The organism is Pseudomonas sp. EL_65y_Pfl1_R83 (genome assembly GCF_963970695.1).
In the GTDB taxonomy this organism is placed as follows: Bacteria; Pseudomonadota; Gammaproteobacteria; order Pseudomonadales; family Pseudomonadaceae; genus Aquipseudomonas; species Aquipseudomonas tritici.
Window position 1 is genome coordinate 1 of sequence record NZ_CAXAQI010000010.1, and the last position, 56510, is coordinate 56510.

The following is a 56510-nucleotide window of genomic DNA, read 5'->3' on the forward strand; positions in this document are numbered from 1 at the left end:
GTCAAGTGATTATTTTCAGAAGTTTTCGAAGAATTCTTCAACAACTTCAACCACTTGCGCTTCCGATCTCTCGTTAGCGGGAGGCGAATTCTACAGCGTTACACGCTGCTGTCAACACCTCTTTTTCTCCGCTTTCGACCGAGAGGATCGAAACGTTAATAGAGCCAAACAACACTGCTCTACCAACTCCTTCTGGGCTTCGATGAACTGAAGCAACTCGCTGTCGAATTTCGCATAACTCTTTGTTTACCAAGGAGTTTTCCGTTTCGACTGCGCCGGAAGTGGGGCGAATTATAGACTTCCAGAATCTGCCGTCAACCCTTAATTTGGTTTTTCTATCAAAGAGGCTGAAAACCTCAAAACCCGCGCTCTGTAAGTGGCCTACCAGGATAATTGAGCAATATATTGCTCAACCTCCGACAGTTAAGCATCATAGCGCCGACGCCTCTCTTAATATGACCTCGGACGTACACCCAATGAATACCTCCCCCCGCAGCCTGGCCTCGACATTGTTCCCTGTCGGCCTGTTGCTGATCGCCATGGCTTCCATACAGTCCGGCGCCTCGCTGGCCAAGAGCATGTTCCCTATCGTCGGCGCACAAGGCACTACGACCCTGCGTCTGATTTTCGCCAGTGTGATCATGCTACTTCTATTGCGTCCTTGGCGCGCCAAACTGACGGCCAAATCCCTGCGCACGGTGATCGTCTACGGAATGGCACTCGGCGGCATGAACTTCCTCTTCTATATGTCCTTGCGCAGCGTGCCCCTGGGTATTGCGGTGGCCCTGGAATTCACCGGGCCGCTTGCCGTGGCGATCTACGCCTCGCGTCGAGCGGTGGACTTTCTGTGGATAGCCCTCGCGATCACCGGCCTGCTTCTATTAATCCCAATGGGTGACGCCAGCAGCGGCATCGACTTGTTAGGCGCAGGCTACGCCTTGGGAGCTGGGGTCTGCTGGGCGCTCTACATTCTGTATGGCCAGAAAGCCGGTAATGACAACGGCGTACAAACCGCCGCCCTCGGCGTGATGATTGCCGCATTGTTTGTCGCACCGATCGGCATCGTCCATGCAGGCAGCGCGTTACTGACTCCCGCACTGATCCCGGTCGCCATCGGTGTCGCTATCCTGTCCACCGCCCTGCCCTACACCCTGGAAATGGTCGCACTGACGCGCCTCCCCGCCCGCACCTTCGGCACCCTCATGAGCATCGAACCGGCGTTTGGCGCGCTCTCTGGCCTGTTCTTCCTGCACGAGCACCTGTCCTTGGCGCAGTGGCTGGCAATTACTTGCATCATTCTGGCCTCCGTAGGTGCCACGGTAACGATGCGCAGCGAGTCAAAGCCATTGGTTCCGGCGGATTGAAACCTGTTTGAATGTAGCTCTGGCATTTAGCGCGCATTTAGGCCATGTTTAAGCCGTAAACGAATGTCTTTCATGGAGAATTTCGACAAGGACAGCGCGAACGCGACACCCGAGAGCAAGTAGAGCAAGCTTCACTCTTTGCGAGGCGGCTATTAAGGATAGGAATGAAGCGAATTTTGATACTGTTAATGGTCATGGCCATTGCTGGCTGCGCCGCGACCACCAAGACAGAAGTAAAACGTGGCAAAAAAGGGCTGCATATCAACTGTTCCGGCCTGTCTTCTTCCTGGGACCAGTGCTACACCAGTGCTACCAACGCCTGCGGCGCCAAGGGCTACCGGGTAATCGCAAAGTCCGGTGACAATTCCGAGGAGCCAGGGGACTACCCCTTCGGCCTCAACCCTGCCGGCTACGCCAGCCGCAGCATGATCGTCATCTGTAAGTAATCGCTTGAGCAGTCACCTCCTGGCTGCTCACATCTAATTCCCGGCACAAACCGACCCTTTACACAGCTGCGTCTAAACGCCTGCTCGACATTCGAGCCAAGGAAGTTCCCATGACGCACAACAAGAAAATCGTCTTGGTAGTAGGCGCCGGAGATGCAACCGGCGGCGCCATTGCCAAACGCTTCGCCCGCGAAGGCTACGCTGCCAGTATGACCCCGAGGTCTTGGATGCCGTGCTTGCCGAGCACGGTTTCGATCCAGAAAACGTCCTGGCCCTGGCAAACGACGAAGCTGTAAAGGCGGCCCTCAAGGACAACACCGAACAGGCCGTTAACCGCGGCGCGTTCGGTGCACCCTGCATGTTTGAAGACAGCCAGCTGTTCTTCGGTCAGGACCGTTTGGAGTGTGTGCGCGAAGCCCTGAGTTAGATGTCGACAATATAGCCGGCGCCCTGATCAAGGCGCCGGAACGGCAAGTGATCAGATAGCCGCCGTACGCACCCGCAGCCATTCAAGCGCGGCGCCACTGAGCAATGGGCTCAAGCGCTCACGCACTTCGGCGTGGTAAGCGTTGAACCACTCACGCTCGTCCGCCGTCAGCAGCGACGGTTCCAGACAGCGCGTGTCGATCGGGCACAAGGTCAGGGTTTCAAACTTGAGGAATTCGCCGAACTCGGTCTTGCCCGCTTCGCGGTTCAACACCAGGTTCTCGATACGCACGCCCCAACGCCCCGGACGGTAAGTGCCTGGCTCAATGGAGGTGATCATCCCCGGCTGCATCGCCGTTTGCGGAGCAGTCGCAGCCTGGTAGGCAATCACTTGCGGACCTTCATGCACGTTGAGGAAATAGCCTACACCGTGCCCGGTACCGTGGCCGTAGTCCACGCCTTCGGCCCAGATCGGCGCGCGAGCAATGGCGTCCAGCAGCGGTGACAAGATGCCTTTTGGGAAATGCGCACGGGACAACGCAATCACACCTTTGAGCACACGGGTGCAGTCACGTTTCTGCTCTTCACTCGGCGTACCGATAGGCACCATCCGGGTGATATCCGTGGTTCCACCCAGGTACTGGCCACCCGAATCAATCAGCAACAGGCCATCGCCTTCGATCAGCGCGTGCTCCTCTTCAGTGGCGTGGTAGTGCGGCATCGCACCGTTGGCATTGTACGCGGCGATGGTGTTGAAACTCAGCGACACATAACCCGGGCGACGGGCGCGCGCAGCGGTCAGGTGTTCGTCGATGGTCAGTTCGGTTATGCGCTCACGGCCCAGCGCACTGTCCAGCCAGGCGAAGAATTCGCACAAGGCCGCGCCGTCCTGCTCCATGGCTTGGCGAATGTGCTCCGCGTCGGCCAGGCTCTTGCGGGATTTGGCCAATGTGGTCGGGTTGAGTCCTTCGACCAGCTTGACACCGGTATCAAGGTTTTCCAGCAAGCCGGCGGTGACGCGCGCTGGGTCGACCTTTAAACTGGCGCCCGCCGGCACCGCGCGCAACGCCTCTGCCACTTCGCTGTAATCGCGCAGTGTCACGCCATCCTGCTCCAACACTGCCCGCAACTCGGCATCGACTTTGCTCAATGCCACAAACAGCGTGGCCTGCTGTTGATTGATCAACGCAAAGGACACAAACACCGGATTGAACGAAACATCACCACCGCGCAAATTGAACAGCCAAGCAATGTCATCCAGGGTGGCGATGAAATGCCAGTCGGCGCCCTTCTCTTTTAAGCTGGCGCGCAGTGCCGCGAGTTTTTCGCCACGGCTGACGGTGGCTTGCGGTGGCAGGTGTTGATAGATCGGTTGGTTCGGCAGCGCCGGGCGGTCTTTCCAGACCTCACTCAGCAGGTCGATATCAGTACGCAGCTGTGCACCGCGCTCCGCCAATTTTCCGCCCAGGGTACGTGCCGAGGCCACGGCCATCACCGCACCATCCACCGCCACCACACCATCTTCCGGCGTTTGCTCGGCCAACCACTCCAGCGGGCCAGGTTGGCCCGGTTGCAGCTTCACCAATTCGATGCCGCTGCCCTTGAGTTCCTTGGTGGCCTGCTCCCAGTAACGGCTGTCGGCCCACACACCGGCGAAATCCGCAGTGACAATCAGCGTTCCCACCGAGCCATGAAACCCCGATAACCATTGCCGCCCCTGCCAGTAACCCGGCAAGTACTCGGACAAGTGTGGGTCGGCCGACGGCACCAGCAAGGCATGAATGCCCTCGCGGCTCATCAGTTCACGGGTATGCGCCAGGCGCTGGGTAACCGTTCCATGGGTCAAAGGCTGCGTACTCATTGTGTCTCCTGCTAACCACGAATAATTATTATGTGTTGCGATAGGTGAATCAGACCGCCCAGAACGCCGGCTCGCAGGCCAGGGCAGCCTTGATCAATTGCACCGCCTGGTCGATATCCTGCTCGGTGGTAAACCGGCCCAGGCTCAAGCGAATGGTACGGCCAGCACTGCGAGCATCATGGCCCAGCGCCAACAACACATGGGACGGTGCATTGCTCGCCGAATTGCAGGCCGAGGTCGCAGAAAATGCGATCCCCGCACTTAGCGCAGCGGAGTTGAATTCGCCTTCACTGAACGTGAGGCTCAGGGTGTGGGGAATACGTTGTGTAGCGCTGCCATTCAGGCGCACGCCCGCCACCGATGCCAACTGATCCAGCAAGCGCTGGCGCAAGGCGACGATCACTGCTTTTTCCTCTGCAAAAGACGCCGCCGCCAGGGCGAACGCAGTGCCCATGCCGGCGATCTGGTGAGTTGCCAGGGTGCCGGAGCGCAGGCCGCCTTCGTGCCCACCGCCGTGAATCTGCGCCAAGACTTTCTGCTGCGCCCGCGGCCCGACATATAAAGCGCCGATACCTTTGGGGCCATACAGCTTGTGGGCGGAAAACGACATCAGGTCCACCGGCCACTGCGAGAGGTCGATCGCCACCTTACCCGCGCCTTGCGCCGCATCCACATGCAACAGCGCGCCATGCTCACGCACGCGAGCGCCGATGGCCGGGATATCGTTGAGGGTGCCCAGTTCGTTATTGACCAGCATCAGCGACACGAGGAAGGTGTCTTCGCGCAACGCTTCGCTGACCGCTTGGGCACTGATCAACCCATCCGCGTCCGGCACCAGGTAGGTCACGGCCACGCCGGCTTCCTGCAACTGCCGTGCGGTATCCAGCGTGGCCTTGTGTTCGATCTGGCTGGTGATGATATGCCCGCCCGCCACACCCCGCGCCTGGGCCACGCCCTTGATCGCCAAGTTGTTGGACTCAGTGGCGCCAGACGTCCAGACGATTTGCTCGGAATTGGCACCGACCAGTTCGGCCACTTGGCGACGCGCCTGTTCAACCGTTTGCCGGGCCGCTTGGCCGAACGCATGGGAACTGGACGCAGGGTTACCGAAGTTGGCATTGAAGCCCAGACACTCGACCATCACCTGGATGACTCGCTCATCTACCGGGGTAGTGGCGGCGTAGTCGAAATACAACGGACGTTTATTCATGACGTTAAAAACTCGCAGAGCAGGTTCCCGAGAGCAGCGTCTCAGGGGCACCGACCGGAACAGAGGTCGTCAGGTTTAACCGATCGGATGCCATTAAAGAAGGACCACTTTATGAAAATGTGCGTAGGAAGGCTCCTGAAATTCAGCTTAACAGGCTGAAGTCGAGCCATGGCAAACAAAAAGCCCGAGGTTCCTTAAAGGAAGCCTCGGGCTTTTTGCCGCTGAGCGCAGGCTCAACTGGGACGACCATGCAGGGTCACGCTGCGTTCGGCGTTCATTTCACCCTGGCGATCAAAGCCGAAAGGTTTCTTTGGTTGACCGATCAATGCGGCGCGCTGCTGTTGATACTCATCAAACGACAAACCACGACGGCTCAACGCTTCCAGGGACAACTCTTTGGTTTCTTCCGCTGTGTAAGGACGCAATTCCGGCGAAGGATGGGTCGCACATCCGGCGAGGACAGAGCTGACAATCAATAAGCAAACAGCGAGGAATCGGTTCATGGCGGTGGCCCTGCAGAGGAGGTTTCGAGTCAATGAACACAGGCTACTCCCGCCCTCGCACGGTGAAAAATCACCTCCCGTGATAGTTGCTATCAACCGCCAAGGCACCTCTGATAGCGATGCCTTAATATTTCTTTATGATCTATAAATATAGAAATACATTCATTTACGGAATAAATACAACCCCCTATAAATGTCGCTACGCCTCATCGGCACTGTTGCTTATGCAACTGCTGCCCAGGCAACAGCCGATCAACAAATCACCCGTCAGACAACAGCAGCATTTTCAGCAGTGAGCCTGCAACCCACGCCAATCAGGGCCTGAACCCGTTGGTACAGCTCCTGCTCAACCGGTGTACTCCACCTGCGACAAACCACTGTTGAAAAAGGAACTGTTCATGACCCGTCCCCTGAATGTCGTTGCCCTCTACGGCGGAACCTGGCGCCCGTCTCGTACCCTCGTGCTGACTCAAGCCGTACTGGCTGAACTGGCCACCTTGCTGCCGATCCAGACCACCCTGATCGAACTAGGTGACATTGCGCGGCCGTTGGGCGGTGCGCTGTCGCGTGATGAACTGCCCGCTGAAGTCGAATCCCAACTGTTGGCCATCGAACAAGCCGAGCGGCTGATCGTCTCCCCGCCGGTCTATCGCGGTTCGTACCCAGGCTTGCTCAAGCACCTGTTTGATCTGGTCGGCCTCAACGCCTTGATCAACACACCGGTATTGCTGGCTGCCACGGCATGTGATCGTGCACGAGAGCGAAGAGGACGCCTGGAACGCCGCCGACAAGTTGATCGAGCCCATCAGCGACGAAGGCCTGAGTGCAATGAAGGCTAAATAGACATTGAGGAACACCGTTTGATAGCCAAACCCCACAGCGTCCTGCCTTCCCCTTTGCACACCGCCAAAGTAGCCGCCACCCGCCAGGGCCTGGAACTCTGCAGCCGCCTGTTCAAAGTCACCGGCGCGCGCTCCACCCACGCTTCGCTGCGCCTGGACCGTCACTGGCGCACCCTGGGCGCGCAAACCCTGCACGACCCGATGGACTACGAGCTCCATGAACTGGGGATTGGGCATTGAACCAGTCCCTGCCGATTCCAACGTTCTATTCCTAAGAGAGGTGCCCATGCAGCTTTTGACCTTACCGCCCTCGCCCGCCCTTGCGACGTCGATCCGCGCCACGGCACAGGTCTTCGAAGACCCGAAATCCCAGGCGCTGCTCGACCACATCCAGCAAGTGGCGCCCAGCGAAGCCAGCGTGCTGATCATCGGCGAGACCGGCACCGGTAAAGAGTTGGTGGCGCGTCACATCCATAACCTCAGCGCGCGGCGTAACCGGCCGTTCGTGGCGGTGAACTGTGGGGCGTTCTCCGAATCTTTGGTGGAAGCCGAACTGTTTGGTCATGAAAAAGGCGCCTTTACCGGCGCCCTCAGTGCCAAGGCAGGCTGGTTTGAGGAGGCCGACGGCGGCACCTTGTTCCTCGATGAGATCGGCGATTTGCCGATGGCGATCCAAGTCAAGCTGCTGCGCGTCCTACAAGAGCGCGAAGTGGTTCGCCTGGGTTCGCGCAAGAGCATTGCGATTGATGTGCGGGTGCTTGCCGCGACCAACGTGCAACTGGAAAAAGCCATCAACGCCGGGCATTTCCGCGAAGACCTCTACTACCGTCTCGACGTGGTCAGCCTGGAACTCAGCCCGCTGCGTGACCGTCCAGGCGATATCCTGCCGCTCACCCGGCACTTCATCGAAGCCTACAGCCAGCGCCTTGGCTATGGCCCGATCACCATCAGCCGCGAAGCCGAGCACAAACTCAAAAGCTACAGCTGGCCGGGCAATATCCGCGAACTGGAGAACGTGATTCACCACACCCTGTTGATCTGCCGCAACGGCCTGATCGAACGCGACGATTTGCGCCTGTCGAACCTGCGCATCGAGCGCCAGGACGACAGCCAGCACGGCACCGACAACAGCGCCGAAGCATTGCTGGCGCGTGCGTTCCAGAAACTGTTCGAAGAACAGGCCGGGGCCCTGCATGAAAAGGTTGAAGACGCCCTGCTCCGCGCCGCCTACCGTTTCAGCCATTACAACCAGGTGCACACCGCCCATCTGTTGGGCCTGAGCCGCAACGTCACGCGCAGCCGCTTGATCAAGATCGGCGAGTTGGCGGTCAACAAACGCCGCCCCGGCGAGAACGTGCAAGGCGAGCGCATGCTGCACTTATCCATTTAGGCGGCAGTGCAGCGCGTTGTCATGGCTGCGCTCAAAACTGCGCAGCACCTGGAACGAACCAAAGGTCACGGCGGTCGCCTGGTGGGCGCGAATCAGCGTCCAGAAATCTTCCTCACCGTGCTCAAAGCACTTGAATGCCGCCTCGCCGTCTTCACGCGTACGCCATTGCAGATAATTCAACACCCGCCGCCCATCATCGCTGACCTGCACGCTTGCGTTGATAAAACCACCATGGCCTTGGGCCAGACGCTCACTCTGGGTGCTCAAGGCTGCCACCAGGGCGAATTGTTTCTGGGGCTCGATCTGAAACTCGATCAACTGAGTGAAACTGCGATTTTTCTCTGATACCTGCATGAACACTCCCCTTTCTCTGTAGGCAGAATCTTGTGATTCGATGCCACGCAGGGTAAAACCTCTAGTTAAGTCAAGGTCAAGCGGAGTTTGGGGATTTTTGCATGATGACTAAAGAACTCACCGTCGGCCAGTTGGCTGCGCGCAGCGGTGTGGCCGTCACGGCCCTGCACTTCTACGAGGCCAAGGGGCTGATCAAGAGCAATCGCACCGCGGGCAACCAACGCCGTTATCCACGGGATGTGTTGCGGCGCGTGGTGGTGATCAAGATCGCCCAGCGCCTGGGGATTCCGCTGGCAACCATTGGTGACGCGTTGCAAACCTTGCCGGATGGACGCACGCCCAACGCTCAGGATTGGGAGCGGTTGTCGGCGCTGTGGCGGGAGGACCTGGATGAGCGCATCAATAAGCTGATGCTGCTGCGGGACAAGCTCAGTGGTTGTATTGGCTGTGGGTGCCTGTCGATGGAAGCGTGCCCGTTGCGTAATCGGGATGATCAGCTCGGTGAGCGCGGGCCGGGGGCGCAGTTGCTGGAGCCCACCACACAACAACGCTGAAGTGATAACCCAGCGCCCACATTTGGATAGAGGTGTGTCAGGGGTTGGCTTGCAGGTGCAGGCGTTCGAACGGCTGAATGTGAACCTGAAACATTTTCTTTCATATCTGGGTTAGGGATTTCTCATTCTCATCCGTCTTAACTTAGATACAGCCTGTCGCGTCAGCAAAAGCTACGACTGGCCTTTTCTGGGCCTTTACTGCCCCCTCCAACCAAGACCCTCATTCACATGTCGAAGAAGTCACGCTCCAAACTCTGGTTTCTCGTGCATAGCTGGCTGGCATTGCCCATCTGGTTTTTTGTACTGATCGTCTGCGTCACCGGCACCCTGGCGGTGGTCAGCCAGGAGATCGTCTGGCTGGCCAACCCGGATATCCGTGCGAGCAAGCCGACGGACGACGCCGAGCCACTGAGCTACGACCAAGTGATCGCCGCGATCAAGCGCGAAGAGCCCCAGGTGTTCGTCCAGTCGATCAGCCGGCCCGACGAATCCCATTTCGCCCTCAGCGTCGACCTCAGCTACCCCGACGGGCGTTCCGTGGAGGTTTACGTCAACCCTTACACCGGAGCGATCCAGGGCATCGGCCCGTCCTTCAACTTTCAGCAATTCACACGCGCCCTGCACGGCTGGTGGCTGGTGCCGTTTACCAATGGCTACAGCTGGGGCTGGTATTTGGTGTCGGCGCTCGGCATCCCGCTGCTGGCGTCGCTGGTCACCGGATTGGTGGTGTACAAGAAGTTCTGGAAGGGTTTCCTGCGCCCGACCCTGCGCGTGCGCCATGGCGCGCGGATATTCTGGGGGGATTTCCACCGCTTGAGCGGTATCTGGTCAATCTGGTTTATCGCAGTGATTTCTGTCACCGGGATCTGGTTCTTGATCCGGGCGATCCTGGGCGACAACCAGATTTCGATTTCCACCGAACCCGTCATCCCAGTGATCGCCCGGGAGAAAGTGCCGATGTCGGCGCCAGGCGTGCCAGCGCCGATGATCCCGGTAGACGAGGCGATCAAGATCGCCACCCAGCGTATTCCTGGCCTGGAGCCGAGCTTCATCAGCCTGCCGCTCAATGCCTACAGCCACCTGCAGATTGGCGGGCGGGGCTGGTACCCACTGATGTTCCAGACCGCGCAAATCAACCCGTATGACGGCGAAGTCGCTGCGGCGCATTTGCTGTCCGACCGTTCAAAGCTGGAGTTCGTCACCGAATCCATGCGCCCGCTGCACACCGGCGACTTTGGCGGGCTGTGGATCAAACTGATCTGGGCGTTCTTCGGCCTGGTCATGAGCATGATGGTGTTGAGCGGCCTGCTGATCTGGACCAAGCGCACCGCCCTGGCCACCCTCAATGCGCTCAAGCGTGAAGCCAAGACCCCGCGCAAGCCTGTTTCCATCCCGGCCAGGCAGGCTGAAACCTCGCAGGCCCAAACATGAGCAAGGTCGCTACCGCAAAGCCATCGCCGCTGCGAGCCTTCTGGCTGAAATGGCGTTTCCACATCAATGTGCTGTTGTTGCTCGTGCCCCTGGGCTTCATGCCCAAGTACTTCGCCGACGCGGCGCTGTTTCGCGGCGACACCGGCATCGGCGAGCGCGTGGCCGGTGAAGTGCAGGTCGGGCCCTGGAGCCTGACCCTCGCCGAATTTCGTAATGAAGGCCCGCGCCCAGACCCGGCCGGCCCGATGAAGTTTTTCAACGCTGCCCTGTGCGCCACCTGCGCCGACCAAGTCAAGGCCACCTACCTGCGTATCGGTAAGCCGCGCAGCCTGCGGGCCGCCGGGGTGATCTTCTTCGGTACGCCGTACCGCATGGGCGCTGCCCTGCCGATCCCGGAACGCACACCAGCCGACGCCGAACTGTGGGTCACCATGGAAGGCTGGGACGGCGCTATGCACCAGGGTTCCATCCCGTTGAACCAGGCCTCGCCTGCCACCATTGCCTGGCTGAACAAGCAAGGAGTTAAACCATGACTTTGATGCGCCTGACCCGCGCCTGTGCCGTCCTATTGGCGTGCGCCGGTTTCAGTACGGTCACCCTGGCCCACAACCCGATGTGCGAGTGCAAGGAAATTCCCGGCGAGCAGGTCCAGTGCAAAGGCGGTTTCTCTGACGGTAGCGGCGCGCCTGGCGTGACCCTGGACGTGATCGGCTATGACGAAACCATCCTGGTGCCCGGCAAGCTTGGCGAAGACTCGACCCTGACCTTCAAGAAGCCGTCCGCCGAGTTCTATGTGCTGTTTGATGCAGGCCCGGGCCACGTGGTGGAAATCGACCAAGCGGATATCCAGCCGCAATGAGTACCACACAGGTTGTACGCCCCGCCGGTGCCGGTCACGAAACCCTCTACGTGCTGCTGTTGTGCCTGATCATCCTTGCGGTGGCCGGCACGGTGGTGGCCCTGCACGGTGAAACCCAGGAAGTCGCGGCCGTGCCCAGCCACCAGTTGGACGCACGTCGCGACCTGAGCGCCGCCGAGCAAGGCATCTACGCCGACCTGCGAGTGACCCTGGATGAGATCCAGCTGTTGCAGCAGGAGCAAAGCGCGCTTCCCACACCGGCGTATCTGGCCGAAGAAGGCTTCGCGCCGTTTGCCCAGGACGCCAGCTCGGTCAGCCGTGGCGATCATCGCTGGCAGTTGCTGGAACCCTCGGCCTACCTGGGGTTGAGCCAAGTGCCCGGCACCAGCGGCTCGCTGCTCATGCGCGTGCACGGTGCCGAACCGGATATCTGGCTCAACCGGCAAGCCAACCTCGCCGCCCCTTCCGACCTCACTGACCAGGCGCTGATCGCGGCCGGCTGGCAGCAGGTGGTCGCGCAATTCGATGCCGGCGTCACACGCCAGCACCGTCACTGAACGAGAAGACCGATTGCCCATGTCTATTTCATCTCCCCTGTTGCGCCTGTTGCTGGTTGGCCTGTTCAGCCTGATGCTCGCCCCCCTGGCCAATGCACTCTCTAACCCAGAGCCGGCTAAACGCCTGCGTATCGGCATCACGCTTCACCCTTACTACAGCTACGTGGCCAATATCGTCGGCGACAAGGCCCAGGTGGTGCCGCTGATTCCGGCCGGTTTCAACCCGCATGCCTACGAGCCGCGCGCCGAGGACATCAAGCGCATCGGCACCCTGGACGTGATCGTGCTCAACGGCGTCGGCCATGATGATTTCGCCGACCGCATGATCGCCACCAGCGAGCGCCCGGACATTCCAGTGATCGAAGCCAACGCCAATGTGCCGCTGCTGGCCGCCACCGGGAATGCTGCGCGCGGTGCGGGCAAGGTGGTCAACCCGCACACCTTCCTGTCGATCAGCGCATCGATTGCCCAGGTCAACAACATCGCCCGCGAGCTGGGCAAGCTCGACCCGGACAACGCCAAGACCTACACCCAGAACGCCCGCGCCTACGGCAAGCGCCTGCGCCAGATGCGCGCCGATGCCCTGGCCAAGTTGACCAGCGCGCCCAACCCGGACCTGCGCGTGGCCACCGTGCACGCGGCCTACGACTACCTGCTGCGCGAATTCGGCCTGGAAGTCACCGCCGTGGTCGAACCGGCCCACGGCATTGAGCCAAGCCCCAGCCAGTTGAAGAAAACCATTGATGAACTACGCGCCCTGGACGTGAAGGTAATCTTCTCGGAGATGGACTTCCCGTCCACCTACGTCGACACCATCCAGCGTGAGTCCGGGGTCAAGCTGTACCCGCTGTCGCATATTTCCTACGGCGAATACAGCGCTGAAAAGTACGAAGTGGAAATGACCGGCAACCTCAACACCGTGGTCCGCGCAATCCAGGAGTCCGGGTCATGACCGCGGCGCAGCAACTCAATGCGGTCAGCGTCGGTCCGACGCTGGCGTTCGACAAGGTGTCACTGACCCTGGGTCGCACTGTGATCCTTGATGGCGTGAGTTTTCAGGTACAGCCGGGCAGCATCCATGCGCTGGTCGGCCCCAACGGCGGTGGCAAAAGCTCGCTGATCAAGACCCTGCTGGGGCAAACGCCGCATCAGGGACGGCTGAGTCTGCATTGGCCGACCACGCCCGGCACCATCGGTTATGTGCCTCAGGCCCTGGAGTTCGAACGTGGTTTGCCGATGACCGTTGATGATTTCATGGCGGCCATGTGTCAACGGCGCCCTGCATTTCTTGGCCTGTCAAAACATTACGCCGGCGCGATGGGTGATGCGCTCGAGCGCGTTGGCATGCAGGACAAACGCAAGCGGCGCATGGGTGCCCTGTCCGGCGGTGAACGCCAGCGCGTGTTGTTGGCCCAGGGATTGATCCCGGCGCCGCAACTGCTGGTACTGGATGAACCGATGTCGGCGCTCGACGAAGCCGGAATCCAAGTGTTCGAACGCCTGCTGAGTGACTGGCGTCTGGCAGGGATCACCGTACTGTGGATCGAGCATGACCTGGAAGCCGTGGGCCGCCTGGCCGACCGCGTCACAGGCCTGAACCGCCGCGTGCTGTTCGACGCCACGCCCAAAGAGGCGCTGACCCCGGATCGCCTGCTGACCCTGTTCTCCACCCACCCTCGGAGCCCGGCGCAATGAGTTATGAAGCCTTTCGCTTGATGATCCAGGGCTGGGCCTCTTCCGGTTATCTGCCGGAGGCGCTGGCCTACGGGTTCGTGGTCAACGCACTGCTCGCCGGTCTGCTGATCGGCCCAGTGCTGGGTGGTTTGGGCACGCTGGTGGTGGTCAAGCGCTTCGCGTTTTTCTCCGAAGCGGTCGGCCATGCCGCGCTGACCGGCGTGGCCGTGGGCATTCTGCTGGGCGAACCCTACACCGGGCCCTATGGCAGCCTGTTCGGCTACTGCCTGCTGTTCGGCATTCTGCTCAACTACCTGCGCAACCGAACCGGCCTGGCGCCGGACACCTTGATCGGTGTGTTCCTGTCGGTGTCACTGGCATTGGGTGCGAGCCTGTTGCTGATCCTGGCCGGCAAGATCAACGTGCATATTCTGGAGAACGTGCTGTTCGGCTCGGTGCTGACGGTCAATGGCAATGACTTGCTGGTGCTGGCGATTGTCGGCTCGTTGGTGATGGCCCTGGCCTTGCCGCTGTACAACCGCATCATGCTGGCCAGCTTTAACCCGCAACTGGCGGCAGTGCGCGGGGTGGCGGTGAAGACCCTGGATTACTTGTTCGTGATTCTGGTGACACTGATCACCGTCGCGGCGGTGAAGGTCATCGGCGCGATCCTGGTAGGCGCGCTGTTGGTGATTCCGGCCGCAGCGGCGCGCCTGCTGAGCCAGTCGCTCAAGGGGTTCTTCTGGGTCTCGGTGGTGATTGCCACCGTCAGCACACTGTGCGGGATCCTGCTGCCGATCATCTTCGACCTGCCGATCCCATCCGGCGCCGCGATCATTCTGGTTGCCGGTATCGCCTTCGCCCTGGCCGCCATCGCGCGCGGCACGGTGCCCAGCCTCAAAGGGAATTTTGGATAATGCGTCCTGTCTTTCGTCCATTGGCCCTGGCCATCGCTTATTTGATCAGCACTTCGGCACTGGCTGTCGACGGTGCAGAACCCAAGACCCTCAAAATCCATCCCGGACTGGGTCATGCCGCACTGAGCAAGGCCAAGTCTGTACAACCGGTGAAGGTCCTTGCCTCGCTGCCGATCACCTACGGCCTGGCCGAGGTGCTGCTCAAAGGCACCAATGTGCAGTTGGAGCGCGCCGCCCCGGCCAACCTGCCCGGTTCGCGGCAGGTGTCCTACTTCACCGGTCGTGGCGCGTCGGCATTGAGCGCGTTGGCGCTGGACGCCGACGCCACTATTGGCCTGCGCTCGCTGTGGGCCGATGACCCGCTGTACCCAGTGGCGCGCCGCAGCAATATCCGCATCGTCGAAGTCGACGCCGCCCGCCCGGTGGACGGCGGCTTGCCGGGCATCGCCGTGCAGCCTGGCGTCACCGATGGCTTGAACAGCCAGCCATGGCAGTCGAGTAACAATATGGGGCGCATGGCCGATGTATTGGCCGCGGACCTGAGCCGCCTGGCCCCCGACGCCAAGCCGACGATCGACGCCAACCTTGCCGCCCTCAAGCAGCGCCTGCTCAAACTCAGCGCCGACAGCGAAGCGCGGCTGGCCAAGGCGGATAACCTCAGCGTGGTCAGCCTTAGCGACCACTTTGCGTATCTGGTCAGCAGTTTGAACCTGGAAGTGCTCAGCACCGATGCCCGCCCAGACGCCGACTGGACGCCTGAGGCGTTGCAGAAACTCAGCGCCGAGTTGAAGGACAACGATGTCGCGGTGGTGCTGCATCATCGTCAGCCGAGTGAAGCGGTGAGGGCCGCTGTTGCGGCGGGGGGAGCGGGATTGTTGGTCCTGAATGTCGACGGTGCAGAGCCGGTGACGGAGTTGGAGACCAATGTGGATCAGGTGATCACGGCACTCAACCCCTGACGACGCACCGATCGGTCATGCCTGGCACGGTTCAACTGTGGTGTGTCATTCAGCACGGTGCGCGGCTACACAACATCCACGCCGACGTGGATGGCATCATGCCGCCAGAACTCCAGGTCGCAGTCGATCAGCCTATGGTGCTGGTCATAATTGACCCGGGCTATCCGCAAGCCCGGGCTGCCGACCGACACGCGCAACGCAGCGGCAGCCTCTACCGGCAGTGACGTCGGCACGATCTCGAAACGCACCCGACCATAGTGCAAGTCGTACTTGCGCGCATACAGTTCGGTCATCGACTGGTTCAGGTCGCAGTCCAGAATGCCCGGAAAATACTGCGGGTTCAGGTAGTGCTCCACATACAACACCAAACGCCCATCAATCCGCCGGCCCCGGCAGATCTGGATCACGCGGGACAACGCCGGCAACTGCAACCACGCACACACCGCCGCCGACGCCGGTTGCAGCCGTGCAGAGATCACTTCAGTGGAGGCCACTCGCCCCTGGTCGCTGACCATGGCGTGAAAGTGGCTGCGCTGCATCAGGTTGTAGGCCAGCCGTGGCGGCGAGACAAACCAGCCGCGACGTTCCTCACGATAGATCTGCCCTTGGGCCTCCAGTTGTAACAAGGCTTCCCGCACGGTAATCCGGGTGGTACCAAACAACTCGCTGAGCTTGCGTTCGGCGGGCAGTTTGCTTGCAGGCGGCAGCAGGCCATGGTCGATCTGCTCTTGCAGCGCCAGGCCGATGGATGTCACCGCCTTGATTGCCTCATCACGCATCAACGTTACCTATCTGGACTAGACCAGCACCGATCAGGTGCACAAACCGCTTCTTAATTGGGCTTGCGCTGCTGCGTGCCAGCCTAGGCATTACAGATGACCGACAGATGACAGGCCGCGTCGATCCCGCGCAGCACACCCTGCAATACATCGGCCAAGTCCAACCGTAGCGGGCACTTGGACGTGGTCTACGCTAAGCCTGCGCGCTGCGACATCTGCGCTTTGAAAACGACATCGACATGAAACTGTCATCCATCGCGTCTAGATTGGCTCAGGTATTGCTCTGACCTAGACCAACAACACCGTAGAAAAAACCGCCGCGTTGAAAACGCCCAAAGGAGCTTCGGATGAAACAGCTTTTCCTGGCATCACTGTTAGGCTCGACCATTGCCATGTGCACCGCCGCCATGGCCGCTGATACCGATCTAAAAACTCTGGAAGCCGCCGCGAAAGCGGAAGGCGCCGTCAACAGCGTCGGCATGCCCGATGACTGGGCCAACTGGAAAGGCACCTGGGAAGACCTGGCCAAGACCTACGGCCTCAAGCACATCGACACCGACATGAGCTCGGCCCAGGAAATCGCCAAGTTCAAGGCCGAAAAAGACAACGCCAGTGCCGATATCGGCGACGTGGGCGCGGCCTTCGGCCCGATTGCGGTGAAGCAGGACGTCACCCAGCCGTATAAACCGTCCACCTGGGCCCAGATTCCAGATTGGGCGAAAGACAAAGACGGTCACTGGGCCCTGGCCTACACCGGCACCATCGCGTTTATCGTCAACAAAAAGCTGCTGCACGGTTCCGAGGTGCCTACCAGTTGGGCCGACCTACAGACCGGCAAATACAAAGTGTCCGTCGGTGACGTAAGCACCGCGGCCCAGGCCTCCAACGCGGTACTCGCCGCCGCCATCGCCAACAAAGGCGACGAGAAGAACATCGGCCCAGGCCTGCAATTTTTCACCAAAATAGCCCAGCAAGGCCGTCTCGGCCTCTCCAACCCGACCATCGCCACCATGGAAAAAGGCGAAGTCGAAGTGGGTATCGTCTGGGACTTCAACGGCCTCAGCTACAAGGCCAAGATGGCCAACCCGGATGACTACGTGGTGCTGATCCCATCGGACGGTTCGGTTAAATCCGGCTACACCACCATCATCAACAAATACGCCAAGCACCCGAACGCCGCCAAGCTGACTCGCGAATACATCTTCAGCGATGCCGGCCAGCTCAACCTGGCGAAAGGCAACGCACGTCCGATCCGCGCGGAAACCGACCTGAAACTGCCAGCCGATATCGCCAAGAACCTGATCCCGGGCGAGCAGTACACCAAGGCCAACCCACAGCCGATCAAGGACGCGGATGCTTGGGAAGCGACTTCCAAGAAGCTGCCTCAGCTGTGGAACGAGCAGGTCATCGTAGAGATGAAGTAATCAGGCTCCCGGCTTGAAATGCAGTCAGTGTGGGAGCTGGCTTGCCTGCGATAGCGGTCTGACATTCAACATCTGTGTCGATTGATGCACCGCCATCGCAGGCAAGCCAGCTCCCACATTTTGACCCGGTTGCGCCAGAGAAATTGAGTCAAGCCTACTGTTGCGGAGCGCCAGCCCCCATGAAGCACAATGTCATCCTTGTGGTGCTCGACGGCCTGAACTTCGAGGTTGCCCGGCACGCCATGGGGCACTTGCAGGCCTATGTCGGCGCAGGACGCGCAGCCCTCTACAAACTGGAATGTGAACTGCCCGCCCTGTCCCGCCCGTTATATGAATGCATCCTCAGCGGCGTGCCTCCGATCCAGAGCGGCATCGTGCACAACAATGTCTCGCGCCTGTCCACCCAGCGCAGCATTTTCCATTACGCCACCGACGCAGGCCTTACCACTGCGGCGGCGGCCTACCACTGGGTCAGCGAGTTGTATAACCGCACGCCCTTTATTGCCGCCCGCGACCGTCATACCGACGACAAGGCGCTGGCGATCCAGCACGGGCATTTCTACTGGAATGACCACTACCCGGATTCCCACTTGTTCGCCGACGCCGAAAGCCTGCGCCTCAAACACACGCCGAATTTTTTGGTGGTTCACCCGATGAACATCGACGACGCCGGCCACAAGCACGGCCTCGACACCGCGCAATACCGCAACAGCGCACGCTCGGCCGACATCATCCTGGCTGATTACCTGCAAGCCTGGCTCGACGCCGGCTACCAGGTCCTGGTGACCGCCGACCACGGCATGAACAACGACCGCTCCCATAACGGCCTGTTGCCCGAAGAACGCGAAGTACCACTGTTTGTGCTCGGCGATGCGTTCAGCCTGGACACCACTGCCACGCCGAAACAAACCGACCTCTGCGGCACCGTCTGCGAACTGCTCGGCGTGCCCCACGACAAACCTGTATGCCGGGAGCTGTTGAAATGACCCGTGGCAAATGGCTGGCACTGCTGTGCCTGGTGCCTTTCGCACTGTTCTTTATCGTGTTCGAGATTGCCCCGCTCGTCTGGGTACTGATCAACAGCCTGCAGACCGAAGAAGCCGGCTGGGGCATGGAAAACTTCGTACGCATCTTCAGCTCGAAGTTCTACCTGCAAGCCATTCAGTTGAGCCTGGAGATCAGCTTCTACTCCAGCATTTTCGGGATCATCATCGCCACGCTGGGCAGCTACTCGTTGCGCCGGGTGGATTCGCCGCTGCGCAATTTCGTCACCGCCTTCGCCAACATGACCAGCAACTTCGCCGGCGTGCCACTGGCGTTCGCGTTCATCATCCTGCTGGGCTTCAACGGCAGCATCACCATCATGCTCAAGCAGGCGGGGATCATTCAGGACTTCAACCTGTATTCCAAAACCGGGTTGATCATCCTCTATACCTACTTCCAGATTCCGCTCGGCGTGTTGCTGCTGTACCCGGCCTTCGACGCGCTGCGCGAAGACTGGCGTGAGTCGGCCGCCTTGCTCGGCGCGAATGGCTGGCAGTTCTGGCGGCATATCGGCCTGCCGGTGCTCACCCCTGCCCTGCTCGGTACGTTCGTGATTCTGCTGGCGAATGCCTTGGGCGCCTACGCCACTGTCTACGCATTGACTACCGGCAACTTCAACGTGCTGCCGATCCGCATCGCGGGCCTGGTGTCCGGCGATGTGTCCCTCGACCCGAACATGGCCAGCGCCCTGGCCGTGGTGCTGGTGGCACTGATGACCGTGGTCACCGTGGTCCATCAACTGCTGCTCAAGAGGAGCTACCATGTCTCGCGCTGAAGCCGGCCCGGCCTCCCTCTACCATCGGGTAGTGGTGTGGTTGTTATTTGCGATCCTGGTGTTGCCGCTGGTGGGCACTTTTGTCTACTCCATTGCCAGCAGTTGGTCGGCGACCATTCTGCCCGCCGGTTTTACCCTGAAATGGTACGTGCAGCTGTGGAGCGACCCGCGCTTCTTGATAGCCTTTGGGCAATCGCTGCTCGTGTGCGTGGGGGCGCTGATCCTGTCGGTGGTGCTGATTCTGCCGCTGCTGTTCGTGGTGCATTACCACTTCCCCAAGCTTGATGCGCTGATGAACATCCTCATCCTGCTGCCCTTTGCGGTGCCGCCGGTGGTGTCGTCGGTGGGCTTGCTACAACTTTATGGCTCCGGGCCGCTGGCAATGGTCGGTACTCCGTGGATCCTGATCGGCTGCTACTTCACCGTAGCCTTGCCTTTCATGTACCGGGCGATCACCAACAACTTGCAAGCCATCAACCTGCGCGACCTGATGGACGCTTCACAATTACTCGGCGCCAGCACCTGGCAGGCCGCGATCTTTGTGGTGCTGCCGAATTTGCGCAAAGGCCTGATGGTCGCGCTGTTGCTGTCGTTTTCGTTCCTGTTCGGTGAGTTTGTGTTTGCCAACATCCTGGTGGGCACCCGCTACGAAACCCTGCAGGTGTACCTGAACAACATGCGCAACACCAGCGGCCACTTCACCAGTGCCGTCGTGATTTCCTATTTTTTCTTTGTGCTGGTGCTGACTTGGGCCGCCAACATCTTGAACAAGGACAAAAGCCAATGAGCTTCGTCAGCGTCCAACACCTGCAAAAAGGCTACGCCGGCACCCCGGTGTTCAGTGATATCAACTGCGAGATCGCCAAGGGTGAGTTCGTCACCCTGCTCGGCCCGTCCGGTTGCGGCAAGTCCACGCTGCTGCGCTGCATCGCCGGCCTGACCTCGGTGGACAGAGGGAAAATTCTGCTGGATGGGCAGGACATCGTCCCGCTGAGCCCGCAGAAACGAAACATCGGCATGGTGTTCCAGAGCTATGCGTTGTTCCCCAACATGACCGTGGAACAAAACGTCGCCTTCGGCCTGCGCATGCAAAAGGTCAACGCCGACGACAGCCATAAGCGCGTGCAGGAAGTGCTGCAGCTGGTGGAGCTCAAGGACCTCGCCGGCCGCTACCCGCACCAGATGTCCGGCGGCCAGTGCCAGCGCGTAGCGCTCGCACGTTCCCTGGTTACCCGCCCGCGCCTGCTGCTGCTGGATGAGCCGCTGTCGGCGTTGGATGCACGCATTCGCAAGCACCTGCGCGAACAAATCCGCCAGATCCAGCGCGAGCTGGGGTTGACCACGATCTTCGTGACCCATGACCAGGAAGAAGCCCTGACCATGTCCGACCGCATCTTCCTGATGAACCAGGGCAAGATCGTGCAAAGCGGGGATGCCGAAACCCTCTACACAGCACCCGTCGACGTGTTCGCCGCAGGTTTCATCGGCAACTACAACCTGCTGGACGCCGACAAGGCCACGCAACTGCTGCAACGTCCTTTCAACAGCCGCATCGCGATTCGCCCGGAGGCCATCGAGCTCAGCCGCACGGGCGAGCTGGATGCCCTGGTGCGCAGCCACAGCCTGCTGGGCAACGTGATTCGCTACCGCATCGAAGCGCGCGGCGTGGAATTGGTGGTGGACGTGCTCAACCGCTCGGCCGACGATCTGCACGCTGACGGGCAACGCCTGGCACTTACCATCGACCCAAGCGCCCTGTGTGAAGTAGCCTGATGCAACGTTTTATTGAGAGAGCATGACCGATGGCATTGGTAATTTTTGATCTGGACGACACGTTGATCCATGGCGACTGCGCCACCCTGTGGAGCGAGCAGATGGGCCGCCTGGGCTGGGTCGACCCTGAGTCGTTCATGCGCAAGAACAATGAACTGATGGACGCCTACAGCCAGGGCAAGTTGTTGATGGAAGACTTCATGGACTTCAGCCTGGAGCCGATGATCGGCCGCACGCCGGAGGAAATCGAGCATCTGGTGGAGCCGTGGCTCGAGGACGTGATCGAACCGTTGATCTACAGCGACGCCACCAAGACCATCGCGCGCCACCGTGCGAATGGCGACCGGATTCTAGTGATCTCCGCATCGGGCACGCATCTGGTTACGCCGATTGCGGCGCGGATCGGCATTGATGACGTGTTGGGGATCAACCTTGACGTCAGCCATGGCGTGTACAGCGGACGGACGGTGGGTGTGCTGACGTATCGCGAGGGCAAGATCACCCGACTGATGGAGTGGCTTGAGCAGGAAGGCGAATCGCTGGAAGGCGCGTACTTCTATTCGGACTCGCGCAATGATTTGCCATTGCTGCTGAAGGTGGATCATCCGCAGGTGGTGAACCCGGATCCGGTGTTGCGTTCCCACGCGGAACAAGCTGGCTGGCCGATCCACCACTGGACCTGATTCAACAGAAATCAAAATGTGGGAGCGGGCTTGCTCGCGCAGGCGGTGTGTCAGATGAAACATTCTTCACAGATACCCCGCCTTCGCGAGCAAGCCCGCTCCCACGTTTGGACTGCACTCCAAATTGAGATCAGTTCAACGTTTCATCAATCACCACCACCAACTTCCCGGAAATCTGATTGGTCGCCAACTCGGCAAACGCCGCCTCGGCATCCCCGATCGGGAAGGTCTTGGCCAGTTGCGGGCTCAACCGCCCTTCAACAAACAACGGCCAAACATGCTGGCTCAAATCACTGAACAGGTCCGCCTTGAACTGATCACTGCGGCTTCGCAGGGTCGAGCCCAACAGTTGAATACGCTTGCCGAGCACCTGCGCCAAGTCCAACTGCGCGTCGCGCCCGCCCATCAATCCGATCAACACCCAGCGCCCATCCAGCGCCAGCAGCTTGAGGTCCAGGGCTGCATAGCTGCCACCGACCGGGTCGAGGATCACATCGAACGGCCCGAAATCCCGCAGGCCTTCGATCCCGTCAGTACGCACCACGCCGCCTTGGGCGCCCAATGCCTCACAGTAGGCCAAGCGTTCCGCCGAGCCGACGCTGACCCAGCACGGGCTGCCAAACGCCTTGCACAGCTGGATCGCCGCCGAGCCCACGCCACTGGCGCCGGCATGCAACAACACTTTCTCGCCCGGCTTGAGGCTGGCCAGTTGGAACAGATTGAGCCACGCCGTGCTGTACACCTCAGGCAACGCCGCCGCTTCGATCAGCGACAAGCCCTCCGGGACAGGCAGCACATGCCGCGCGTCCACCACCACCTCTTCGGCCATGCCACCCCCGGCCAGCAGCGCGCAAACGCGGTCGCCGACTTGCCAGGATGAACCCGCCCCCACTTCGCTGATCACCCCGGAACACTCCAGGCCCAGCACGTGGCTGGCGCCCGGCGGGGGCGGATAAAGCCCTGCGCGCTGCAATAAATCCGCGCGATTGAGGCCCGCTGCCGCCACGCGAATGCGAACTTGGCCTACATCGCAGGTAGGACTGGCTTCTTCCAACCACTCCACATGACCGTCAACGCCTTGCAATGCTTTCACAGTGCCTCCATAGTGAGTCTGGACTGAGCCCGTAGCTGTATCGCCGGGCTTTTTGCATTATGCGACCGGACCATATGGAACCGGCTCCCTCAAAGACGGCCTAATATGCGTTATCAATTGCCCCCGCGTCGAATCAGCATGAAGCATTTGTTCCCCAGCACCGCCCTCGCTCTTTTCATTGGTCTCGGCTTCGCGTCGATGTCGACCAATACGTTCGCAGCCAACAGCTGGGACAAACTTCAGCCGGATCGCGATGAGGTGATTGCAAGCCTTAACGTCGTCGAGTTGCTCAAGCGTCATCACTACAGCAAGCCGCCTCTGGACGACGCTCGTTCGGTGATCATCTATGAGAGCTACCTCAAGCTGCTGGATCCGTCGCGCAGCTACTTCCTGGCCAGCGATATCGCAGAGTTCGACAAGTGGAAGACGCAGTTCGACGACTTCCTCAAGAGCGGCGACCTGCAGCCCAGTTTCACCATCTACAAGCGTTACCTGGACCGCGTCAAAGCGCGTCTGGACTTCGCCCTGGGTGAGTTGAACAAAGGCGTCGACAAGCTCGACTTCACCCAGAAGGAAACCCTTCTGGTAGACCGCAAGGACGCCCCTTGGCTGACCAGCACCGCCGCGCTCGACGACCTGTGGCGCAAACGCGTCAAGGACGAAGTGCTGCGTTTGAAGATCGCAGGCAAAGAACCAAAGGCGATTCAAGAGCTGTTGACCAAGCGCTACAAGAATCAATTGGCGCGTCTGGACCAGACCCGTGCCGAAGATATCTTCCAGGCCTACATCAACACGTTCGCGATGTCCTACGACCCGCACACCAATTATCTGTCGCCAGATAACGCCGAAAATTTCGATATCAACATGAGTCTGTCGCTGGAGGGCATCGGTGCCGTCCTGCAAAGCGACAATGACCAGGTCAAGATCGTGCGTCTGGTGCCGGCAGGTCCGGCAGACAAGACCAAGCAGGTCGCCCCGGCTGACAAGATCATCGGTGTGGCCCAGGGCGACAAAGAGATGGTCGATGTGGTCGGCTGGCGCCTCGACGAAGTGGTCAAGCTGATCCGTGGGCCGAAAGGCAGCGTGGTGCGCCTGGAAGTGATTCCGCACACCAATGCACCAAACGACCAGACCAGCAAGATCGTGTCGATCACCCGTGAAGCGGTGAAGCTCGAAGACCAGGCCGTGCAGAAGAAAGTCCTCAACCTCAAGCAGGATGGCAAGGACTACAAGCTGGGCGTGATTGAAATCCCGGCCTTCTACCTGGACTTCAAGGCCTTCCGTGCTGGCGATCCGGACTACAAGTCCACCACCCGCGACGTTAAGAAAATCCTGACCGAACTGCAGAAGGAAAAAGTCGACGGCGTGGTCATCGACCTGCGCAACAACGGCGGCGGCTCCCTGCAAGAAGCCACCGAGCTGACCAGCCTGTTTATCGACAAGGGCCCGACTGTGTTGGTACGCAACGCTGACGGCCGTGTCGACGTGCTCGAAGACGAGAACCCAGGCGCGTTCTACAAAGGCCCGATGGCGCTGCTGGTCAACCGCCTCTCGGCGTCGGCCTCGGAGATTTTCGCCGGCGCCATGCAGGACTACCACCGCGCCTTGATCATCGGCGGCCAGACCTTCGGCAAAGGCACCGTGCAGACCATCCAGCCGCTGAACCATGGCGAACTGAAGCTGACGCTGGCCAAGTTCTACCGGGTTTCCGGGCAGAGCACCCAGCATCAGGGCGTACTGCCGGACATCGATTTCCCGTCGATCATCGACACCAAGGAAATCGGCGAAAGCGCCCTGCCGGAAGCCATGCCGTGGGACACTATCCGCCCAGCGATCAAGCCGGCGTCGGATCCGTTCAAGCCGTTCCTGGCGCAGTTGAAGGCTGACCACGACACCCGCTCCGCCAAGGATGCCGAGTTCGTGTTCATCCGCGACAAGCTGGGCCTGGCCAAGAAGCTGATGGAAGAAAAAACCGTCAGCCTGAACGAAGTGGACCGTCGCGCGCAGCACTCCGACATCGAGAACAAGCAGCTTGTACTGGAAAACATCCGCCGCAAGGCCAAGGGTGAAGATCCACTCAAGGAGCTGAAGAAAGAAGACGAAGATGCGCTGCCAGCCGAGGCTGACAAAACCAAGCCGGAAGATGACGCCTACCTGGCCGAGACTGGCAGGATCCTGCTGGACTACCTGAAGATCACCAAGCAGGTGGCCAGACAGTAAACGATGGCGATTTAATGTGATCGCTCCTCGGAGTGTCATCATATAGACATCATTCTGTCGTGAAATGAAGGACCGCAGGTTTTCAGCCTGCGGTCCTTTTTTTTCGATCGAGATCGCCATGACCATGACAGAACAGCTGAATGCACTGGGCTCTATCCTGGCTCAAGGCAGTGTGCACAGCCTGTTCCAACCGATCATCAGCCTGTCCGAACGGCGCATCCTCGGCTACGAAGCCCTCAGTCGCGGCCCGTCCAACAGCCCGCTGCACTCCCCCGTCGCCCTGTTCTCGATTGCCAGCCAGGCCGGGCGCCTCAGCGAACTGGAGATCGCGTGCCGCGAAAGTGCCTGCCGGCGCTTCAGCGAGCAGAAGTTACCGGGCAAGCTGTTCCTCAACGTATCGCCACAATCGCTAATGGAAACCGCGCACCAACCGGGACGCACCTTGCAACTGCTGCATGACTTCGGCATCCCACCGAGCCAGGTGGTGATCGAACTCACTGAGCAAACCCCCACCAACGATATCGACCTGCTGCAGACTGCCTTGCACCACTACCGCAACATGGGTTTCTCGATTGCCCTGGATGACTTGGGCGCTGGGTATTCCAGCCTGCGGCTGTGGTCGGAGTTGCGCCCGGATTACGTGAAGATCGACCGGCACTTCATCGACGGCATTCATCAGGATGCGCTCAAGCGCGAGTTTGTCGGTTCCATCCTGCAAATCGCCAGGGCTTCGCGCGCCCAAGTGATCGCCGAAGGCATCGAGCTGCCCGAGGAGCTGGCGGTGCTGACGGAGATGGGCGTCGACCTGGTCCAAGGCTACCTGCTCTGCCGCCCGCAGGAACAACCGCCGCAGGAAGCACGGCTGATGTTACCCAAGCCCGACAGTGCCAACGTGGCACTGAACGATGAAGCCAGTGACCTCAGCGCCTTGCTCAGTGAACAACCGGCGGTAGACCAGGACACCGCCACCGCCCAAGTGCTCGAAGCGTTTCGCCGCCAGGCCAACCTCAATTCCCTGGCCGTACTGGATGGGCGCGGGCACCCGATCGGCATCGTCCACCGGCATTCGCTGTCAGATGCGCTGCTCAAGCCGTTCGCCACCGACCTGTTTGCGCGCAAGCCCATCAGCCGCTTGATGAGTACCGACTTTCTGGCGGTGGAGCTGAGTCAGTCCCTGCAACAGGTCAGTCGCTTGCTCACCAGCCGCGCACGGCAACGCATCGAAGAAGACTTCATTATTACGCTCAATGGCGACTACTTGGGCCTGGGCCGAGTGATCGACGTACTCAAGCTGATCACCGAGCTGAAAATCCAGCAAGCGCGCTACGCCAACCCACTCACCCTATTACCGGGCAACGTGCCGATCCAGCAATGCCTCACGCGCTTGCTGCAACAACAGCGCGAATCGGTGATCTGCTACGTGGATATCGACAGTTTCAAGCCGTTCAACGATATCTACGGCTACGGGCGCGGGGATGAGGTGCTGCTGTGCCTGGCGCAGTGCTTGAACGACCGCGTAGACCCTAGCCGCGACTTTGTCGGGCACATCGGTGGCGATGACTTTTTGTTGGTACTGGGCCCACAGGACTGGCGCAAGCGACTCAATCAACTGCTGGATGACTTCCACACCCAATGCCGACGCTTCTACCGCGCTGAACACCTTGATGCTGGCTGTTTCGTGGCACTGAACCGCCAGGGCGTGCGTCAGGAATTTGCGCTGCTGTCGCTGTCCATCGGTGTCGTGCATTTGTATCCACAGGCCTGTGGACAACTCGATGCCAGTCAGTTGGCGGAGCTGGCGTCGCAAGCCAAACATCACGCCAAGAATATCGCCGGCTACAGCATCCATGTGATCGACAGCATGGACACCTTGTCCCCGGCGCTCTAGGCCTCGGCAGACTCCGGGTACTCGTATTCGAATACCCGCACCACTTCCGAGGCGTGCCAGGAGGCCGCGGCCACGCCGTCGGATGGCCCGCTGAATCGCCCCAGGCGCTCCACACATTCAAAGAAACCGGTACGCGGCAGGCGGCTGGCGCCCTGGCTGATCACCAGCGAGCTGCGCAACGGCTGCTCGGCCTTGGCGTCCAGCGCGGCCAAGTGTTCCAGGGCGGCGGCCAGGGTTTGCATGGCCGGCGTGGGGAACTGCAAGCGCTCCAGCAACGCGCGGTAAGTCAGCAGATGGCGCTGGCGGCGCGCCTGGTCCAGTTCATTGAGTAACCCATCCCAGTGTTGACGACTGATACGTAGGCTCAAGATTCATCCCTCCAACCTGCAACGCCCAATTCCCAGGCCAGGCTGCGACGGATCGCGGCATCCGGCTGGCGCTCACCACTTTCAATCAATCCGAGATACGAGGGGCTGATACCCACGGTGCGGGCCAGGGTCTCGACCGCCAGGCCCTTGGCTTCGCGCAGGTCGCGCAAGTCTGCGAGCGGGCGCAGATCCTGCTCGGGAGCGGCTTGGGCAGTAGAAGAAGGAGGTGGCGAAGGTTGTTGCTGACCGGCAGCTTTTAGCAGCGCCTGATACTGATCCCATGGCAACACCGCGTATTCGGGTTCGCCATTCCGTGAAATTATCTGAATATCCATGACTGCCCCGTAGGATAACAACACTTACTGAGTAAGCTCTTTCCTTAGGAGTGTAATCCTAACAGCCACAAAGGTCGCAGGGGGATATGCCGTGTCATCCGTTTTTTTGCGGGTTTTCCTTGGCCAACAGGGCTGGCGTCGCTGGCAGACGCTCAACCACGGCGAGCTTTTCCGGACGCTGGGCGTCACGCCAGGCGCGAAAAGCGCTCAGTTCGCCGTCCAGTGTCTTCATAACCCATGCCAGCACGGCGATATCGTCGAGCATGCCGAACATGGGGATAAAGTCCGGGATCGCGTCAATCGGGCTCAGGAAATACATCAGCCCTGCGACCACTGAAATCAGCGCCTTGGGACTGATTGCGCGGTACTCGCCACGCCAGTAGGCCAGGCACAGGGCCTGGAGCAACTTGAAGTCATCCTTGAGCTTGCCCAGGCGATTGCCCTGGCTGGAGCCTTTGGCGGCGACAGCGAACAACAGCGTCGGTAAACGCCCACGACCCAGCAGGCGTGCGGCAATGGGCAGGAAACGGGTGAAATTGAAGGGTGGTTTCATCTGTCACTCCAGTTCCAGGCAACATAAAAGGTTATCCACACAAATTGTGGATAACCTTGTGAACAGAGCCTGTTTTATCGGCTGAAAGCCACGATTTACAAGGCTTTCAGTCAGATCGGGCGTTTTTTGCGCACATTGAAAAAACCCAACATTTCATTGACTTAGTGTTGCTGTGCGGCTAGCCATGCTCGGGTTTTATATCAGACTGTTGCCAGGTGTGGACGTTCGTTTGGATTTGCACAGCCTGTGGACATGGGCCCGCTCGCTACAAGATCGTGTAGATACCCGAAATGCAGCCCCCGGAAACAACAACGCCCCGTCGAGACGGGGCGTTGTGTGTTCAGGCGCCTATTACTTCTTGGCGGCTGGTGCTGCAGGGGCTGCAGGGGCTTCAGCCTTGGCTGGGTCCTTGATGCCCAGCAGTTCCAGATCGAATACCAGCACGGAGTTGGCTGGAATCGCCGGGCTCGGGCTCTGGGCGCCGTAGGCCAGGTCGGACGGGATGTACAGCTCGACCTTCTCGCCAACGTGCATCAGTTGCAGGCCTTCGACCCAACCTGGGATCACGCCGCTGACTGGCAGGTCAATCGGGCTACCGCGATCCACGGAGCTGTCAAAGGTAGTGCCGTTGGTGAGCTTGCCGGTGTAGTGCACAGTCACCACGTCAGTCGGCTTAGGCTGTGCACCATCGGCTTTCTTGATGATCTTGTACTGCAGACCGGAAGCGGTGGTGACGACGCCGTCTTTCTTGGCGTTGTCTTCAAGGAATTTCTTGCCGGCGGTTGCCGACTCTTCACTCATCTTGGTCATGCGTTCTTCAGCACGCTTTTGCAGTGCGGCAAACGCTTCAACCAGCTCGTCGTCTTTGAGCTTCTGCTCTTTTTTGCCGACGGCATCTTCGATGCCTTGGGCTACTGCTTTGGAATCCAGGTCATCCATGCCTTCCTGGGCAAGGCTCTTGCCCATGTTCAGGCCGATGCCATAGGAAGCTTTCTGCGCCGGGGTTTTCAGCTCTACGCTGGTCTGCGAATCACAACCCGCAAGTACCAGGCTAACCAGGGCCACCGCCGCCGCCAACCGATGCTGTTTCATGCTATTTCCTTGTTCATGCGCCAAAAGGGCATTCGAATAAAGTCGCGAGCTTATCAGGCGGCCACGACCAATGGCTACCGGCATGTGAGCAGGAAACTTCTGATAAGTTCACGTGTTTAAAAGCATTTTCATTCATGATGGGGCCCCGCGAAGGATCGTGGGACCGCCTACTACCACGCTCATGGCCACTTGCCGCACTTGTGGCGTAGTGGCATAACAACACGACTCCTCGACAAGACCGAGACAAGGATAGCCATCTTGCGCATTTTTTCCCGTGTATTACTGCTGATATTCACCCTTCTGGTCCTAGTACTTGCCGTGGTGCTCTATTACATCGTCAACCCCAAGCTGCCGGAATACGTGCCCGTGGAGCAGGTGCACTATCAGGACCAATGGAGTGCCGCCGACCGCCAGACCTATTACTTCACGCCCCAGGGCACTCAAGTAAAAGGCCTGCACTACGACTGGTTCACCGCCCTGGAACTGCCGTTTTCCGAGCGCCGTTTTGCCACGCCGGGTTACCTCGCGCGCTTCGGTTTCCTGGTCGATCCCAAACAGCTGCCGACCGCGCAAAACCCCGGCAATTTGCCGGTAGGTTTCGCCCGACACAAGAACGCCGGCAGCAACGTCGAGTACCTGGATATCAACTGTGCCGCCTGCCACACCGGCGAGCTGCACTTCAAAAACCAGGCGCTACGCGTCGACGGCGGTTCCGCCCAGCACGTGCTGCCATCCAGTGTGCCAACCTTGCGCGGCGGCAGTTTCGGCCAAGCCCTGGTCGCCAGCCTTGCGGCTACCTACTACAACCCATGGAAGTTCGAGCGCTTCGCCCGCCAGGTGCTGGGAGATCGCTATGACGCTGAGCACAAACAACTGCGCGAGGACTTCAAGCAGTCCCTGAACAAGTTTCTCAAAGTGGCCTGGAACGACACTCACCGTGGTCTCTACCCCACCGAAGAAGGCCCCGGCCGCACGGACGCCTTTGGCCGTATCGCCAACGCCAGCTTTGGCGACGCGATTTCCCCGGACAATTATCGCGTTGCCAATGCACCAGTGGACTACCCACAACTCTGGGATATCTGGACATTCGACTGGGTGCAATGGAACGGCTCGGCCCAGCAACCCATGGCGCGCAATATCGGTGAAGCCCTGGGCGTAGGCGCGACCCTGACCTTTTTCGACGCCGCCGGCCAGCCGCTCCAGGGCGATGCGCGCTACCCGTCCAGCGTCCGCGTGCGCGACCTCAACCTGATCGAAGAAACCCTGCAACGCCTCAAGCCACCGACCTGGCCAGAGGACCTGTTCGGCGCCGTCGACAAACCCCTCGCCGCCCAAGGCCGCACACTGTTCGCCGAGCACTGCGCCGGCTGCCACGTGCCCAACGTCACCCAGGAAAACGGGCGCCCGGTGCAGCAGCTTAAAATGCTGCCCGTGGACTACATCGGTACCGACCCCGGCGCCGCCAGCAACATTGCCGACCAACGCTACGACCTCAGCGCCCTGCAATGGGACCCCGCGGAACTGGCCACGCTGAACGTCGAACTGCACCCCGCGCCGACCGAGCCACTGGACCTGAAAAAAATGTCCGTGGCCAAGGGTCTGGCTTATGTCACCGCCTTCGTCGAAGAGCATGCCTACCGTGCGGCCGGCGTGACCCCGGCCGAGCGCCCGCGCCTGGACGGTTACGGCCTGCCCATCGGCGTACGCGAGTTGCGCGCCTACAAGGCGCGGCCACTGGCTGGTGTCTGGGCGACGCCGCCGTTCCTGCATAACGGTTCGGTGCCGACGCTCTACCAGTTGCTCTCGCCCCAGGACGAGCGCAGCACCACCTTCTATAAGGGCACTTTCGACTACGACCCGCGCCATCTCGGTTTTAAAACCGGCGCGTTCAAGAATGCCTTCCTGTTCGATACCAAAATCACCGGCAACCACAACAGCGGCCACGAATTCCGTGCCGGCAGTCGTGGCAATGGCGTGATCGGCCGTGGCCTGCTACCGCAGGAACGCTGGGCGCTGCTGGAATACCTCAAAGTGCTGGGCGGCCCGCTGGAGCAACAACTGCCATGATGATTCGATCCCCCTACGACCGACCTTCCCTGCTCGGCCGCCTCTGGCTGCGCATCGGCGCATTTCTCGGCAAAACCTTGCTGTGGCTGGTGGGCCTCGGCCTACTCGGTTGGCTGGCGGCGACCGCCTGGTACGCCTGGCAACACAGCGGCCCGGTGTCACCAAATGAGCAAATCCCAGCGGGCGAAGCGGCGATGACCCAAGGCATCATCCAGACGGCGGTGCGCATCGTCGACCAACACCGTGAAGGCACGCGCTACCTGCGTGATGCCCACGCCAAGGCCCACGGTTGCGTGAAAGCCGAAGTCAGCGTGCTCGCCGATCTCGACCCGGCACTGCGCCAGGGCGTGTTCGCCGAACCGGGCAAGACCTGGCAGGCGATGATGCGGTTGTCCAACGGCAACGCTTACCCGCAGTTCGACAGCATCCGTGATGCCCGGGGCATGGCGCTCAAGTTACTGGATGTGCCGGGCAAGCAGCTGCTGGCCGACCAGCAGACGCGCACGGAACAAGACTTCGTGATGTTCAGTCACCCGAACTTCTTTGTCAGCGATGTGGCGGAGTACGCGCAGAACATCGGCGCGCAGGCGGACGGCAAGAAGGTGCTGGCGTTCTTCCCCAAGGCCGACCCGCGTAGCTGGCAAGTGCGTCACTTATTCATCGCCCTGGCGACACTCGCACCCGCACCGGCCAGCCCGACGCAGACTACGTACTTTTCAGTTTCGCCCTACAAGTTCGGCACGGCCAACGCCAAATTCCGCGTCGCGCCCGACCCGCAAAACTGCCCGGAGTATCAACTGCCGAAACAAAACCAGGACCTGCCAAATTTCCTACGCAGCGCCTTGAGCCAGCAGCTGTCCACCGACCGCGTGCCGGCGTGTTTCGTGCTGCAGATCCAGCGCCAGAACCCGCAGAAATTCATGCCGATCGAAGACACCAGCATCGAATGGAAAGAAAGCGATGCGCCTTATGAAACCGTGGCGAAGGTGCATATCCCGGCGCAGGATTTCGACACGCCCGAGCAGAACCTGGCGTGCGACAACCAGTCCTTCAACCCCTGGTTCGGCGTAGCGGAGCACCGCCCCATCGGCGGTATCAACCGTTTGCGCAAAGCCGTGTATGAAGCGGTCAGCGATTACCGCCACAGCCGCAACGCGCCATAAAGAATGCGTAACAATGGACCCTACGGTGTAAGGATTGCGTCGGGTCTATTGAGCCATTTTCACCCCGCCTCTACCGTGAGCACCTACCCCATCACCCGCAGGAAATCACCGTGGAAGGCTCAACCCTCGGCATGATCGTACTCACCCTGATCGCCGTGTTCGGCACCGCGTCTTTTTGCTTCGAACGCCTGGCGACGCGCCAGATCAAAAACAAAAAACCAGTCAGCACTGACCTTCAGTCAGGGAGCCCAGCCTCTGCGGTACGGGCCCGCAACCACTGACGAAAACTGCGCACCGCCGCGGGTGGATTGCGGTGATGCGGCTGCATCAGGTGCAAGCGACCGCGACTGTGCATGCTGTGGGGCAAGGCCATTTGCAGGCGCCCGGAGTCGAGGTCGCTTTCCAGCAAGCGCTTCCACCCCAGGGCGACGCCGTGGCCCATCACCGCCGATTGCATCAACAGTTGATAGCTGTTGGTGCGCAAGGCATGGCGCGGCGAGTAGTAATCGGCGCCCGCATCAGCAAACCAGTCGGCCCAAGTCAGCCAGTCGTGGTGATGGTCTTCCACGATCAGCAAGGTGTGAGCGTGCAACAGGTGATGCAGGTCGCGAATCGGGCCGTGACGCTCAAGGTAACCGGGGCTGCACACGGCGATGACCTGCTCGCTGTCGAACACCGGCGACAGCTCAAGGCCGTGGGGCGCGGCCAGTTCATCCAAGTGATAGAACAAGCCCAGGTCATATTCGCTGACATCCAGATGGCTGGGGCTTTCGCTGCACAGGATGCGGATATCCAGGTCCGGGTGGTCGCGCTGGAACTGCGGCAACAGACCGGCCAGCCAGATAGAGCTGATGGTGGGCGTACTGGCCAGGGTCAACTGGCGATCGGCACCGCGCCTGCGCAACTCGGCGGACTCGCGGTCAAGCTCGCGCAACAGGCGTTGGACAGTTCGAAAATAACGCACCCCGGCGGGTGTCAGGCTCAAGCCCTGGGCCAGCCGATAAAACAGCGGGCGGGCCAGGTCTTCTTCGAGGCGTTTGACCTGGCGGCTGACCGCGCTCTGGGTCAGGTTCAATTCATGGGCGGCCTGGGTAAAGCTCAAATGGCGGGCCGCCGCTTCAAAGGTCTGCAAGCAATTGAGGGGAGGAAGATCGACGTTACGGCGCGACATGAGCAAGTCCATTGGCAATGACGGGCCCAGGTTACCCCAGGCCCGCAGAGATCACGTTGGCGAGCATCCTGCCAGTTGCCTGCTCAGAGTGCGACCCTGGCCACGCGTTTACTCCATCGCCGACGGTGTTCCAACTGGCCGTTTTCCCAGGCGGTCTGCTCCGCTTCGATGTAGAACCACTCGGCGTCGGCGTGCACGCTCAATTGGCTTTCCACCTCCACGGCCCACTGGTCGCGGCCGACTCGGTAGTGCCATTCGATATCGGCCCGCGTCGACAGCGGATCCCAGGGCAAAGTGCGGTATTGCTCAGTGCAACGCTGGTCCACCGACAAGCCGTGGTCGGTAAACCGCACTGAACCCAAGTCATCTTCGATTTTCACGGAGACTTCGCCACTGCCCACGTCTTCGATCAAGGTGCGTTTCGGCGCAGCGGCGCGTAGGACGTCCATCGCCACCGGCGTAGCCGACTGCGGCGCTTCGAACGGGCAGTCCACCGCCTCGCCTTTGAATATCGGCAATTGCAGGCTTTGCAGACTCGGCAGCAACGTCAGAGTGGTCAGCTCACGGCTCGGCCACAGTAACGGGAAACTCGCGGTACTAAGGGCAAGACGCAAACGGTAGCCGACGGGCAGGCGCATGCCGATGTGGTCGAGGTTTAACTGCACGTCCATGGGCTCACCGAGGACTACAGGTGTTACCTGGGAAAAATCCTCACGCAGTGTGAGATTGAGTACACCGTAACTGATCTGCGTGACTTGCCCGTCCGGCGCTATCGCATTCAGCCGGGCGACCAATTGACCACAGGCGGTGTCACTTGCCAGGCGCAACTTAAGACGTGCATCGCCGAGCAACGACAGCGGCTCGGTCAGTACCTGGGAGTCGAAGCACAGCGAGTGGGCGTCATCACGACGTTGATCCGTCGGTCCATCGGGGCCAAACCAGATGGCGCAGTATTCGCCTTGGTGCAGGCCGGTGGTCAGCGGCGAGCAGATGCTGCGCGGCGCCGCCAACGGCAGTGAGCCTGCACTCAGGCCCTGTTCGCCGAGGCTGAAATCCGCCCATTGCACCTGCGGATCCGGCCAGCCGGAGGTCTGCACCCAGATCCCCGGCCGCTCGGCATAACTGCCCTTCGGCGGCAGAATATCCTGTAGGTAAAAGGTGCAAGACGCGTCATCCATTACCCCGTTATTGATGCCCTTGAGCCAATGATCCCACCAGCGCTTGGCCTCTTGCAGGAAGCCGATGGCCGGGTTGGGCACGGCGAAATGCGGGTATTTGTGGATCCAAGGTCCGATCATGGCTTTCTTCGGGCCTGGTAGGTTTTGCATCAGACGAGAAACGGTGTTGCGGTAGGCATCGCCCCAGCCACCCACCGCATACACGGCCGCCTTGATCTTCGAATAGTCCTCGCACACCGAGCCATGGCGCCAATAGTCATCGCGGGTCTGGTGTTGCAGCCAGGTTTGCGCCAGCAACGGCATGGCGTCCAAGCGTTGGTGCCAGAGGTGTTTCCAGTCGTCGCCCACCAGCAAAGGATCCGGCACCGCGGCGCTGAAGTTGAGCATGGTGGCGGCCCAACCGAAGTTCTCCATCAACAGATTGCCGCCCTTGTAATGGATGTCGTCGGCAAAGCGATCATCGGTGGAGCACAGGGTAATGATCGCCTTCAACGCCTCGGGCTGGCGTGCCGCGACTTGCAGCCCGTTGAAGCCGCCCCAGGAGATGCCCATCATGCCGACATTACCGTCGCACCAGGGTTGATGGCACAGCCAGTCGATCACTTCGAGGGCGTCTTCCTGTTCCTGCAGCAGGTATTCATCGGCCATCAAACCTTGGGATTCACCGTTGCCCCGCATATCCACCCGCACACATACATAGCCCTGCCCCGCCATCCACGGGTGGGTCAACGCATCGCGTACGGCGGTGCCGTCGCGTTTGCGGTACGGCAGGTATTCCAGGATCGCCGGGAAGGATTGCAGGCCGGCGGCTTCCGGTAACCAGATGCGGGCGGCCAGTTGGGTACCGTCCTTCAAGGGGATCAGGCAGTGCTCGATTTCGCGCACGGTGTAAGCAAATTCAGTGACGATTTCCATCAGTAACTCCTACAGCGGTTCAATCGATCAGCGGGCGAAATCCGGCACCGGGCTGGCGCCACGCGATTGCGTTTCGGGGGTCCGCTGAAGGCGCTTCACATCCAGCAACGCGGGATTTTTCAACCAGAAAATCAGCGAGGTACTGGCCAACAACACCAGGATCATCCCGGGCAAACCGCCGAGGTTGGAGAGCATCTTCACGCCGTCGATGCCCACAAACGCGACCATGACCCACGACACCGTGCCGATAATCAGGCCCCAGACGATCTTCAGCAGCGGGTTGCCGTCGAGATCGGAGTCCGCGGTCACGCCTTTGCTGCACAGGTTGGCGATCACATCGGTGCTGGAGTCCGCCGCCGTGACAAACGAGATGAACGCTACTAACAGCAGGAACGCGATCATCAGGCCGCTGGCCGGCAATTGCTGGAACATCTGGTACAGCACGTGCTCCACGCCCTGCTCGTTCAGCACACGGTTGAGGCTGCCGTCGCCGAGGGCATCGAAGTACAGGCTGGTGCCGGAGAAAATGCAGATCCATATCGCCGTGAACAGCGCCGGGTAGAGCATGTTGATATGGATGAATTCGCGCACGGTATAGCCACGGCCGATCTTGCCAAGGAACAGCGCGCTCACCGGCGCCCAGGCGAACCACACCGACCAGTAGAACACCGTCCAGCTCTGCGGCCAGGTGTCGCCACTCGCGGCACCAGTGAACAGGCTGCGGCTGAAGAAGGTGTCGAGGTACACGCCGAGGGACTCGACGCCGAGGCTGAACATGTACAAGGTCGGCCCGCACAGCAGCACAAACAATCCCAGCCCCAGCATGATCCAGGTGTTGAACGAGGACAGCATCACAATGCCTTTCTGCAGGCCGCTGGCGGCCGAGGCGACAAAGGTGATGACGATGATCGCAACGATGATGGCTAGGCGGAACGGCGTGGTTTCACCGCCGATATATTGGGCCAGGCCACCGGCCAGGGTCAGCGCGCCAGTGCCCAGGGATGAGGCCATGCCCGCCACCAGGGCGAACATCGCCAGGGTGTCGATCAGCCCGGCGTAGCGCTTGACCCGCGCTGCGCCCAGCAGCGGCTCGAGCATGGCGCCAATGGAGAAGTTGCTGCGACGGTTATAGAACACCAGCGCAAACACCAGCGAGGGCACCAGGTAAATGGCGTAGGGGGTGATGGTCCAGTGCAGGAACATCGTCGACATGGCAAAGGTCTTCGCCGCCGAACTGCCCGCTTCGATCGGCAGGCTGGTGGGTGGGCCATACAGGTGATAGAGCGGTTCGGCGGTGGTCCAGAACAGCACGCCCACTGCGAGCGTGGTGCACAGCGCCACCATGAACCAGCGCCATTTGCTCAGCAATGGCTGGGCGTCTTCGCCGCCGATACGCACCTTGCCCAACGCGGAGAAGTAGACGATCGCCGTCAGCACCACCATGGCAAACGAGCCGGCGCTGAACAGCCATGAGAAGTTTTTCAGGATTAGGTTATTGAGCTGTTTGCTGATCGCCAGGAAGGCATTCAGGTCGACGTAGCTGGCGATCACCGCCGCCAGCAGGATCAGGAACGTTGGCCAGAACACCAACGGACGCAGTGGATACTTCATAGAGAGCCATTCCCCTTGCAGACTATTCTTATCTTAGAGAGCGGGCACTGCAGCATCCTGCTGCCGTGACTCGCCTGGAAGTCTTCGCGTGGCTATAGATAACCGTTTAAGCGGCCAGGGACGCAATCAACCAATCTGCATAGGGGTATTCCCCCACGTCATGGCGCACCAGCACAGTTCAGGGCGAACATGCAGTGCACAACGGCGAAGCGTAAGGCGGATAAATCGCAGACGAAAAAAAGCCCGCTCAATGAGCGGGCTTCTTGTGGTGACCTGGCGTTCAGCGTTCCAGGTGACCGAATATGGCGCAGCGGACGGGACTCGAACCCGCGACCCCCGGCGTGACAGGCCGGTATTCTAACCGACTGAACTACCGCTGCGCGTAACACTTGAAGCGAATGGTGGGTGATGACGGGATCGAACCGCCGACATTCTGCTTGTAAGGCAGACGCTCTCCCAGCTGAGCTAATCACCCTTCACTTTCGGTGTGGGCGGCATCATACACCAAAAATTCGCAATGTCTTGATTTAAATGCACTTTATTTTTGATTTTTTCCAGAGCCCGGCGAAACCCCGTAAAAACGGGCTTTTGCTCGCGCAAATACGAGTCTATTGGGTTTGCCGGGCGCTTAACCGCACAATTAAAAATTGTTCTCAATAACGCCTGAGCCGCGCTTATGTCTGTGGGTGAACCACCCTTCCAAAGGGAAATCACCCAGCTCTGCAGCGAGCATCATGGCTGGCTGCTCACCTGGCTGCGGCGCACGCTCGGCTGCCGCCAAAATGCCGCTGACCTGGCGCAGGACACGTTCGCACGCATCCTGAACGCGCGCGAATCCTTAGCCGGCATTCGCGACCCCCGGGCCTACTTGAGCACGACGGCCAGCCGCGTGGTCACCTACCAGGTCACGGGCTATAACCCCAACTACCGCGAGTCCGGACGATTCGTGCCTTACATCGGCACAGTTCAGGCCGGCTACACCCACAAGGTCGTGCGCGACGACAAGGACGTGAATATCTCCACCTTCGAGCCCGAAGATCAGGTCAAGCTGTTCACCACCTACAAACTCAAGGGCAACCTCGACAAGTTGACGGTAGGCGGTGGTGTGCGCTGGCAAAGCGTGGGCTGGCAGGACATCTATAACTCTCCCCATGGCGGCGATGAAGAGTTCTCCCAGGACGCCTATTGGCTGGTCGACCTGCTGACCCAATATCAGGTCAGCAAAAACCTGTCAGCGACGCTGAACGTCAACAATATCTTCGACAAGTCTTACTACACCAACATCGGCTTCTATAACTCCGCCGCTTACGGTGAGCCACGCAATTTCATGGTGACCACACGCTGGGATTTCTGATCCCCCAATAAAAAACGCCGCCGATCATCGGAAATGATCGGCGGCGTTTTTTTGTTTTTGCAAAGCCCAGACAGCAAAAAGCCCGCTCAATGAGCGGGCTTCCTGTGGTACCTGGCGTTCAGCGTTCCAGATAACCGAATATGGCGCAGCGGACGGGACTCGAACCCGCGACCCCCGGCGTGACAGGCCGGTATTCTAACCGACTGAACTACCGCTGCGCGTAACACATGAAGCGAATGGTGGGTGATGACGGGATCGAACCGCCGACATTCTGCTTGTAAGGCAGACGCTCTCCCAGCTGAGCTAATCACCCTTCGTTTCGGTGTGGCGCGCATTCTACGGAGCGGCCCTAGGTCTGGCAAGCACTTTCTTAAATCTTTTTTTTGATAGCTTCCAATGGCTTAGGCAGGGTTGGCCTGGGACGCTATCAAGAGAATAATGCCCCCCTTTGTATAAAGGAGAGACTCGCCCCATGTGGTTCAAGAACCTGCTTATCTATCGCCTGACCCAAGATCTGCCTGTTGATGCCGAGGCGTTGGAAGCGGCCATGGCCACCAAACTGGCGCGCCCTTGTGCCAGCCAGGAGTTGACCACTTACGGTTTCGTCGCGCCTTTTGGTAAAGGTGAAGACGCTCCCCTGGTTCACGTCAGCGGTGACTTCCTGCTGATCGCCGCGCGCAAGGAAGAACGCATCCTGCCGGGCAGCGTGGTGCGTGACGCACTGAAAGAGAAAGTCGAAGAGATCGAGGCCGAGCAAATGCGCAAGGTCTATAAGAAGGAACGCGACCAGATCAAGGATGAAATCATCCAGGCCTTCCTGCCGCGTGCCTTTATTCGTCGCTCGTCGACTTTCGCCGCCATCGCGCCCAAACAGGGCCTGATCCTGGTCAACTCGGCCAGCCCCAAGCGCGCCGAAGACTTGTTGTCCACACTGCGTGAAGTGATCGGCACCCTGCCGGTTCGCCCGCTGACGGTAAAAACCGCACCAACCGCGATCATGACCGACTGGGTCACCACCCAGAAGCCGGCGGATGACTTCTTCGTGCTCGACGAATGCGAACTGCGCGACACCCATGAAGACGGCGGCATTGTGCGCTGCAAGCGCCAGGACCTGACCGGTGAAGAGATCCAGCTGCACCTGACCACCGGCAAAGTCGTGACCCAACTGTCGCTGGCCTGGCAAGACAAGCTCTCCTTCATGCTCGACGACAAGATGACGGTCAAGCGCCTGAAGTTCGAAGACCTGCTGCAAGACCAGGCGGAACAGGACGGCGGTGAAGAAGCCCTGGGCCAACTGGATGCGAGTTTTACCCTGATGATGCTGACGTTTGGTGACTTCATCCCTGCGCTGGTCGAAGCACTCGGCGGTGAAGAGACCCCACAGGGTATCTAAAAGCTAATTAGATCTTATGTGGGCACGGTCAGTGTGGGAGCCGGGCTTGCCCGCGATGCAGGCACCTCGGTCTTCAGTTGAATCGAGTTGATGCTATCGCAGGCAAGCCAGCTCCCACATTTGATCGAGTTGCCACCTCCAGCGCTCTAATAACAAGGACACCCCCATGCGCGCACTCGCCGTCTTGAGCCGCTTCGTTGGCAATACCTTCGCCTACTGGGTGTTGATTTTCGCCGTCGCCGCCTTCCTCGAACCCGGCTGGTTCATCGGCCTGAAAAGCGCCATCGTCCCGTTGCTGGGTCTGGTGATGTTCGGCATGGGGTTGACCCTCAAGATTGATGACTTCGCCGAAGTCGCCCGCCATCCGTGGCGCGTGGCATTGGGCGTGGTCGCACACTTCGTCATCATGCCGGGCGTGGCCTGGTTGCTGTGCCAGGCCTTCCACCTGCCGCCGGAAATTGCCGTTGGCGTGATCCTGGTCGGCTGCTGCCCAAGCGGCACCGCCTCCAACGTGATGACCTGGCTGGCCCGCGGCGACCTGGCGCTGTCGGTCGCCATCGCCGCCGTCACCACCCTTCTCGCCCCGCTGTTTACGCCGGCGTTGATCTGGTTGCTGGCGTCGGCCTGGCTGCCAGTGTCGTTCATGGAGTTGTTCTGGTCGATCCTGCAAGTGGTGCTGCTGCCGATCGTGCTCGGCGTACTGGCGCAGCGCGTGCTCGGTGATCGGGTACGCCACGCGGTGGATGTGTTGCCACTGGTATCGGTGGTGAGCATCGTGATCATCGTCGCGGCGGTGGTTGCCGCCAGCCAGGCGAAGATCGCCGAGTCGGGCCTGTTGATCATGGTCGTGGTGATGCTGCACAACAGCTTCGGTTACTTGCTGGGCTACTTCACTGGCCGCGTGTTCAAGTTGCCATTGGCGCAGCGCAAGTCGCTGGCGCTGGAAGTGGGCATGCAGAACTCCGGGCTGGGTGCCGCATTGGCCAGCGCGCATTTCTCGCCCTTGGCGGCGGTGCCGAGTGCGTTGTTCAGCGTCTGGCACAATATTTCCGGGGCGTTGCTCTCGACTTACTTGCGCCGCATGAGCGAGAAGGAAGACCGTCGCGCCTTGGAGAACACGCCGCAAACTTGATCAGTCGATCACTTTTGGGCACTCTTACGAGCTTCGCGGGGACGACCCCGTGACGCTTTCAAGCGCCTAATCCGGGGACGACCCCACCTAGCGTTAGGAGGTCATCATGTCCTGGATCATTCTGTTTTTTGCGGGCCTGTTTGAAGTTGGCTGGGCCGTCGGCCTGAAATACACCGACGGTTTCAGCAAGCCGCTGCCCACTGCCCTGACGATTGCCGCCATGGCCGTAAGCCTTGGCCTGCTGGGGCTGGCGATGAAGGAACTGCCCCTGGGCACCGCCTACGCGATCTGGACCGGAGTCGGTGCCGTGGGCACCGTGATCGCCGGGATTATCCTGTTTGGGGAATCCATGGCGCTGTTCCGGTTGGCCAGTGTCGCATTGATCATTTGCGGGCTTATTGGCCTGAAGATCAGTACCTAAGCCACTACCGCTATCGCAGCGATGCGGCGACCCGACAAGCCCACTCCCGCATTTGGATTTGTAGATACGCTCAGATGTGGGAGCTGGCTTGCCTGCGATGAGGGCCTTGAAGCCAGTAAAAAACTACCTGACACTGCCCCGCAACACCCCCACCCTTTCCTGCAACTGCGCAGGCGTCGCGGCCTCTACCGTCACCGGCTCACCCGCCACCAACACCACCCGCGACCAGATCCGATGAAACAACCCTTTGTTCGGATCGCGGCTGAAAAAACTCCCCCACAACCCCTGCAACGCCATCGGAATCACAGGCACCTGCGTCTCCTCCAGGATGCGCGTCACGCCACCGCGAAACTCGTTCATCTCGCCATCGGCGGTCAACTTGCCCTCCGGGAAAATGCACACCAACTCCCCGTCCTTCAGATACTGCGCAATCCGCGTGAAGGCCTTTTCATAGATTTGGATGTCTTCGTGACGCCCGGCAATCGGAATCGCCCCGGCCGTGCGGAAGATAAAGTTCAGCACCGGCAAGCGGTAGATCTTGTAGTACATGACAAAGCGAATCGGCCGACGCACCGCGCCGCCGATCAGCAGCGCATCGACAAATGAAACGTGGTTGCACACCAGCAGCGCCGCGCCTTCGTCCGGGATCGCTTCCAGGTTGCGATGCTCCACGCGGTACATGGAATGGCTGAGCAGCCAGATCATGAAACGCATGGTGAACTCGGGAACGATCTTGAAGATGTAGGTGTTAACCGCGATGTTGAGCAGCGACACCACCAGGAACAATTCGGGAATCGACAGCTTGGCCACGCTCAGCAACAGGATCGACACAATCGCCGAGACCACCATGAACAGTGCGTTAAGAATGTTGTTGGCAGCGATGACCCGCGCACGCTCGTTCTCGGCGGTGCGCGACTGGATCAACGCGTACAGCGGCACGATATAGAAGCCGCCGAACACGCCCAGGCCGAGGATATCGAACAACACCCACCAGGCTTGCCCGTAACTGAGCACCGCGAGCCAATCGTTGGCCTGCACGTTCTGCGGGAAGCCGCCGGAATGCCACCACAGCAACAGGCCGAACACGGTCAGGCCGAATGAGCCGAACGGCACCAGGCCGATTTCCACCTTACGCCCGGAGAGTTTTTCGCAAAGCATCGAGCCGAGGGCGATCCCCACAGAGAACACCGTGAGGATCAACGTGACCACGGTTTCGTCGCCGTACAGCCATTCCTTGGCGTACGCAGGGATCTGCGTCAGGTAAATCGCGCCAACAAACCAGAACCACGAGTTACCCACGATTGAGCGCGAAACGGCCGGCGTCTGCCCCAGTCCCAGGCGCAAGGTGGCCCAGGATTCACTGAAAATGTTCCAGTTCAGGCGCAACGCTGGGGTCGACGCCGCCGCCCGCGGAATACTGCGGCTGGCCAGGTACCCCAATACCGCCACACCGACGATCGCCACGGCTACCACCGGTGCGTAATGGGTGGACGACATCATTATTCCAGCGCCGATGGTACCGGCCAGGATCGCCAGGAACGTGCCCATTTCCACCAGGCCGTTGCCACCTACCAGCTCATCGTCGTGCAGGGCCTGGGGCATGATCGAGTATTTCACCGGACCGAACAGCGCCGAGTGGGTGCCCATGGCAAACAGCGCCAGCAGCATCAATTCCAGGTGGTTGGTCAGGAAGCCCGTCGCGCCCACGGCCATGATCACAATCTCGCCGATCTTGATCGCGCGGATCAATCCGTCCTTGTTGAACTTCTCGCCAAACTGCCCGGCCAGCGCCGAAAACAGGAAGAACGGCAGGATGAACAGCAAGGCACAGAGGTTGACCCAAATGGACCGGTCACCGTCGATGGTGAGCTTGTAGAGAATGGCCAGGATCAGCGATTGCTTGAAGATGTTGTCGTTGAAGGCACCCAGCAACTGGGTGATGAAAAACGGCAGGAAACGCCGTGTGCGCAGCAAGGTGAATTGCGAGGGGTGGCTCATCGTCCGTGTTCCTGCGTGGCCTGTTATCGATTCAGGCCACGACTTTACCTAATCCGGCTTACTTATTCGCTAGTCCTGCAATGCATGGCGAAACAAAAAGCTCACCTTTATAGGCGCCCTGCACCGTGCGTTTAGCGACGATCAGCCACATCAGCGTCAACGCCACCACCAACAGACAGCCGAACACACTGAAGAACCCCAGGTGCAGCAGGCTCGCCAGCTTCAGTGTGGACAAGGCGTAAACCCCCAAGGGGAAAGTGAAGCCCCACCAACCCAGGTTGAACGGGATACCGGCGCGCAGGTAACGCAGGGTAATCAGTACGGCGATCAGCATCCACCAAAGGCCAAAGCCCCACAGTGTAATGCCCGCCACCAGCCCGAGGCCGTTAGCCATTTCACCGACACCCGGCAAGCCATTGGCCGCGAAGATCGCCGGCGCATCTCCCCCCAGCAACAACATGCCCAAGGCACCGGTGCCGATGGGGCCTAGCGCCAGCCAGCTCGACGCGGCCATATTGGCGTGGGGCAATTTATGCAGGGCCATGCGCAGCATCAGGATGGTCAGGATGCTGAACGCCACCGGCAGGGAAAACGCCCACAGCACGTAGCTGGTCACCAGCATCACCAGTTGCGAATGGGCGTCCGCCAGGTGTGGGGCCAGCAGGCCGCCGCTGGCGGCGGCGACTTCGGCGGCAACCACGGGAAGCAGCCAAACGGCCGTCATCTGGTCGATGCTGTGTTCCTGGCGGGTGAACATCATGAACGGGATAAGCACGCCGCAGGCCAAGGCCATCGCGACATCCAGCCACCACAGCGCTTCAGCCAGCGGGATCACGTCGCTGCCCCAACGCGGCAGGCCGAACAGCAGCAAGCCATTGAGAATGGTCGCGAGCCCCATGGGGATAGTGCCGAAGAACATCGACACCGTGGAGTGCCCGAAAATCCGCCGCGCCTCGTGGAAAAACATCACCCAGCGGGCTGCGTACAACACGCAGAACAACACGAACAGGCCGACGGTGAACAACCACAGCGCTTCGGCGATGGCGTACAAACCTGGCAGGTTGACCGGCAACTGCGCCAGCGCCAGCGCCAGCACGCCCGTGCCCATGGTCGCGGCAAACCAGTTGGGGGTGAACTGGCGAATCACTTCCCGAGGACGGGTCAGGTGACTGAAGGGTTTGTAACTGATGGTATTCGAGCAGGTCATGATGGCAATCCTCTTCCTCGCATGAGGTTGAGACCATGATAGAACCCGATCGAATATCTATATAACGGGTAATATCTCTATCTGTTATCTACGTTGTAGATATAGCCTAAATGCTGCCTTCGCACTCGATCACCAGAATACGCGCCGGGCCTTGGGGATGGGCCACATGCTCGGTGCCGACACTGGCATAGAAGATATCCCCTACGCCCAACTCCGCCACCTGTTCGAAGCCGTTGTCGCGGTAGTGCATCTGCACCCGGCCATCCAGCACCACGAACACTTCCTCGCCGTCATTGATGTGCCAGCGATACGGCTGGTCAGTCCAGTGCAAGCGCGTGGTGATGCCGTTCATATTGGCGATATCCAACGCCTCCCAGGCGCGGCTGCCGGTGAAGTCCTTGCTGCGGATGATCTTCATGCTTGAATCTCGATCGGGCGATACGAGAGGCGATTATTACCTATCAGCCGCGTGTCGTCGCCTTGGCGCGCGCCGAATCCTGCAACAGCAGCCCGACCAGTGCGCCGAGGGACAGCAGTATGAGTACCGCGCCGTAACCATCGGTGGTGACGATCAAACCAAAGCTGCGAATCAGGTTGCCCGCCAGCAAAGACGGCAGGCAGAACGCCAGGTAACTCAGCACATAAAACGCCGACATCAAACCCGCACGCTCATGGGACAAGGCCAGCGGCACCACACTGCGCAGGGCACCGAGGAAGCCTGCGCCAAAACCACTGCCGGCGATCAGGGTGGCGATAAAAAACAACGCCAGGCTGGCGCTGTGCACGGCCGTGAGGATCAGCGCCACACCGACTGCCAGCAAGCCGGCCCCAAGGCGTAGCACTTTGTCGGCCGGTCGATTGCGCAGCGTGAAGATCATCAATGCGCCGCTCAAGGTCAACACCGCCACCAGGCCGCCGCCGATCAGGTTGGAGGTCGAACCGGTGGCGGCCCGTACGAGTGACGGCGCCAGGGACAGGTAGAATCCGCCCATCGCCCACACCGCCACATCCACCGGCAGCGACAACCACAAGGCCCGGCGCGCTTGCGGCGGTACATGTAAGGTCGGACACAGCGAAGCCAGTGCGCCGGGGATACGGCTGACGGTTTCCGGCAGGCGCCATACGTACACGGCCTGCAACAGCATCAGCACGAACAGCGTGCAGTAGATCAACTGGGTCGGCAGCGGCGCGAATTCCACCAGCAGACTGCTGCCCATCGCACCGCACGCCATGCCCAGCAGCGGCGCCACGCTGTTGACCAGTGGACCTTGCTGGCGATCCGTGTCGAGCAGTGCCGCGCCCAGCACGGCAGTGGCCATGCCCGTAGCAAAGCCCTGCAGCGTACGTGCGGCGATCAACCAGGCCACGCTGCCTTCATTGATAAACAGCAGCATCGCCAGCATGTTAAGGATCAATGCAGCGAAGATCACCGGCTTGCGTCCCAGGTGATCCGATAGTGAGCCGACGGTCAGCAGCGCCGCCAGGAGACTCAGCGCATAGACACCAAAGATCAGCGTGAGCATGCCTGCGGAAAAATGCAGGCCTTCCTGATACAGGTGGTACAACGGCGTCGGCGCACTGGAGGCGGCAAGAAACGTCAGCAAGGTGATCGCAAGGAACACCAGGCTGTAACGCTGAGAAATAGGGTTGGACATGCGCACACTCCGCTAAAGCTAATATTTTGCTTTTGTGGAGTGTGCTACCAGGCTGGGCTTAAAGCAAATTCTTTGTGTTAAGGTTTTACACATGGCGATAAAAGAAGGCCTCCGCCCGGGGGGCCGCAGTGCCCGGGTACAAGAATCCGTCCATTCAGCCGTGCGTGAACTGCTCGAAGCCCATGAGCGCTCCAGCGTCACTGTGCCGATGATCGCTGCGCGCGCGGGGGTGACGCCGTCGACCATCTACCGGCGTTGGGGCGACCTTTCTGTGTTGCTGGCGGATGTGGCGTTGGCACGGATGCGCCCGGACAGCGAGCCGGCGAACACCGGCAGCCTGCGCGGCGATTTGCAGGCCTGGGCCGAGCAGTATCTGGATGAGATGAGTTCTGAGCCTGGGCGGAACATGATGCGTGATGTGCAGTGCATGATTACGCCAGGCTACTGCGTGAGCATCCTGAGCGGGCAGTTTCAGGCGATTGTCGATCGCTATCCGGACAGCAGCCCGCCGAGCGTGGATCACCTAATCAACCTGCTGGCGGCGCCAACGGTGTTTCGTATTCTATTCTCGACCGCGCCGCTGACGGTTGAACAGCTGCATAGGCTGATCGAACTGGCACTGAAGGTCTGAAGCCCTTGCACAAAACCAAATGTGGGAGCGGGCCCGCCCCCACATTTTTGACCGCGTTTAGGTCAGCGCTTACGTACGCATCCCACGCCCGCTCACTAGCAGCTTCGCGCAGCCCATATACAGCACCACGGTCGCCACCAACATGAACGTAATCGCCACGCTGATCTTGATATCCGACACACCCAAAATACCGTAGCGGAAGGCGTTGACCATGTGCAGCACCGGGTTGGCCAGCGATACGGTCTGCCAAAACGGCGGCAGCAAGGTGATCGAGTAGAACACGCCACCGAGGTAAGTCAGCGGCGTCAGCACGAAGGTCGGAATGATCGAAATATCATCGAAGTTGCGTGCAAACACGGCGTTGATGAAACCCAGCAGCGAGAAGATCGTCGCCGTCAGAACCACCACCAGAATGGTGACCCCGAGGTGATGCACTTGCAGGTGGGTGAAGAACAGCGACAACAACGTCACGATCACGCCGACCATCAGGCCACGCAGCACACCACCGGCGGTGTAGCCGATCAGGATGGTGTGTGGCGACACCGGCGACACCATCAATTCTTCAATCGAGCGCTGGAACTTGCTGCCGAAGAAACTGGAGACCACGTTGCCGTAGGAGTTGGTGATCACCGACATCATGATCAGGCCCGGCACGATGTATTCCATGTAGGTGAAACCACCCATGTCACCGATCTGCCGGCCGATCAGATTACCGAAGATCACGAAGTACAGGACCATGGTGATCGCCGGCGGCAGCAAGGTCTGCGGCCAGATCCGGGTAAAGCGCTTCACTTCGCGATAGACGATGGTTTGCAGCGCGACGAGGTTGGGTTGTAGTTCGGAACTCATACCGCCACCTTCGCCAGATTTTTCTCCACCAGGGACACGAACAACTCCTCAAGGCGATTGGTTTTATTACGCAGGCTCAGCACTTCGATGTTCTGGGTCGCCAACTGCCTAAACAGCGCGGTGATGCCCATGGCTTTGTCCACCTGCACTTCCAGGGTGTGGCTGTCCAGCAGACGACTTGGGTAGCCCATCAGTTGCGGCGCCACCGACAGGTGATTTTTCAGGTCGAGCAAAAAGGTTTCCACGTGCAACTGGCCCAGCAGGTTACGCATGCTGGTGTTCTCGACGATGGTGCCATGGTCGATGATGCCGATGTTGCGGCACAGCTGCTCAGCCTCCTCCAGGTAGTGGGTGGTGAGGATGATAGTGATGCCTTTCTCGTTAAGCTCGGTGAGGAATGTCCACATCGAACGACGCAGCTCGATATCCACGCCAGCAGTGGGCTCATCAAGGATGAGAAGACGCGGCTCATGCACCAGCGCGCGGGCGATCATCAGGCGGCGTTTCATGCCACCAGACAGCGAGCGCGAGGGCACATCGCGCTTGTCCCACAGGCCCAGTTGCGTCAGGTATTGCTCGGCGCGCTCCTTGGCGATTTTCGCCGGGATGCCGTAGTAGCCCGCCTGGGTCACGACGATATCGAAGGTCTTTTCAAACTGGTTGAAGTTGAATTCCTGGGGCACCACGCCGATGGAACGCTTGAGCGCGGCCGGGGATTTGTCCAGGTCATGGCCGAAGATATTCACCGAGCCGCTGGTCTTGTTAACCAGGGTCGAGAGGATGCCGATGGTGGTGGATTTGCCGGCGCCGTTGGGGCCGAGCAAGGCGAAGAAGTCACCTTCGGCAACGTCCAGATCGATACCACTCAGGGCCTGGAAACCGTTGCCGTAGGTTTTGGTTAGCTGCCGGATGGACAGAGCGGAACTCATATCGGGATACGCACCAAAAGAAGGGAATAGAAAGAGTAGATGAGGGCGCAGCGCAGGTAGTTCAACCCACGATGCATGGCGGGCATGGTGCTTGCCCGCGCGGCACAAGTACAGTCACCTGTATTAATAGTCAGTATTAAGTCAACGCGGTCATGACCGCTTTGCGGTAGGCCGGCCGTTTTTGCAGGCGCTGGTACCAGGCCTCTAGATGGGGCATTTCAGGCCGTTCGATGGGCATTTCAAACCAGGCGTAGATGAAACTTCCCAAGGGGATATCGCCCATGCCGATCTCATTGCCCGACAGATACGGCTGCGCGGCGAGCGCCTCGTCAACGGTCTTGAGCACATCGATACAGGTTTGGCGCCCGGCGTGGATGCTGTCCCAGTTCTGTTTTTCGGCCGGGGTGCGCAGCACGCCCCAGAACACGATCTTGAAGGGTTCGGCGAAAGTGGAAGTGGTCCAGTCCATCCACTTCTCCGCGTTGGCGCGGGCTTTCAAGTCACTCGGGTACCAGTTGGACGCCTGTTTGGCGCAGAGGTAGCGCACGATGGTGTTGGATTCCCACAGCACAAAGTCGCCGTCTTCGATCATCGGCACCCGACCGTTGGGGTTCAACGCTCGGTATTGCGGTGTGTCGACTACACCAAAAGCGCCGCCCGCATCAATTGCCTCATAGCCCAGGCCGAGCTCCTCGGCGCACCACAGCGCTTTCCTGACGTTTGATGAATTTTTACGCCCCCAGATTTTCAGCATGACCGCGCCTTCATTGTTGATGAACATGGCTGGATGAACGCAGCAGCATACGCCGGTTCAGGCGCGGCTCAAATCGCTGTGCATATCGCCAAGCAGGGGCGGCATATCCTCGGCAAACAGGTGCGGGTAACACCGCTGGATATGGGCGAAAAAAAACGCCTCGGGTACGTCAGGGAATTGCCCATGGTCGACCACGTACTCCATTGAACGCTGGCCCTGGCGGTTGAAAGCGTGGAAAACGCTGTCGTTGATCCCGTCAAAATCCAGCGGCGGCACGTCGAACACATCGCACAGTTGCCTGTTGAACGCGGGCGTGGCTTTGACCCAGCGATCATTTAGGTAGAGCTCGGTATAACCGTGCATGGCAAACACGTCACTTTTGAGCAAGGCGAGCAGGCGCGGGGTCGACAAGTGATTGCGCACGTCCGCCAGGCCGATGCGCGCCGGGATGCCGCAGTGGCGGGCACAGGCCGCGAGCAACGTGGCCTTGGGCACGCAGTAGCTTTCGCCGGTGGACAGGGCGAAGCTGGCACTTAATGTGTCAGGATCGCGACTGAAGGTGTAGGGGTTGTAGCGAATCGCCTCACGCACGGCGTAGTAAAGGCTGACTGCCTGGTCACTTAAATTCGCACGAGTTCCGCGATGTTTTTCGGCGAACTCCACCACCGCAGGGTGGTCACTATCGATGAAGCGGCTGGAACTCAGGTACGTATCCATGAGTGTTATCTCCGAAGGAAGCCTGGAGTCTAACCACAGGCCTGCGGTGGAGTTAACGACGAATCGGCCAAATCTCGTTACACCCTGATCACCCCGCTTGCTCGGATGCCGACTAAGCTCCCTGATGGTTTCGCCCCTGGTTTCACGGAGGATTGAATATGCTGTTGTTGTGGATACTGGTGCTGGTGGTCGGCATTGCCTACCTCGCACACCGCCGCGTCGCCCCCCTGCCCGCTCTGGGCGTGGTCGCCGTGTACTTGCTGGCGATGGGCGCCTGGAGCCACGCACCGGGTTGGCTGCTACTGATCTTCTGGGTGTTGATCGCGGTTGTGGCCGCGCCGCTGTTGCTACCCGATCTGCGCCGCCAATACTTCACCAAGCCGCTGTTCAGCTGGTTCCAGAAAGTCCTGCCGCCGATGTCCGAAACCGAGCGCGACGCCATCGAAGCCGGCACGGTGTGGTGGGACGGCGAGCTGTTCAGTGGTCGCCCTGACTGGGACAAGTTGCTGGCCTATCCCAAGGTCCAACTGACCGAAGAAGAACAGGCGTTTATCGACGGCCCGACCGAAGAACTCTGCGCCATGGTCAGCGATTGGGAAATCGGCCAGGCCATGGACTTGCCGCCGGCTGCCTGGGAACACATCAAGACCCACGGCTTTTTCGCGCTGATCATTCCCAAGGAATATGGCGGCAAGGGCTTCTCGGCTTATGCCCACTCCCAAGTCGCGATGAAACTCGCCACCCGCAGCGGCGACCTTGCGTCCACCGTGATGGTGCCCAACTCCCTCGGCCCGGCCGAACTGCTGCTGCACTACGGCACCGACGAACAACGTAACCATTACCTGCCGCGCCTGGCCCGTGGCGATGACATCCCTTGCTTTGCGTTGACCGGCCCGCTGGCGGGTTCCGACGCTGGCGCCATGCCCGACACCGGCGTGATCTGCAAGGGTGAATGGGAAGGCAAGGAAACCCTCGGCCTGCGCTTGAACTGGGAAAAACGCTACATCACCCTCGGCCCGGTCGCGACCCTGCTGGGCTTGGCCTTCAAGGCCCATGACCCAGACCACCTGCTGGGTGAAGAAGAAGACCTGGGCATCAGCCTGGCGCTGATCCCGACCGACACCCCCGGCGTGGAAATCGGCCGCCGCCACCTCCCCCTCGGCGCCGCCTTCATGAACGGCCCCAACTCCGGCAAGGATGTGTTCATTCCCCTGGAGTACCTCATCGGCGGCCAGGAAATGCTCGGCAAGGGCTGGATGATGCTGATGAACTGCCTGTCGGTGGGCCGTTCGATTTCACTGCCCGCCGTCGGGACCGGCGCCGCCAAGTTCACCAGTCTGGTGACCGGCCAATATGCGCAGGTGCGCGAACAGTTCAACGTGCCATTGTCGGCCTTCGAAGGTATCCAGGAAGCCCTGGCCCGCATCGGTGGCAACGCCTGGCTGATGGACAGCGCGCGCATGCTGACCGCTAATGCCGTGGACCTGGGGGAGAAACCTTCGGTACTGTCGGCGATCCTCAAGTACCACCTCACCGAACGTGGCCGCGAGTGCATCAGCCACGCCATGGACGTGCACGGTGGCAAGGGCATCATCATGGGCCCGAACAATTACCTGGGCCGCAGCTGGCAAGGCGCGCCGATCTTCATCACCGTGGAAGGCGCGAACATCCTCTCGCGCAACCTGATGATCTTCGGCCAAGGCGCCATCCGTTGCCATCCGTTCGTGCTCAAGGAAATGGCCCTGGCCGGTCGCGAAGACCATGACCAGGCGCTGAAGGAATTCGACAGCCTGCTGATGCAACATATAGGTTTCGCCGTGAGCAACGCCGCCAGCACCCTGGTGCTGAACCTCGGCGTAGGTCATTTCGAGAAAGCGCCGGGCAACCGTTTGAGCCAGGGGTATTTCCGCGCATTGAACCGTCAGGCTGCCGCGTTCGCGCTGCTGGCCGACCTGAGCATGATGCTGCTGGGTGGCGAGTTGAAGCGCCGCGAACGCCTGTCGGCACGCCTGGGTGATGTACTGAGCCATATGTACCTGGCCTCGGCCGCACTCAAGCGTTATCACGACCTCGATTCACCGGATCATCTGCAACCGCTGTTCACCTGGGCCATGGAAGAGAGCCTCGGCGAGTCGGAGCGGGCATTGGATGAACTGCTGAGCAACTTCCCGAACAGGGTCCTGGGCTGCCTGCTGCGGGTGATCGTGTTCCCGTTCGGCCGTCGCCATACCGGTCCGTCCGATGCACTGGATGCCGAAGTGGCCGCAGTAATCGGCCGTGCCAAAGGCGACCCAACCCTGGAAGAACTGCTCGCTGGCTGCTACCGCCCGCAATCGGCGGAAGACCCAGTGGGTGCCCTGCAGCATGCCTACGACCTGCTCGGCGCGAGCCATCCACTGCAGAAAAAACTGCACACCGCGTTAAAAAGCGGCCAGGTCAAACCGGCTGCCGGGGAACATGCCATCGACGCGGCGCTGCACGCCGGGGTATTGCAACCGGCCGAGGCGCAATCTTTGCGTGATGCCGAAGCGGCACGGCGCAAGGTCATCGACGTGGATGATTTCAGCAAGGAAGAGCTGACCCAGGCCGAGGGTAAAGTCCGCTGACCCCAGCGGTCATATAAATACGGGCGTGAGAGCTATATACTCTCGCGCCCGTTTTTGCTTTAGAGGACTTATCTCGTGTCCAACATCGTTGCCGATCATCTCGTCTTGCTCGACCACTTGCGCAGCATCCTGGTTGCCGTCGGCGAAGCCGATCAGGTGCCCGAGGAAAGCCATACGCTTTTTCTGGAGCGTTTTGACGAATTGCGCGCCCAGCTGCCGATTGATCCGATCGAAAGCCAGTACCTGGGCCAGGACCTGATGAGCCAAGTCATCCTGCGCTACCCACAAATTGCCCACTTGGTGCCGCGCGACCTGCTGTGGTTCTTTGGCGGTGACTGCCTGCACTTTATGCCAGACGAAGAACTGGACCTGTACCAGGCCCTGGAAGAACGTCGCTTCGAAGCCGAACAAAACGACGAGCCGTTCGACTGGAACCGCGAAAAACAGCTGCTGGCCATGCCGCAAGACCAGAGCAAGCACTGATTCCTGTGGGAGCTGGCTTGCCTGCGATGCAGGCAACTCGGTCTGCAGTTGAGCCGAGGAGATGCCATCGCAGGCTAGCCAGCTCCCACATCTACCGACGACGCAGTGTCGGCTCCTTTGCCATACACTCCACCAGATAATCGATAAACACCCGCAACTTCGGTGGCAGATACCGCGTGGGTGAATGCAGCAACCACGCCTCGCCATGATAGGACGCAATAAAGTCCCACCCCGCCAACACCTGCACCAACCGCCCCTCTTCCAAGGCATGGCGCGCCGTGAAATACGGCAAGCTGCCAATCCCTACATGCTGCAACACCGCATCCAAGCGCACACCGGTATGGTTCGCCGCATAACGCCCGCGCACGGCAACCGTCACTGCCTTGCCGGCCTGGCGGAGTCTCCAGCGAGAATCCCCCGGCGTTTCCCCCAGATAGATGCAACTGTGCTCCAACAAATCATGAGGGTGGCCCGGCGTACCGTGCTCGTCCAGGTACTGCGGTGTCGCGCACAACAAATGCTCGATAGGCAGTAACTGCCGGCCCACCAACCCCGGCGGCGGGCTGTCGGTGATGCGAATACTCAAGTCGATATTGTCATCAATCAGGTCCACCGGCCGGTCCTCGAGGATCAACTGCACATCTACCTTGGGATAACGCCGCAGGAACTCCGGCATGTGCGGGTGCACCACAAACCGCCCCACCGCCTTGGGCACGCTGACCCGCACCAGCCCTTCGGCTTCATGGGTGAACTGGCCGCTGATCTCCATCACCGAACGCGCCGCGCTGACCATTTCCTGGCAGCGCTTGAACACCTCTTCCCCACCCTCGCTCAAGCGCAATTTGCGTGTGGTACGTTGCAGCAACCGAGTCGCCAGGGCTCTCTCCAGGCGCGAGATGCTGCGGCTCACCGAGGAGGGTGAAGCGCCCATCTGCCGAGCGGCTTCGGAGAAGCTGCCGGCCTCCACCACATTGACGAAAATCGCCATTTCGCCCAGCAGCGGCAAAGGTAGATTGATGCTCATGGTGCACAGGTCCATTGACGATTTGGCGGATTATCACCCATTTGCGCACTATTTATACTGTCGGTAGAACCCTGATACGGATGTAGATAATGACCGAGCGCCTGTTTTTCACCCACGACCACCTGACTGCCGAGCTTGAAGTACTGGGTTGCACCCCGCACGAGGACCAGTTTGCAGTCATCCTGCACTCGACCATTTTTCACCCCCAGGGCGGCGGACAACCCTTCGATACCGGCTGGCTCGGTGACAGCACTGTACTGCGCGTCACCCAGGAAGCCGATCGCGTAGTGCACTACGTCGACCGGCCACTGGAACCGGGCCCGATCACCGCGCGGGTCGATGAACAACGCCGCGCGCTGCACACCCGGCTGCATTCCGCCGGGCACTTGATCGGCAACGTGGGCGAGACCTTGGGTTGGATCCCGATCAAGGCCCATCACTGGCCAGGCGAAGGCAAGATCACCTTTATCCGTGGTGAAACTGCGCAGGTCATGGAGGCCGCGGCGATTCAACAGCAGGTCAACCAATGGATCGCTGCGGACTCCCCACGCCATATGAGCCTCAAAGACGGCACTCGCGAAGTCGGCTTCGGCGAATTACCCGCGTATGCCTGCGGCGGTACTCATGTGCAGACATTGAGCGAGTTGGGCCAGGTGACCATCCTGGCCGTGTCGGAGAAAAAGGGCGCGCTCTGCGTTCGCTACGAAATCGACTGAGAAGACGCCTATATTCCGCAAGTGCGCGTGCAACTGCAAATAGCCCAGGCACGTCGGTTAGCCGGTCAATTCGCGTCGTCGTTGACGACCATTGCCGGCAAGCCTGCTTCTACAGGTCCGTTCGACCCCCTCGCCCATGGAAAAAGGAGGTGGTAGTGTGTGGAAATATTTCTGACACTTCGATCAGAAATCTTCTACTGACTACCAGCAAAGGAATGCGTCCCTCCATGCACTTTCCACTCAAGCAACTGGCGGCTGCCACCCTGTTCGCGGCGAGCCTATCGGCCATCTCTGGCCCAGCTTTCGCCACTATCACCCCCGACCAAAGCACGGCGATTCTCAAGAGTTTCAGCGAAACCTCCGTCACTGATTTTCGTGGTTTCCTCGGTGCCCTGGGCAACGGCGACCTTGGCAAGACCAGCGATGTGGGCCCGGCGATCAATGCCTTTCTCGACAACAAAACCCTGAGCGCCGACCAGCAGAACGAAATCAATCGGCTGCTGGGCATCTATACGCGGGTGAAGTACGGCAAGGCCGCCACCGAAACCCTGCGCGAACTAGTGGAAATTCCGACCTTCAATGTGGACGGTCTACCGCAGTATAAAAATCCGGAATTCATCAAGATCGCCGGCAAGATCCAAGACCTCGCCAAGGCCTTCAACCTGAATTTCCGCAATATCGACAATCGTGTGTACGAAATTTCTCTGGAAGGCAGCGGCGATGAGGTGGTCGGCATCCATGCCCACGCCGATGTGGTACCGGTAACGCCGGAAAACTGGGTGCTGAAAGACGGCACCAAGCTAGATCCGTTCAAGGTCACGCTGATCGGCGACCGCATGTACGGCCGTGGCACCGAGGATGACAAAAACGCCATTGTGGTAGCCCTGTATGCCATGAAGGTCATCAAGGAAGAGAAGCTGGCGCTGGCGCGTAACTTCAAGCTGCTGGTGGACACCACCGAAGAAACCTCCGGCGACGCAATTCCGTATTACTTTGAAAAGAACCCGACGCCGCAATACAACCTCGCGCTGGATGGCGGCTACCCGGTGGTGATTGCCGAGAAAGGCTACGGCACGGTGATGGCAACCTTCCCGCGTCGCAAGCCTGAAGGCAAAGGCGCGGAAATCATCTCGATGACCGGCGGCATGGCGACTAACCAAAT

Annotated in this window: 52 protein-coding genes, 4 tRNA genes and 6 pseudogenes (1 of these 62 running past the window's edge); 36 read left to right on the plus strand and 26 right to left on the minus strand. The window is 60.0% G+C overall.

The genetic code is table 11. The annotated features are described in order from the left end of the window. Positions 1-476: 476 nt before the first annotated feature. The 4 genes and pseudogenes from rhtA to AACY08_RS30520 form a co-directional block, all read left to right on the plus strand. Entirely contained in the window at positions 477-1364 is an 888-nt protein-coding gene (gene rhtA / locus AACY08_RS15595) for a threonine/homoserine exporter RhtA (RefSeq protein ID WP_339470257.1), read from the plus strand. Between the two features lie 164 nt (positions 1365-1528). Beyond that, positions 1529-1810, plus strand: a complete 282-nt coding sequence (locus AACY08_RS15600; RefSeq protein ID WP_339470259.1) for a hypothetical protein — start codon at positions 1529-1531, stop codon at positions 1808-1810. Positions 1811-1920: 110 nt separating this feature from the next. After that, positions 1921-2070, plus strand: a pseudogene (locus tag AACY08_RS30515) (glucose 1-dehydrogenase); the annotation flags it as partial. Then, positions 2022-2237: pseudogene (locus AACY08_RS30520) on the plus strand (DsbA family protein); the annotation flags it as partial. The pseudogenes AACY08_RS30515 and AACY08_RS30520, both read left to right, overlap by 49 nt. A 51-nt stretch (positions 2238-2288) precedes the next feature. On the opposite strand, the gene AACY08_RS15610 reads toward AACY08_RS30520, so the two are convergent. The 3 genes from AACY08_RS15610 to AACY08_RS15620 form a co-directional block, all read right to left on the minus strand. Beyond that, a complete protein-coding gene (locus AACY08_RS15610; protein ID WP_339470261.1) occupies positions 2289-4097 on the minus strand; it encodes an aminopeptidase P family protein in 1809 nt (602 codons plus the stop codon). A 49-nt stretch (positions 4098-4146) separates the two neighbouring features. After that, a complete protein-coding gene (locus tag AACY08_RS15615; RefSeq protein ID WP_339470262.1) occupies positions 4147-5307 on the minus strand; it encodes a cysteine desulfurase family protein in 1161 nt (386 codons plus the stop codon). Between the two features lie 233 nt (positions 5308-5540). After that, entirely contained in the window at positions 5541-5810 is a 270-nt protein-coding gene (locus AACY08_RS15620; RefSeq protein WP_339457002.1) for a hypothetical protein, read from the minus strand. 398 nt (positions 5811-6208) lie between these two features. Here AACY08_RS15620 and AACY08_RS15625 point away from each other — a divergent pair. From AACY08_RS15625 to AACY08_RS15635, 3 genes and pseudogenes are all read left to right on the plus strand, one after another. Next, a pseudogene (locus AACY08_RS15625) lies at positions 6209-6550 on the plus strand (NAD(P)H-dependent oxidoreductase); the annotation flags it as partial. Positions 6551-6709: 159 nt separating this feature from the next. Next, positions 6710-6927: pseudogene (locus AACY08_RS15630) on the plus strand (acyl-CoA dehydrogenase family protein); the annotation flags it as partial. 11 nt (positions 6928-6938) lie between these two features. Next, the gene (locus AACY08_RS15635; RefSeq protein WP_339470264.1) at positions 6939-8042 is read left to right on the plus strand and encodes a sigma-54 interaction domain-containing protein; all 1104 of its coding nucleotides are present in this window, start codon (positions 6939-6941) and stop codon (positions 8040-8042) included. Here the strand turns inward: AACY08_RS15635 and AACY08_RS15640 are convergent. Next, positions 8031-8396, minus strand: a complete 366-nt coding sequence (locus AACY08_RS15640) for an antibiotic biosynthesis monooxygenase (RefSeq protein WP_339470265.1) — start codon at positions 8394-8396, stop codon at positions 8031-8033. The genes AACY08_RS15635 and AACY08_RS15640 overlap by 12 nt on opposite strands. A gap of 101 nt (positions 8397-8497) precedes the next feature. Between AACY08_RS15640 and soxR the strand changes: the two genes are divergently transcribed. From soxR to AACY08_RS15685, 9 genes are all read left to right on the plus strand, one after another. Further along, positions 8498-8950, plus strand: a complete 453-nt coding sequence (soxR, locus tag AACY08_RS15645) for a redox-sensitive transcriptional activator SoxR (RefSeq protein ID WP_339470267.1) — start codon at positions 8498-8500, stop codon at positions 8948-8950. A 228-nt stretch (positions 8951-9178) separates the two neighbouring features. After that, on the plus strand, positions 9179-10381 hold the full coding sequence (locus AACY08_RS15650) for a PepSY-associated TM helix domain-containing protein (protein WP_339470269.1): 1203 nt from the start codon (positions 9179-9181) through the stop codon (positions 10379-10381). Next, on the plus strand, positions 10378-10914 hold the full coding sequence (locus AACY08_RS15655; protein ID WP_339414609.1) for a thiamine pyrophosphate-binding protein: 537 nt from the start codon (positions 10378-10380) through the stop codon (positions 10912-10914). Before AACY08_RS15650 ends, AACY08_RS15655 begins: the two co-directional genes overlap by 4 nt. Beyond that, a complete protein-coding gene (locus tag AACY08_RS15660) occupies positions 10911-11240 on the plus strand; it encodes a hypothetical protein (protein WP_370467889.1) in 330 nt (109 codons plus the stop codon). Before AACY08_RS15655 ends, AACY08_RS15660 begins: the two co-directional genes overlap by 4 nt. Further along, positions 11237-11797 (plus strand): DUF6162 family protein, encoded by a 561-nt coding sequence (locus AACY08_RS15665; protein WP_339470272.1) that lies wholly within the window; start codon positions 11237-11239, stop codon positions 11795-11797. The genes AACY08_RS15660 and AACY08_RS15665 overlap by 4 nt, the downstream gene beginning before the upstream one ends. Positions 11798-11816: 19 nt before the next feature. Next, positions 11817-12749, plus strand: coding sequence for a metal ABC transporter substrate-binding protein (locus tag AACY08_RS15670; protein ID WP_339414612.1), 933 nt, complete (start codon positions 11817-11819; stop codon positions 12747-12749). Continuing rightward, entirely contained in the window at positions 12746-13492 is a 747-nt protein-coding gene (locus tag AACY08_RS15675) for a metal ABC transporter ATP-binding protein (RefSeq protein WP_339470274.1), read from the plus strand. Before AACY08_RS15670 ends, AACY08_RS15675 begins: the two co-directional genes overlap by 4 nt. Then, positions 13489-14388 (plus strand): metal ABC transporter permease, encoded by a 900-nt coding sequence (locus AACY08_RS15680; RefSeq protein ID WP_339470276.1) that lies wholly within the window; start codon positions 13489-13491, stop codon positions 14386-14388. Before AACY08_RS15675 ends, AACY08_RS15680 begins: the two co-directional genes overlap by 4 nt. Then, on the plus strand, positions 14388-15347 hold the full coding sequence (locus AACY08_RS15685; protein WP_339470278.1) for a metal ABC transporter solute-binding protein, Zn/Mn family: 960 nt from the start codon (positions 14388-14390) through the stop codon (positions 15345-15347). Before AACY08_RS15680 ends, AACY08_RS15685 begins: the two co-directional genes overlap by 1 nt. Before the next feature lie 65 nt (positions 15348-15412). On the opposite strand, the gene AACY08_RS15690 is transcribed toward AACY08_RS15685, so the two are convergent. Continuing rightward, on the minus strand, positions 15413-16126 hold the full coding sequence (locus AACY08_RS15690) for a UTRA domain-containing protein (RefSeq protein WP_339470280.1): 714 nt from the start codon (positions 16124-16126) through the stop codon (positions 15413-15415). Between the two features lie 347 nt (positions 16127-16473). Between AACY08_RS15690 and AACY08_RS15695 the strand changes: the two genes are divergently transcribed. The 6 genes from AACY08_RS15695 to AACY08_RS15720 all read left to right on the plus strand — a co-directional run bounded on the left by AACY08_RS15695 (position 16474) and on the right by AACY08_RS15720 (position 21825). After that, entirely contained in the window at positions 16474-17550 is a 1077-nt protein-coding gene (locus tag AACY08_RS15695) for an ABC transporter substrate-binding protein (RefSeq protein WP_339470282.1), read from the plus strand. A gap of 179 nt (positions 17551-17729) precedes the next feature. Then, positions 17730-18536: an alkaline phosphatase family protein gene (locus tag AACY08_RS15700; protein ID WP_339457006.1), complete on the plus strand. Its 807-nt coding sequence runs from the start codon at positions 17730-17732 to the stop codon at positions 18534-18536. Further along, the gene (locus AACY08_RS15705; RefSeq protein WP_445262031.1) at positions 18533-19369 is read left to right on the plus strand and encodes an ABC transporter permease; all 837 of its coding nucleotides are present in this window, start codon (positions 18533-18535) and stop codon (positions 19367-19369) included. The genes AACY08_RS15700 and AACY08_RS15705 overlap by 4 nt, the downstream gene beginning before the upstream one ends. Further along, the gene (locus tag AACY08_RS15710) at positions 19356-20156 is read left to right on the plus strand and encodes an ABC transporter permease (RefSeq protein ID WP_339414619.1); all 801 of its coding nucleotides are present in this window, start codon (positions 19356-19358) and stop codon (positions 20154-20156) included. The genes AACY08_RS15705 and AACY08_RS15710 overlap by 14 nt, the downstream gene beginning before the upstream one ends. Further along, positions 20153-21142, plus strand: a complete 990-nt coding sequence (locus tag AACY08_RS15715) for an ABC transporter ATP-binding protein (RefSeq protein WP_339438569.1) — start codon at positions 20153-20155, stop codon at positions 21140-21142. Before AACY08_RS15710 ends, AACY08_RS15715 begins: the two co-directional genes overlap by 4 nt. Positions 21143-21171: 29 nt before the next feature. After that, complete coding sequence (locus tag AACY08_RS15720) at positions 21172-21825, plus strand: HAD family hydrolase (RefSeq protein ID WP_339470285.1); 654 nt, start codon at positions 21172-21174, stop codon at positions 21823-21825. 130 nt (positions 21826-21955) lie between these two features. Here AACY08_RS15720 and AACY08_RS15725 read toward each other — a convergent pair whose 3' ends face one another. Beyond that, a complete protein-coding gene (locus AACY08_RS15725; RefSeq protein WP_339414622.1) occupies positions 21956-22918 on the minus strand; it encodes a zinc-binding dehydrogenase in 963 nt (320 codons plus the stop codon). 138 nt (positions 22919-23056) lie between these two features. On the opposite strand from AACY08_RS15725, the gene AACY08_RS15730 reads away from it, so the two are divergent. Next, positions 23057-25138 (plus strand): carboxy terminal-processing peptidase, encoded by a 2082-nt coding sequence (locus AACY08_RS15730; RefSeq protein ID WP_339470286.1) that lies wholly within the window; start codon positions 23057-23059, stop codon positions 25136-25138. A 118-nt stretch (positions 25139-25256) separates the two neighbouring features. Continuing rightward, positions 25257-27026: a bifunctional diguanylate cyclase/phosphodiesterase gene (locus tag AACY08_RS15735; RefSeq protein ID WP_339470288.1), complete on the plus strand. Its 1770-nt coding sequence runs from the start codon at positions 25257-25259 to the stop codon at positions 27024-27026. On the opposite strand, the gene AACY08_RS15740 is transcribed toward AACY08_RS15735, so the two are convergent. From AACY08_RS15740 to AACY08_RS15755, 4 genes are all read right to left on the minus strand, one after another. Then, positions 27023-27394 (minus strand): hypothetical protein, encoded by a 372-nt coding sequence (locus AACY08_RS15740; protein ID WP_005786715.1) that lies wholly within the window; start codon positions 27392-27394, stop codon positions 27023-27025. The genes AACY08_RS15735 and AACY08_RS15740 overlap by 4 nt on opposite strands. Next, positions 27391-27729, minus strand: a complete 339-nt coding sequence (locus AACY08_RS15745; RefSeq protein ID WP_339470290.1) for a helix-turn-helix domain-containing protein — start codon at positions 27727-27729, stop codon at positions 27391-27393. Before AACY08_RS15745 ends, AACY08_RS15740 begins: the two co-directional genes overlap by 4 nt. A gap of 94 nt (positions 27730-27823) precedes the next feature. Further along, the gene (locus tag AACY08_RS15750) at positions 27824-28282 is read right to left on the minus strand and encodes a YkvA family protein (RefSeq protein WP_339414625.1); all 459 of its coding nucleotides are present in this window, start codon (positions 28280-28282) and stop codon (positions 27824-27826) included. Between the two features lie 351 nt (positions 28283-28633). Beyond that, positions 28634-29374 carry an FKBP-type peptidyl-prolyl cis-trans isomerase gene (locus AACY08_RS15755; RefSeq protein ID WP_339470292.1) on the minus strand — a complete coding sequence of 247 codons (741 nt, stop codon included), beginning with the start codon at positions 29372-29374 and terminating at the stop codon, positions 28634-28636. A 258-nt stretch (positions 29375-29632) separates the two neighbouring features. Between AACY08_RS15755 and AACY08_RS15760 the strand changes: the two genes are divergently transcribed. After that, complete coding sequence (locus tag AACY08_RS15760; protein WP_339470294.1) at positions 29633-31441, plus strand: di-heme-cytochrome C peroxidase; 1809 nt, start codon at positions 29633-29635, stop codon at positions 31439-31441. Then, positions 31438-32604 (plus strand): catalase family protein, encoded by a 1167-nt coding sequence (locus tag AACY08_RS15765; RefSeq protein WP_339414628.1) that lies wholly within the window; start codon positions 31438-31440, stop codon positions 32602-32604. Before AACY08_RS15760 ends, AACY08_RS15765 begins: the two co-directional genes overlap by 4 nt. 235 nt (positions 32605-32839) lie before the next feature. Here AACY08_RS15765 and AACY08_RS15770 read toward each other — a convergent pair whose 3' ends face one another. The 5 genes from AACY08_RS15770 to AACY08_RS15790 form a co-directional block, all read right to left on the minus strand. Beyond that, on the minus strand, positions 32840-33775 hold the full coding sequence (locus AACY08_RS15770; protein ID WP_339470297.1) for a LysR substrate-binding domain-containing protein: 936 nt from the start codon (positions 33773-33775) through the stop codon (positions 32840-32842). 83 nt (positions 33776-33858) lie between these two features. Beyond that, on the minus strand, positions 33859-35868 hold the full coding sequence (locus AACY08_RS15775; RefSeq protein ID WP_339470298.1) for a CocE/NonD family hydrolase: 2010 nt from the start codon (positions 35866-35868) through the stop codon (positions 33859-33861). A gap of 27 nt (positions 35869-35895) precedes the next feature. Further along, positions 35896-37479 carry a BCCT family transporter gene (locus AACY08_RS15780; RefSeq protein ID WP_339470299.1) on the minus strand — a complete coding sequence of 528 codons (1584 nt, stop codon included), beginning with the start codon at positions 37477-37479 and terminating at the stop codon, positions 35896-35898. A gap of 303 nt (positions 37480-37782) precedes the next feature. Beyond that, positions 37783-37859: transfer RNA gene (locus AACY08_RS15785), tRNA-Asp, on the minus strand. Between the two features lie 19 nt (positions 37860-37878). Further along, positions 37879-37954 (minus strand) — tRNA-Val (locus AACY08_RS15790). Between the two features lie 201 nt (positions 37955-38155). Here AACY08_RS15790 and AACY08_RS30525 point away from each other — a divergent pair. Then, positions 38156-38365 (plus strand): annotated as a pseudogene (locus AACY08_RS30525) (sigma factor); the annotation flags it as partial. Positions 38366-38443: 78 nt separating this feature from the next. Beyond that, positions 38444-38833: pseudogene (locus AACY08_RS30530) on the plus strand (TonB-dependent receptor domain-containing protein); the annotation flags it as partial. A gap of 141 nt (positions 38834-38974) precedes the next feature. Here AACY08_RS30530 and AACY08_RS15800 read toward each other — a convergent pair. Continuing rightward, positions 38975-39051, minus strand: a tRNA-Asp gene (locus AACY08_RS15800). A 19-nt stretch (positions 39052-39070) separates the two neighbouring features. After that, positions 39071-39146: transfer RNA gene (locus tag AACY08_RS15805), tRNA-Val, on the minus strand. Positions 39147-39305: 159 nt separating this feature from the next. On the opposite strand from AACY08_RS15805, the gene rdgC reads away from it, so the two are divergent. From rdgC to sugE, 3 genes are all read left to right on the plus strand, one after another. After that, positions 39306-40226: a recombination-associated protein RdgC gene (gene rdgC / locus AACY08_RS15810; RefSeq protein ID WP_034103031.1), complete on the plus strand. Its 921-nt coding sequence runs from the start codon at positions 39306-39308 to the stop codon at positions 40224-40226. A gap of 166 nt (positions 40227-40392) precedes the next feature. After that, the gene (locus tag AACY08_RS15815) at positions 40393-41358 is read left to right on the plus strand and encodes a bile acid:sodium symporter family protein (RefSeq protein ID WP_339470301.1); all 966 of its coding nucleotides are present in this window, start codon (positions 40393-40395) and stop codon (positions 41356-41358) included. 106 nt (positions 41359-41464) lie between these two features. Then, entirely contained in the window at positions 41465-41779 is a 315-nt protein-coding gene (gene sugE / locus AACY08_RS15820) for a quaternary ammonium compound efflux SMR transporter SugE (RefSeq protein WP_010211634.1), read from the plus strand. Positions 41780-41902: 123 nt separating this feature from the next. Here sugE and AACY08_RS15825 read toward each other — a convergent pair whose 3' ends face one another. The 4 genes from AACY08_RS15825 to AACY08_RS15840 all read right to left on the minus strand — a co-directional run bounded on the left by AACY08_RS15825 (position 41903) and on the right by AACY08_RS15840 (position 46639). Continuing rightward, on the minus strand, positions 41903-43777 hold the full coding sequence (locus AACY08_RS15825; RefSeq protein WP_339470302.1) for an MFS transporter: 1875 nt from the start codon (positions 43775-43777) through the stop codon (positions 41903-41905). A 58-nt stretch (positions 43778-43835) separates the two neighbouring features. After that, positions 43836-44984 (minus strand): TDT family transporter, encoded by a 1149-nt coding sequence (locus AACY08_RS15830; RefSeq protein ID WP_339470303.1) that lies wholly within the window; start codon positions 44982-44984, stop codon positions 43836-43838. 106 nt (positions 44985-45090) lie between these two features. Continuing rightward, on the minus strand, positions 45091-45402 hold the full coding sequence (locus AACY08_RS15835) for a cupin domain-containing protein (RefSeq protein ID WP_339470304.1): 312 nt from the start codon (positions 45400-45402) through the stop codon (positions 45091-45093). 43 nt (positions 45403-45445) lie between these two features. After that, entirely contained in the window at positions 45446-46639 is a 1194-nt protein-coding gene (locus AACY08_RS15840) for an MFS transporter (protein WP_339470305.1), read from the minus strand. Positions 46640-46730: 91 nt separating this feature from the next. Here AACY08_RS15840 and AACY08_RS15845 point away from each other — a divergent pair, with 91 nt between their 5' ends. After that, positions 46731-47270 carry a TetR/AcrR family transcriptional regulator gene (locus tag AACY08_RS15845; protein WP_339470306.1) on the plus strand — a complete coding sequence of 180 codons (540 nt, stop codon included), beginning with the start codon at positions 46731-46733 and terminating at the stop codon, positions 47268-47270. Between the two features lie 69 nt (positions 47271-47339). Here the strand turns inward: AACY08_RS15845 and AACY08_RS15850 are convergent, their stop codons facing one another. The 4 genes from AACY08_RS15850 to AACY08_RS15865 all read right to left on the minus strand — a co-directional run bounded on the left by AACY08_RS15850 (position 47340) and on the right by AACY08_RS15865 (position 50519). Next, positions 47340-48119: an ABC transporter permease gene (locus AACY08_RS15850; RefSeq protein ID WP_339470308.1), complete on the minus strand. Its 780-nt coding sequence runs from the start codon at positions 48117-48119 to the stop codon at positions 47340-47342. Continuing rightward, complete coding sequence (locus tag AACY08_RS15855) at positions 48116-49048, minus strand: ABC transporter ATP-binding protein (RefSeq protein WP_339470310.1); 933 nt, start codon at positions 49046-49048, stop codon at positions 48116-48118. Before AACY08_RS15855 ends, AACY08_RS15850 begins: the two co-directional genes overlap by 4 nt. Positions 49049-49184: 136 nt before the next feature. Then, positions 49185-49802: a glutathione S-transferase family protein gene (locus tag AACY08_RS15860; protein ID WP_339470311.1), complete on the minus strand. Its 618-nt coding sequence runs from the start codon at positions 49800-49802 to the stop codon at positions 49185-49187. A 57-nt stretch (positions 49803-49859) separates the two neighbouring features. Continuing rightward, positions 49860-50519, minus strand: a complete 660-nt coding sequence (locus AACY08_RS15865; RefSeq protein ID WP_339470313.1) for a transglutaminase-like domain-containing protein — start codon at positions 50517-50519, stop codon at positions 49860-49862. Between the two features lie 158 nt (positions 50520-50677). Here AACY08_RS15865 and AACY08_RS15870 point away from each other — a divergent pair, with 158 nt between their 5' ends. Next, entirely contained in the window at positions 50678-53125 is a 2448-nt protein-coding gene (locus AACY08_RS15870) for an acyl-CoA dehydrogenase (protein WP_339414641.1), read from the plus strand. 75 nt (positions 53126-53200) lie between these two features. After that, the gene (locus AACY08_RS15875) at positions 53201-53608 is read left to right on the plus strand and encodes a PA2817 family protein (RefSeq protein ID WP_339470314.1); all 408 of its coding nucleotides are present in this window, start codon (positions 53201-53203) and stop codon (positions 53606-53608) included. A 91-nt stretch (positions 53609-53699) separates the two neighbouring features. Here AACY08_RS15875 and AACY08_RS15880 read toward each other — a convergent pair whose 3' ends face one another. Continuing rightward, positions 53700-54632, minus strand: coding sequence for a LysR family transcriptional regulator (locus AACY08_RS15880; protein ID WP_339470316.1), 933 nt, complete (start codon positions 54630-54632; stop codon positions 53700-53702). An 89-nt stretch (positions 54633-54721) separates the two neighbouring features. On the opposite strand from AACY08_RS15880, the gene AACY08_RS15885 reads away from it, so the two are divergent. Both AACY08_RS15885 and AACY08_RS15890 read left to right on the plus strand, forming a co-directional pair. Next, the gene (locus AACY08_RS15885) at positions 54722-55348 is read left to right on the plus strand and encodes an alanyl-tRNA editing protein (RefSeq protein WP_339470317.1); all 627 of its coding nucleotides are present in this window, start codon (positions 54722-54724) and stop codon (positions 55346-55348) included. A 227-nt stretch (positions 55349-55575) separates the two neighbouring features. Further along, a protein-coding gene (locus AACY08_RS15890) for a dipeptidase (RefSeq protein ID WP_339470318.1) crosses the window boundary here: on the plus strand, positions 55576-56510 show its 5' portion. The gene runs 805 nt beyond the window's last position; the window shows 935 of its 1740 coding nt (coding positions 1-935); the start codon lies at positions 55576-55578; its stop codon lies off the right edge, out of view.

Coding starts and splice junctions, on each gene's coding strand:
- AACY08_RS15720 (WP_339470285.1), top strand. CDS start 21,172: ATGGCATTGGTAATTTTTGATCTGGACGACACGTTGATCCATGGCGAC.
- AACY08_RS15610 (WP_339470261.1), bottom strand. CDS start 4,097: ATGAGTACGCAGCCTTTGACCCATGGAACGGTTACCCAGCGCCTGGCG.
- AACY08_RS15660 (WP_370467889.1), top strand. CDS start 10,911: ATGACTTTGATGCGCCTGACCCGCGCCTGTGCCGTCCTATTGGCGTGC.
- AACY08_RS15670 (WP_339414612.1), top strand. CDS start 11,817: ATGTCTATTTCATCTCCCCTGTTGCGCCTGTTGCTGGTTGGCCTGTTC.
- AACY08_RS15840 (WP_339470305.1), bottom strand. CDS start 46,639: ATGTCCAACCCTATTTCTCAGCGTTACAGCCTGGTGTTCCTTGCGATC.
- AACY08_RS15865 (WP_339470313.1), bottom strand. CDS start 50,519: ATGGATACGTACCTGAGTTCCAGCCGCTTCATCGATAGTGACCACCCT.
- AACY08_RS15695 (WP_339470282.1), top strand. CDS start 16,474: ATGAAACAGCTTTTCCTGGCATCACTGTTAGGCTCGACCATTGCCATG.
- AACY08_RS15650 (WP_339470269.1), top strand. CDS start 9,179: ATGTCGAAGAAGTCACGCTCCAAACTCTGGTTTCTCGTGCATAGCTGG.
- AACY08_RS15845 (WP_339470306.1), top strand. CDS start 46,731: ATGGCGATAAAAGAAGGCCTCCGCCCGGGGGGCCGCAGTGCCCGGGTA.
- AACY08_RS15770 (WP_339470297.1), bottom strand. CDS start 33,775: ATGTCGCGCCGTAACGTCGATCTTCCTCCCCTCAATTGCTTGCAGACC.
- AACY08_RS15885 (WP_339470317.1), top strand. CDS start 54,722: ATGACCGAGCGCCTGTTTTTCACCCACGACCACCTGACTGCCGAGCTT.
- AACY08_RS15715 (WP_339438569.1), top strand. CDS start 20,153: ATGAGCTTCGTCAGCGTCCAACACCTGCAAAAAGGCTACGCCGGCACC.
- AACY08_RS15675 (WP_339470274.1), top strand. CDS start 12,746: ATGACCGCGGCGCAGCAACTCAATGCGGTCAGCGTCGGTCCGACGCTG.
- soxR (WP_339470267.1), top strand. CDS start 8,498: ATGATGACTAAAGAACTCACCGTCGGCCAGTTGGCTGCGCGCAGCGGT.
- AACY08_RS15775 (WP_339470298.1), bottom strand. CDS start 35,868: ATGGAAATCGTCACTGAATTTGCTTACACCGTGCGCGAAATCGAGCAC.
- rdgC (WP_034103031.1), top strand. CDS start 39,306: ATGTGGTTCAAGAACCTGCTTATCTATCGCCTGACCCAAGATCTGCCT.
- AACY08_RS15855 (WP_339470310.1), bottom strand. CDS start 49,048: ATGAGTTCCGCTCTGTCCATCCGGCAGCTAACCAAAACCTACGGCAAC.
- rhtA (WP_339470257.1), top strand. CDS start 477: ATGAATACCTCCCCCCGCAGCCTGGCCTCGACATTGTTCCCTGTCGGC.
- AACY08_RS15700 (WP_339457006.1), top strand. CDS start 17,730: ATGAAGCACAATGTCATCCTTGTGGTGCTCGACGGCCTGAACTTCGAG.
- AACY08_RS15710 (WP_339414619.1), top strand. CDS start 19,356: ATGTCTCGCGCTGAAGCCGGCCCGGCCTCCCTCTACCATCGGGTAGTG.
- AACY08_RS15765 (WP_339414628.1), top strand. CDS start 31,438: ATGATGATTCGATCCCCCTACGACCGACCTTCCCTGCTCGGCCGCCTC.
- AACY08_RS15655 (WP_339414609.1), top strand. CDS start 10,378: ATGAGCAAGGTCGCTACCGCAAAGCCATCGCCGCTGCGAGCCTTCTGG.
- AACY08_RS15860 (WP_339470311.1), bottom strand. CDS start 49,802: ATGCTGAAAATCTGGGGGCGTAAAAATTCATCAAACGTCAGGAAAGCG.
- AACY08_RS15745 (WP_339470290.1), bottom strand. CDS start 27,729: ATGGATATTCAGATAATTTCACGGAATGGCGAACCCGAATACGCGGTG.
- AACY08_RS15825 (WP_339470302.1), bottom strand. CDS start 43,777: ATGAGCCACCCCTCGCAATTCACCTTGCTGCGCACACGGCGTTTCCTG.
- AACY08_RS15735 (WP_339470288.1), top strand. CDS start 25,257: ATGACCATGACAGAACAGCTGAATGCACTGGGCTCTATCCTGGCTCAA.
- AACY08_RS15750 (WP_339414625.1), bottom strand. CDS start 28,282: ATGAAACCACCCTTCAATTTCACCCGTTTCCTGCCCATTGCCGCACGC.
- AACY08_RS15835 (WP_339470304.1), bottom strand. CDS start 45,402: ATGAAGATCATCCGCAGCAAGGACTTCACCGGCAGCCGCGCCTGGGAG.
- AACY08_RS15685 (WP_339470278.1), top strand. CDS start 14,388: ATGCGTCCTGTCTTTCGTCCATTGGCCCTGGCCATCGCTTATTTGATC.
- AACY08_RS15680 (WP_339470276.1), top strand. CDS start 13,489: ATGAGTTATGAAGCCTTTCGCTTGATGATCCAGGGCTGGGCCTCTTCC.
- AACY08_RS15690 (WP_339470280.1), bottom strand. CDS start 16,126: ATGCGTGATGAGGCAATCAAGGCGGTGACATCCATCGGCCTGGCGCTG.
- AACY08_RS15665 (WP_339470272.1), top strand. CDS start 11,237: ATGAGTACCACACAGGTTGTACGCCCCGCCGGTGCCGGTCACGAAACC.
- AACY08_RS15755 (WP_339470292.1), bottom strand. CDS start 29,374: ATGAAACAGCATCGGTTGGCGGCGGCGGTGGCCCTGGTTAGCCTGGTA.
- AACY08_RS15870 (WP_339414641.1), top strand. CDS start 50,678: ATGCTGTTGTTGTGGATACTGGTGCTGGTGGTCGGCATTGCCTACCTC.
- AACY08_RS15615 (WP_339470262.1), bottom strand. CDS start 5,307: ATGAATAAACGTCCGTTGTATTTCGACTACGCCGCCACTACCCCGGTA.
- AACY08_RS15635 (WP_339470264.1), top strand. CDS start 6,939: ATGCAGCTTTTGACCTTACCGCCCTCGCCCGCCCTTGCGACGTCGATC.
- AACY08_RS15830 (WP_339470303.1), bottom strand. CDS start 44,984: ATGACCTGCTCGAATACCATCAGTTACAAACCCTTCAGTCACCTGACC.
- AACY08_RS15815 (WP_339470301.1), top strand. CDS start 40,393: ATGCGCGCACTCGCCGTCTTGAGCCGCTTCGTTGGCAATACCTTCGCC.
- AACY08_RS15640 (WP_339470265.1), bottom strand. CDS start 8,396: ATGCAGGTATCAGAGAAAAATCGCAGTTTCACTCAGTTGATCGAGTTT.
- AACY08_RS15780 (WP_339470299.1), bottom strand. CDS start 37,479: ATGAAGTATCCACTGCGTCCGTTGGTGTTCTGGCCAACGTTCCTGATC.
- AACY08_RS15620 (WP_339457002.1), bottom strand. CDS start 5,810: ATGAACCGATTCCTCGCTGTTTGCTTATTGATTGTCAGCTCTGTCCTC.
- sugE (WP_010211634.1), top strand. CDS start 41,465: ATGTCCTGGATCATTCTGTTTTTTGCGGGCCTGTTTGAAGTTGGCTGG.
- AACY08_RS15730 (WP_339470286.1), top strand. CDS start 23,057: ATGAAGCATTTGTTCCCCAGCACCGCCCTCGCTCTTTTCATTGGTCTC.
- AACY08_RS15705 (WP_445262031.1), top strand. CDS start 18,533: ATGACCCGTGGCAAATGGCTGGCACTGCTGTGCCTGGTGCCTTTCGCA.
- AACY08_RS15880 (WP_339470316.1), bottom strand. CDS start 54,632: ATGAGCATCAATCTACCTTTGCCGCTGCTGGGCGAAATGGCGATTTTC.
- AACY08_RS15850 (WP_339470308.1), bottom strand. CDS start 48,119: ATGAGTTCCGAACTACAACCCAACCTCGTCGCGCTGCAAACCATCGTC.
- AACY08_RS15600 (WP_339470259.1), top strand. CDS start 1,529: ATGAAGCGAATTTTGATACTGTTAATGGTCATGGCCATTGCTGGCTGC.